General features: G+C 68.4%; 56 protein-coding genes, 1 tRNA gene and 2 pseudogenes (1 of these 59 running past the window's edge). 30 read left to right on the plus strand and 29 right to left on the minus strand.

Going from position 1 to position 54,500, the window contains the following annotated elements:
• A partial coding sequence (locus BLP73_RS07820; protein WP_139165915.1) for an IS5 family transposase occupies positions 1-325 on the plus strand: 325 nt, incomplete at its 5' end.
• A gap of 22 nt (positions 326-347) precedes the next feature.
• Here the strand turns inward: BLP73_RS07820 and BLP73_RS07825 are convergent.
• From BLP73_RS07825 to BLP73_RS07865, 9 genes and pseudogenes are all read right to left on the minus strand, one after another.
• Positions 348-845 (minus strand): annotated as a pseudogene (locus BLP73_RS07825) (tyrosine-type recombinase/integrase); the annotation flags it as partial.
• 406 nt (positions 846-1,251) lie between these two features.
• On the minus strand, positions 1,252-1,827 hold the full coding sequence (locus BLP73_RS07830) for a L,D-transpeptidase (protein WP_090742183.1): 576 nt from the start codon (positions 1,825-1,827) through the stop codon (positions 1,252-1,254).
• A 196-nt stretch (positions 1,828-2,023) separates the two neighbouring features.
• Positions 2,024-2,563 (minus strand): L,D-transpeptidase family protein, encoded by a 540-nt coding sequence (locus tag BLP73_RS07835; protein ID WP_090742186.1) that lies wholly within the window; start codon positions 2,561-2,563, stop codon positions 2,024-2,026.
• A gap of 32 nt (positions 2,564-2,595) precedes the next feature.
• Positions 2,596-3,009 carry a DUF411 domain-containing protein gene (locus BLP73_RS07840; RefSeq protein ID WP_090742189.1) on the minus strand — a complete coding sequence of 138 codons (414 nt, stop codon included), beginning with the start codon at positions 3,007-3,009 and terminating at the stop codon, positions 2,596-2,598.
• A 56-nt stretch (positions 3,010-3,065) separates the two neighbouring features.
• The gene (locus tag BLP73_RS07845) at positions 3,066-3,692 is read right to left on the minus strand and encodes an SCO family protein (RefSeq protein ID WP_090742191.1); all 627 of its coding nucleotides are present in this window, start codon (positions 3,690-3,692) and stop codon (positions 3,066-3,068) included.
• On the minus strand, positions 3,674-4,150 hold the full coding sequence (locus tag BLP73_RS07850; RefSeq protein ID WP_090742194.1) for a copper chaperone PCu(A)C: 477 nt from the start codon (positions 4,148-4,150) through the stop codon (positions 3,674-3,676). Before BLP73_RS07850 ends, BLP73_RS07845 begins: the two co-directional genes overlap by 19 nt.
• A gap of 1 nt (position 4,151) precedes the next feature.
• The gene (locus BLP73_RS07855) at positions 4,152-4,745 is read right to left on the minus strand and encodes an SCO family protein (RefSeq protein WP_090742197.1); all 594 of its coding nucleotides are present in this window, start codon (positions 4,743-4,745) and stop codon (positions 4,152-4,154) included.
• 116 nt (positions 4,746-4,861) lie between these two features.
• Positions 4,862-5,485 (minus strand): methyltransferase family protein, encoded by a 624-nt coding sequence (locus BLP73_RS07860; RefSeq protein WP_090742200.1) that lies wholly within the window; start codon positions 5,483-5,485, stop codon positions 4,862-4,864.
• A 1-nt stretch (position 5,486) separates the two neighbouring features.
• Positions 5,487-7,718: a heavy metal translocating P-type ATPase gene (locus tag BLP73_RS07865; protein ID WP_090742203.1), complete on the minus strand. Its 2,232-nt coding sequence runs from the start codon at positions 7,716-7,718 to the stop codon at positions 5,487-5,489.
• A gap of 80 nt (positions 7,719-7,798) precedes the next feature.
• Here BLP73_RS07865 and BLP73_RS07870 point away from each other — a divergent pair, with 80 nt between their 5' ends.
• Positions 7,799-8,254, plus strand: coding sequence for a MerR family transcriptional regulator (locus tag BLP73_RS07870; protein WP_090742207.1), 456 nt, complete (start codon positions 7,799-7,801; stop codon positions 8,252-8,254).
• Complete coding sequence (locus BLP73_RS07875) at positions 8,211-9,200, plus strand: bile acid:sodium symporter family protein (RefSeq protein ID WP_245686599.1); 990 nt, start codon at positions 8,211-8,213, stop codon at positions 9,198-9,200. The genes BLP73_RS07870 and BLP73_RS07875 overlap by 44 nt, the downstream gene beginning before the upstream one ends.
• A 415-nt stretch (positions 9,201-9,615) precedes the next feature.
• Here the strand turns inward: BLP73_RS07875 and BLP73_RS07880 are convergent, their stop codons facing one another.
• Positions 9,616-10,116 (minus strand): GNAT family N-acetyltransferase, encoded by a 501-nt coding sequence (locus tag BLP73_RS07880; RefSeq protein ID WP_090743038.1) that lies wholly within the window; start codon positions 10,114-10,116, stop codon positions 9,616-9,618.
• A gap of 163 nt (positions 10,117-10,279) precedes the next feature.
• Here BLP73_RS07880 and BLP73_RS07885 point away from each other — a divergent pair, with 163 nt between their 5' ends.
• The 11 genes from BLP73_RS07885 (at position 10,280) to BLP73_RS18995 (ending at position 21,695) form a co-directional block, all read left to right on the plus strand.
• Positions 10,280-11,062 (plus strand): inositol monophosphatase family protein, encoded by a 783-nt coding sequence (locus BLP73_RS07885; RefSeq protein WP_090742213.1) that lies wholly within the window; start codon positions 10,280-10,282, stop codon positions 11,060-11,062.
• Positions 11,063-11,256: 194 nt separating this feature from the next.
• Positions 11,257-11,838 carry a thermonuclease family protein gene (locus BLP73_RS07890; RefSeq protein WP_217630660.1) on the plus strand — a complete coding sequence of 194 codons (582 nt, stop codon included), beginning with the start codon at positions 11,257-11,259 and terminating at the stop codon, positions 11,836-11,838.
• A gap of 258 nt (positions 11,839-12,096) precedes the next feature.
• The gene (locus BLP73_RS07895; RefSeq protein ID WP_090742216.1) at positions 12,097-13,104 is read left to right on the plus strand and encodes an exonuclease domain-containing protein; all 1,008 of its coding nucleotides are present in this window, start codon (positions 12,097-12,099) and stop codon (positions 13,102-13,104) included.
• Between the two features lie 389 nt (positions 13,105-13,493).
• Positions 13,494-14,018, plus strand: a complete 525-nt coding sequence (locus BLP73_RS07900; protein ID WP_090742220.1) for a hypothetical protein — start codon at positions 13,494-13,496, stop codon at positions 14,016-14,018.
• Between the two features lie 143 nt (positions 14,019-14,161).
• Complete coding sequence (locus BLP73_RS07905) at positions 14,162-15,259, plus strand: hypothetical protein (protein ID WP_139165916.1); 1,098 nt, start codon at positions 14,162-14,164, stop codon at positions 15,257-15,259.
• Between the two features lie 74 nt (positions 15,260-15,333).
• Entirely contained in the window at positions 15,334-17,490 is a 2,157-nt protein-coding gene (locus BLP73_RS07910) for an AAA family ATPase (RefSeq protein ID WP_090742226.1), read from the plus strand.
• Entirely contained in the window at positions 17,477-17,716 is a 240-nt protein-coding gene (locus tag BLP73_RS07915; RefSeq protein WP_090742230.1) for a hypothetical protein, read from the plus strand. Before BLP73_RS07910 ends, BLP73_RS07915 begins: the two co-directional genes overlap by 14 nt.
• Before the next feature lie 169 nt (positions 17,717-17,885).
• Entirely contained in the window at positions 17,886-18,947 is a 1,062-nt protein-coding gene (locus BLP73_RS07920; RefSeq protein ID WP_175453280.1) for a hypothetical protein, read from the plus strand.
• 38 nt (positions 18,948-18,985) lie between these two features.
• On the plus strand, positions 18,986-19,501 hold the full coding sequence (locus BLP73_RS07925) for a hypothetical protein (RefSeq protein ID WP_090742236.1): 516 nt from the start codon (positions 18,986-18,988) through the stop codon (positions 19,499-19,501).
• Between the two features lie 82 nt (positions 19,502-19,583).
• The gene (locus BLP73_RS07930) at positions 19,584-19,886 is read left to right on the plus strand and encodes a hypothetical protein (protein WP_090742240.1); all 303 of its coding nucleotides are present in this window, start codon (positions 19,584-19,586) and stop codon (positions 19,884-19,886) included.
• Positions 19,887-21,350: 1,464 nt separating this feature from the next.
• Positions 21,351-21,695 carry a hypothetical protein gene (locus BLP73_RS18995; protein WP_139165917.1) on the plus strand — a complete coding sequence of 115 codons (345 nt, stop codon included), beginning with the start codon at positions 21,351-21,353 and terminating at the stop codon, positions 21,693-21,695.
• Between the two features lie 437 nt (positions 21,696-22,132).
• Here the strand turns inward: BLP73_RS18995 and BLP73_RS07940 are convergent, their stop codons facing one another.
• A complete protein-coding gene (locus BLP73_RS07940) occupies positions 22,133-22,666 on the minus strand; it encodes a hypothetical protein (RefSeq protein ID WP_090742246.1) in 534 nt (177 codons plus the stop codon).
• 82 nt (positions 22,667-22,748) lie between these two features.
• On the opposite strand from BLP73_RS07940, the gene BLP73_RS07945 reads away from it, so the two are divergent.
• From BLP73_RS07945 to BLP73_RS07955, 3 genes are all read left to right on the plus strand, one after another.
• Complete coding sequence (locus BLP73_RS07945) at positions 22,749-22,991, plus strand: MreC domain-containing protein (RefSeq protein ID WP_090742248.1); 243 nt, start codon at positions 22,749-22,751, stop codon at positions 22,989-22,991.
• A 135-nt stretch (positions 22,992-23,126) separates the two neighbouring features.
• The gene (locus BLP73_RS07950) at positions 23,127-23,498 is read left to right on the plus strand and encodes a hypothetical protein (RefSeq protein WP_090742251.1); all 372 of its coding nucleotides are present in this window, start codon (positions 23,127-23,129) and stop codon (positions 23,496-23,498) included.
• A gap of 11 nt (positions 23,499-23,509) precedes the next feature.
• Positions 23,510-23,695: a hypothetical protein gene (locus BLP73_RS07955; protein WP_090742255.1), complete on the plus strand. Its 186-nt coding sequence runs from the start codon at positions 23,510-23,512 to the stop codon at positions 23,693-23,695.
• 408 nt (positions 23,696-24,103) lie between these two features.
• Here the strand turns inward: BLP73_RS07955 and BLP73_RS07965 are convergent.
• From BLP73_RS07965 to gltX, 3 genes are all read right to left on the minus strand, one after another.
• Positions 24,104-24,180 (minus strand) — tRNA-Met (locus BLP73_RS07965).
• Positions 24,181-24,217: 37 nt separating this feature from the next.
• Positions 24,218-24,799 (minus strand): DUF1003 domain-containing protein, encoded by a 582-nt coding sequence (locus BLP73_RS07970; RefSeq protein WP_090743046.1) that lies wholly within the window; start codon positions 24,797-24,799, stop codon positions 24,218-24,220.
• Between the two features lie 61 nt (positions 24,800-24,860).
• A complete protein-coding gene (gene gltX, locus BLP73_RS07975) occupies positions 24,861-26,183 on the minus strand; it encodes a glutamate--tRNA ligase (protein WP_090742261.1) in 1,323 nt (440 codons plus the stop codon).
• A 78-nt stretch (positions 26,184-26,261) separates the two neighbouring features.
• On the opposite strand from gltX, the gene BLP73_RS07980 reads away from it, so the two are divergent.
• Together BLP73_RS07980 and BLP73_RS07985 are read left to right on the plus strand one after the other, a co-directional pair.
• The gene (locus BLP73_RS07980) at positions 26,262-26,669 is read left to right on the plus strand and encodes a metallopeptidase family protein (protein ID WP_090742264.1); all 408 of its coding nucleotides are present in this window, start codon (positions 26,262-26,264) and stop codon (positions 26,667-26,669) included.
• On the plus strand, positions 26,669-27,619 hold the full coding sequence (locus tag BLP73_RS07985; protein WP_090742267.1) for a 1-phosphofructokinase family hexose kinase: 951 nt from the start codon (positions 26,669-26,671) through the stop codon (positions 27,617-27,619). Before BLP73_RS07980 ends, BLP73_RS07985 begins: the two co-directional genes overlap by 1 nt.
• A gap of 59 nt (positions 27,620-27,678) precedes the next feature.
• Here the strand turns inward: BLP73_RS07985 and BLP73_RS07990 are convergent, their stop codons facing one another.
• Positions 27,679-28,005 (minus strand): DUF6280 family protein, encoded by a 327-nt coding sequence (locus BLP73_RS07990; protein ID WP_090742270.1) that lies wholly within the window; start codon positions 28,003-28,005, stop codon positions 27,679-27,681.
• A 357-nt stretch (positions 28,006-28,362) separates the two neighbouring features.
• Between BLP73_RS07990 and efp the strand changes: the two genes are divergently transcribed.
• Positions 28,363-28,926 carry an elongation factor P gene (efp, locus tag BLP73_RS07995; protein ID WP_090743049.1) on the plus strand — a complete coding sequence of 188 codons (564 nt, stop codon included), beginning with the start codon at positions 28,363-28,365 and terminating at the stop codon, positions 28,924-28,926.
• A gap of 290 nt (positions 28,927-29,216) precedes the next feature.
• Here the strand turns inward: efp and dinB are convergent, their stop codons facing one another.
• From dinB to BLP73_RS08010, 3 genes are read right to left on the minus strand one after another with little or no spacing between them, the layout of a single operon-like run.
• On the minus strand, positions 29,217-30,320 hold the full coding sequence (gene dinB / locus BLP73_RS08000; protein WP_090742273.1) for a DNA polymerase IV: 1,104 nt from the start codon (positions 30,318-30,320) through the stop codon (positions 29,217-29,219).
• Positions 30,317-31,051: a CAF17-like 4Fe-4S cluster assembly/insertion protein YgfZ gene (gene ygfZ / locus BLP73_RS08005; protein ID WP_090742276.1), complete on the minus strand. Its 735-nt coding sequence runs from the start codon at positions 31,049-31,051 to the stop codon at positions 30,317-30,319. Before ygfZ ends, dinB begins: the two co-directional genes overlap by 4 nt.
• Positions 31,048-32,769, minus strand: coding sequence for an ABC transporter ATP-binding protein (locus tag BLP73_RS08010; RefSeq protein WP_090743052.1), 1,722 nt, complete (start codon positions 32,767-32,769; stop codon positions 31,048-31,050). Before BLP73_RS08010 ends, ygfZ begins: the two co-directional genes overlap by 4 nt.
• Positions 32,770-33,088: 319 nt before the next feature.
• Here BLP73_RS08010 and BLP73_RS08015 point away from each other — a divergent pair, with 319 nt between their 5' ends.
• Positions 33,089-34,258 carry a pyridoxal-phosphate-dependent aminotransferase family protein gene (locus BLP73_RS08015; protein WP_090742279.1) on the plus strand — a complete coding sequence of 390 codons (1,170 nt, stop codon included), beginning with the start codon at positions 33,089-33,091 and terminating at the stop codon, positions 34,256-34,258.
• Here BLP73_RS08015 and rsmD read toward each other — a convergent pair.
• Both rsmD and BLP73_RS08025 read right to left on the minus strand, forming a co-directional pair.
• Positions 34,255-34,821, minus strand: a pseudogene (gene rsmD, locus BLP73_RS08020) (16S rRNA (guanine(966)-N(2))-methyltransferase RsmD); the annotation flags it as partial. The gene BLP73_RS08015 and the pseudogene rsmD overlap by 4 nt on opposite strands.
• 37 nt (positions 34,822-34,858) lie before the next feature.
• A complete protein-coding gene (locus BLP73_RS08025; RefSeq protein WP_090742285.1) occupies positions 34,859-36,052 on the minus strand; it encodes an NAD(P)/FAD-dependent oxidoreductase in 1,194 nt (397 codons plus the stop codon).
• Positions 36,053-36,125: 73 nt separating this feature from the next.
• Here BLP73_RS08025 and BLP73_RS08030 point away from each other — a divergent pair, with 73 nt between their 5' ends.
• Entirely contained in the window at positions 36,126-36,611 is a 486-nt protein-coding gene (locus BLP73_RS08030) for a peroxiredoxin (RefSeq protein ID WP_090742288.1), read from the plus strand.
• Between the two features lie 156 nt (positions 36,612-36,767).
• On the opposite strand, the gene BLP73_RS08035 is transcribed toward BLP73_RS08030, so the two are convergent.
• From BLP73_RS08035 to smc, 4 genes are all read right to left on the minus strand, one after another.
• Positions 36,768-37,910, minus strand: coding sequence for a GNAT family N-acetyltransferase (locus tag BLP73_RS08035; protein WP_090742292.1), 1,143 nt, complete (start codon positions 37,908-37,910; stop codon positions 36,768-36,770).
• A 284-nt stretch (positions 37,911-38,194) separates the two neighbouring features.
• Positions 38,195-38,944, minus strand: coding sequence for a glycerophosphodiester phosphodiesterase family protein (locus BLP73_RS08040; RefSeq protein WP_090742294.1), 750 nt, complete (start codon positions 38,942-38,944; stop codon positions 38,195-38,197).
• Positions 38,944-39,399 carry a RidA family protein gene (locus BLP73_RS08045; RefSeq protein WP_090742296.1) on the minus strand — a complete coding sequence of 152 codons (456 nt, stop codon included), beginning with the start codon at positions 39,397-39,399 and terminating at the stop codon, positions 38,944-38,946. Before BLP73_RS08045 ends, BLP73_RS08040 begins: the two co-directional genes overlap by 1 nt.
• A gap of 43 nt (positions 39,400-39,442) precedes the next feature.
• Entirely contained in the window at positions 39,443-42,889 is a 3,447-nt protein-coding gene (smc, locus tag BLP73_RS08050) for a chromosome segregation protein SMC (protein WP_090742299.1), read from the minus strand.
• Between the two features lie 140 nt (positions 42,890-43,029).
• Here smc and BLP73_RS08055 point away from each other — a divergent pair, with 140 nt between their 5' ends.
• Both BLP73_RS08055 and BLP73_RS08060 read left to right on the plus strand, forming a co-directional pair.
• A complete protein-coding gene (locus tag BLP73_RS08055) occupies positions 43,030-43,410 on the plus strand; it encodes a CidA/LrgA family protein (RefSeq protein ID WP_090742302.1) in 381 nt (126 codons plus the stop codon).
• Positions 43,403-44,122 (plus strand): LrgB family protein, encoded by a 720-nt coding sequence (locus BLP73_RS08060; protein WP_090742305.1) that lies wholly within the window; start codon positions 43,403-43,405, stop codon positions 44,120-44,122. The genes BLP73_RS08055 and BLP73_RS08060 overlap by 8 nt, the downstream gene beginning before the upstream one ends.
• Positions 44,123-44,181: 59 nt before the next feature.
• Here BLP73_RS08060 and mog read toward each other — a convergent pair whose 3' ends face one another.
• From mog to BLP73_RS08075, 3 genes are all read right to left on the minus strand, one after another.
• Positions 44,182-44,727 (minus strand): molybdopterin adenylyltransferase, encoded by a 546-nt coding sequence (mog, locus tag BLP73_RS08065; RefSeq protein WP_090742308.1) that lies wholly within the window; start codon positions 44,725-44,727, stop codon positions 44,182-44,184.
• 61 nt (positions 44,728-44,788) lie between these two features.
• The gene (locus BLP73_RS08070; protein ID WP_090742311.1) at positions 44,789-46,021 is read right to left on the minus strand and encodes an argininosuccinate synthase; all 1,233 of its coding nucleotides are present in this window, start codon (positions 46,019-46,021) and stop codon (positions 44,789-44,791) included.
• Between the two features lie 80 nt (positions 46,022-46,101).
• Positions 46,102-47,412 carry a PP2C family protein-serine/threonine phosphatase gene (locus BLP73_RS08075; RefSeq protein ID WP_090742315.1) on the minus strand — a complete coding sequence of 437 codons (1,311 nt, stop codon included), beginning with the start codon at positions 47,410-47,412 and terminating at the stop codon, positions 46,102-46,104.
• Positions 47,413-47,517: 105 nt separating this feature from the next.
• On the opposite strand from BLP73_RS08075, the gene BLP73_RS08080 reads away from it, so the two are divergent.
• Entirely contained in the window at positions 47,518-47,871 is a 354-nt protein-coding gene (locus tag BLP73_RS08080; RefSeq protein WP_090742317.1) for an Hpt domain-containing protein, read from the plus strand.
• 12 nt (positions 47,872-47,883) lie between these two features.
• Here BLP73_RS08080 and ilvA read toward each other — a convergent pair whose 3' ends face one another.
• A complete protein-coding gene (gene ilvA / locus BLP73_RS08085; protein WP_090742320.1) occupies positions 47,884-49,131 on the minus strand; it encodes a threonine ammonia-lyase IlvA in 1,248 nt (415 codons plus the stop codon).
• 47 nt (positions 49,132-49,178) lie between these two features.
• The gene (locus tag BLP73_RS08090; RefSeq protein WP_090742323.1) at positions 49,179-49,625 is read right to left on the minus strand and encodes an NUDIX domain-containing protein; all 447 of its coding nucleotides are present in this window, start codon (positions 49,623-49,625) and stop codon (positions 49,179-49,181) included.
• 154 nt (positions 49,626-49,779) lie between these two features.
• Here BLP73_RS08090 and hslO point away from each other — a divergent pair, with 154 nt between their 5' ends.
• The 5 genes in view from hslO to BLP73_RS08115 are tightly spaced (each overlapping or abutting the next) and all read left to right on the plus strand, a layout consistent with a single transcriptional unit that may run on beyond the window.
• Positions 49,780-50,796 carry an Hsp33 family molecular chaperone HslO gene (gene hslO, locus BLP73_RS08095; protein WP_090742326.1) on the plus strand — a complete coding sequence of 339 codons (1,017 nt, stop codon included), beginning with the start codon at positions 49,780-49,782 and terminating at the stop codon, positions 50,794-50,796.
• Positions 50,793-51,386, plus strand: coding sequence for an NUDIX hydrolase (locus BLP73_RS08100; protein ID WP_090742329.1), 594 nt, complete (start codon positions 50,793-50,795; stop codon positions 51,384-51,386). The genes hslO and BLP73_RS08100 overlap by 4 nt, the downstream gene beginning before the upstream one ends.
• Positions 51,386-52,549 carry a CCA tRNA nucleotidyltransferase gene (locus tag BLP73_RS08105; RefSeq protein WP_090742332.1) on the plus strand — a complete coding sequence of 388 codons (1,164 nt, stop codon included), beginning with the start codon at positions 51,386-51,388 and terminating at the stop codon, positions 52,547-52,549. Before BLP73_RS08100 ends, BLP73_RS08105 begins: the two co-directional genes overlap by 1 nt.
• Entirely contained in the window at positions 52,546-54,390 is a 1,845-nt protein-coding gene (locus BLP73_RS08110; RefSeq protein ID WP_090742335.1) for an ABC transporter ATP-binding protein, read from the plus strand. The genes BLP73_RS08105 and BLP73_RS08110 overlap by 4 nt, the downstream gene beginning before the upstream one ends.
• Positions 54,387-54,500, plus strand: partial view of a class I SAM-dependent RNA methyltransferase gene (locus tag BLP73_RS08115; RefSeq protein ID WP_090742338.1) — the 5' portion only. It continues 1,110 nt past the right edge of the window; the window shows 114 of its 1,224 coding nt (coding positions 1-114); the start codon lies at positions 54,387-54,389; the stop codon falls past the right edge of the window. Before BLP73_RS08110 ends, BLP73_RS08115 begins: the two co-directional genes overlap by 4 nt.

Below are 54,500 nucleotides of genomic sequence, written 5' to 3' on the forward strand. Positions count from 1 at the left end.
TGGCCAGGTGAGCGACTACACTGGTGCTGCGGCGCTCCTGAGCAGCCTGCCTGCCGCCGAATGGCTGATCGCCGATCGGGGTTATGATGCCGACTGGTTCAGGGATGCATTGAAAGACAAGGGGATACGTCCCTGCATCCCGGGCCGGAAGTCCCGCGGCAAGGCTGTCCGATACGACAGGCGGCGATACAAGCGGCGCAACCGCATCGAGATCATGTTCGGCAGGCTGAAGGACTGGCGCCGCGTCGCGACCCGCTACGACAGATGTGCGAAAACCTTCCTCTCCGCCGTCGCCCTCGCCGCAACCGTCATCTTCTGGCTTTGACGATCAATGAGTCTGGAGCCTAGGCAACCTTGGTGCGCCTCATCGAATGAGTGCCGTAGGCGCTCGGCTCCAGACCAAGCGACATGACCCAGCCCCGGACGATCCGGGCATACTGCCGTGTCGACAGGTGCGCGCTTCCGTGGACCCGGCTTGGCCACAAGAACTCAAGCCCGATCATTTCGGGGTTCCGGATCCAGCGGTTCAGGGATTGACGGGTCGTGTCAGTAATCTCGAACCGGACGGGTTTTCCCGTCTTGCTCTGGATCATCGAGGCGCGCTCCTTAACCTGCCCTGCCGCGAAAATGTCTCGGACCCTCAGGGCCACGAGGTCGCATCCGCGGAGCTTGCTGTCGATCGCCATGTTGAACAGCGCGAGGTCGCGGGCATTGCCTGCCATTTCAAGCCGGACCCGGATCGACCATACGTGCCGCGGAAGAAGCGGCCGCTTCTGACCGACGATGCGGCCCTTGTTCCAACTGACGCGCGCAAGCCTGACGGCGGGAAGAAGATCGATGGACATGGTGACACCTCCTGTCCGCCATGCCCGCCCTTCTTCAATAGTGTCGACAAAGCTAGTATATCATCCCGCAGGCTCGGCGTCTGCGCCCAAGCCGGCCCTTGGAGCGGTCGTATACCGACCATAGCTGGGCCCCCCGTTTATCTCCGTTGGCAAGGCGGCAGCATCGACGCAACGAGCCCATAGCTGTCGGTCACCGATGCTGCAGCGATGCAGGCGCAGCAAGGCGAGCCGACCTGCCTTGGCCGTTCAATCTGCAGTCGCTTGTGAGTTGGTGCGCCCAAAAGCGGCCGCTCAGCCTGTGTGCAGCATGTATGTGAAGTTCGAGCTTTTCGTCTTCAGCTGGACTACCGTCGGCTGGCTGGCACCGGTCGTGCGGCTAGCCGGACCGGTGCCCTGAGTAAGGCAATCAGAAGACGGTCACCTGTGTTCCGATCTCGGCGACCGCATAAAGCTGTTCGACATGTTCGTTGTAAAGTCCATAGCATCCTGACGAAGAGCGCCGTCCAATCTTTCGAGTGTCGTGGGTGCCATGGACCAGGTAGGCAGGCCAAGCCAGATACAGGCCGAACTTGCCAAGCGGGTTCTCGGGCGCGCCGCCTGCGACTGTCTGCGGAAGGGTAGGATCCTTCTCCCGCATGCTCGGCGTAGGCGTCCAAGGCGGGTTGGGCATCTTGCGCACGATCTCGGTTTGCCCGCGGCGGGTCAGGTCTTCGGTCATCGGGATGGCGCAGGGAAAGACGAAGTGGACACTCTCGTCCCCCGACCAGTAGTGGACCGCGCGCGAGGTGACATCGGCAAGCAGGACACCCTTGCCGAGCGTTGGGTAGAAGTCGCGCCAGTGCCGGGTCCGGAAAGAGGATTGGTTGCGCTCGGGCCCTGTGTCAGTGGCCGCCTGACCATAGGCGGCTGCCGGCAGCAGCACCCCTGTCGCAGCCAGGCCGCGCAAGAAGCTTCTCCGGTCGGCGAAACGGTGGGTGGACATGCTGCTGCCTCGTGCTCGTCTTATAATCGAGGAGAGATTACCTGCGCTGCGGATCGTGTCCAAGCAGGGCAAGGTCATGGCCGCTCAACTCGGGATAATCTGCAACAGCTGGTGTGGCCAATCAGCGCGCTGAAGCTGCAAGGCCTGCCACTTCCATCATCGCGATCGGCGCGCACAGCGTCAAAAAACCTGAATATTAAGCGTAGATCATCACTGGCGTGCGGAGCTGCAGCATGGCGTAGACATCTTCTATCTCATTGTCGGTGATTGCGATGCAGCCAGCTGTCCAGTCCCTGTTTCTGGGAGCCAGGACTCGCCCCTCGGGGCCTTGGCCGTGAAACATGATGTCGCCGCCAGCATTGAGGCCGAACTGAGCGGCATAAGCCTTGTCCCGCTCGTTCGGGTAGGAAATGCCGACCGACAGGTGGTAGCGGCTGCGCGGGTTGAAGCGGTCCACAAAGTAAAGGCCCTCGGGTGTCTTGCCGTCGCCTTCGAACTGCTTGTGGCCGATCGGCTGGTTGCCCAACCCGAAGTCGTAGGACTTCATCACCGTCTGGCCGTTGAGCAGGTGCATCCGGCGCTGTGTCTTCTGGACCACGACCTGGGTGACCGGAGGGCCGGCGTAACGCTTGAACTGGGGGACATCGCCGGCTCTAATACTTGGCCCCGACCTCCCGCACGCTGCAATAGCAGCAACTAGTCCCAAGGAGGCGGCGCGGCGGTTCAGGCTGTTCATCAGGCAGGCTTTCAAAGCAGAGGTTGAAGGGCTCAAGCCGCAGGGTAATGCGTGAAGACTTCGCCACTGCCATCCTTGCGGATCAGCAGGACGTCATAGGCTTCGCGATTGCTCTCAGGCCCCATGCCGGGGCTGCCATAGGGCATGCCCGGCACGGCAAGGCCTCGTGCATCAGGCCGCTCACGCAGCAGCCTGCGGATATCGGCAGCAGGAACATGGCCCTCAAGGAAATAGCCGTCGATGGAGCCGGTATGACAGGAGGAGACCTCGACGGGCACCCCAAGGTCCAGCTTGTGCTGCATGAGAAGGACGCCAAAGCGCTCTTCGTGCGTGACCTCAAACCCGTTCTCTTGCAGATAGCGGGTCCATTGCTTGCAGCACTCGCAGCCGGCGCCCTCAACCACATGGATACGGTCGGGACTACTGGAGATGGCCAGATGCGGCATGGCACCGACCGCGGCGGCAGCACATAGAAGGGTTCTTCGGGGCAACAGGGTCAAAGCTATACCTCTCGTTCCATGGCGCGGCGGATTTTCGGCACTGCGAATTTCGGGGCGTCGTGCAGGTCTATGATACTCGACAAGCGCCCGTCCGGCCCAAACACCATGACGCCAGCGGTGTGATCTACCGTGTAATCGCCATCGTCCCGAGGAACGCGGCGATAGGTGGCGTTGAAATCCTCGGCCGCCCGGGCAACTTCGTCTGGATATCCGGTCAAGCCGCTGATGCGAGGATCGAAGTTCGACAGGTAGTCGGCCAGCACCTCGGGCGTGTCGCGTTCGGGATCGACGGAGACAAGGTGAACGGCCAGCCCGTCCGCATCTGGGCCAAGTTCCTCCAGCCAATCGCTGATGTTCAGCAAGGTCATTGGGCAGACATCGGGACACCAGGTGAAGCCAAAGAAGACAAGGCTGGTCTGCCCAATCCAGCTTTGCGGACTGACCCGATCACCTTCGTGGTTGGTGAGCTGCCAGGACATGGAACCCAGATCGGCCCCACGGACGCCGACAGTCTCGGTGACCTGCTGTTGCCAAGGCAGATCACCGCTGCGCCACGCGCCGACAGCCAGCATGAAGCCGGCCGCCGCAACTAGTCCGGCACTCCCGAGGATCAGGGCGCCTTGGCGCATGCAGCCTCCCGCGCGCGCAGCGGCAGGATCGCCGTGTTGATCGTGACCGGGCCGGCATTCTGGAAAAGGAGCGTCATCGGGAAGGTCGTTCCCTCCACCAGTTCGGTGCGGAGATCCATGAGCATCCCGTGATAGCCGCCAGGCTCGAGGCTGATCGTTTCTCCGGAGGCGATAATGATCTGATCGGCATGTGACATACGCGCCGCGCCGCTCTCCACCACTGATTCATGGAGCATAGGCATGTCTGCAACAGGCGTTTCGATGCCCAGGAGACGCTCCTCGGAGCCGTCGTTGCGGATGGTGACGTAGAACACCGCGGGCCGTTCCGTCCCGATCGTGGCACGCGACCAGGCGGCGCTGACCGTGATGTTGCCCTGAGTCACTTCGATACATTCGGCGAAGGCGGTAGCAGGCAGGGTGGTGGCAAGCACCAGTGCTGCGGCAGTGGATTTCAGCATGTCAGAGGCGCTCCTTCAGATCAGCGGTGATGTCGTCGGCCGGCGTGCCATACTCGAACTGGCGCAACCAATCCCCGCGGGGACCAAGCAGGTAAAGGCTGGAGCTGTGCGACATGGTGTAGCCCCCCGGCGCCGAGGCATCATCGTGTCTCTCGCCAAAAACCTTGAAGCTGCCGACCGCCGCCTGCGTGGCTGCCTCGTCTCCGGCCAGCCCCAGAATGCTGGGATGGAACGCATCGAGGTATTCGCTAAGGCCGCTTGCCCGGTCTCGTGCCGGATCGACCGAGATGAAGACCGGCTGCACCTCCGCCGCCTCCGGCCCAAGGTCATCCATGACCTGGGCGACTTCGGCCATGGCGGTCGGGCAAATGTCCGGGCAGTTGGTGAAGCCGAAGAAGACCAGAACATGCTTGCCCCGGAAGTCCGCGGCTGTGTGGATCGTCCCCGCCTCATCTGGCAGAGAAAACTCCGGCTTGAACGCGGCGGCTTGCTCCTGCCGATCCGCATGCCAAAGCAGCGCGCCCAAACCAACGAGTGCCACTGCCACGGCGACCCACAACGCAATCCTGATGCTCTTCAGCACATCGATCACCATCCTTATGGGGCCCTAGCACCTCTAGCCACATGAGGTTCAAGCGGCTTCCGGCGAACTCACGGCTTTGTCAGGTTGGCTAGTCTCGGCTACGGCGACTCTTAAATTGGTCAGCCACTTCAACTCGAGGTTCTGCTGTGAAGGCCGATCCAGCGCGGCACGGTCGAGAGATAACGGCTGTAGTCTGCGCCAAGCGCCTGCTCCAGCTCACGTTCCTCTGAGCGGATCTGGATGGCCGCGGACCAGAGGAAAAGCAGCGGCGCAAGAAGTGTCGGAACAGCCGGAGTCGCAAGAGAAACGCCCGCCAACAAAATGACTTGGCCTAGAAAAGTCGGATTTCGGCTGAAGCGGTAAAGCCCGCCCGTAACCAGAGCCCCTGTTGCACCCTCGGCCACACCGACTCGCCACGATGCGCCCATGGACATCTGGGCGGCAAAGGCCAGCATGGCGCCGCCTGCTGCAAGAACTACACCTGCCGAACCGAGCAGCTGATACTGGCCTTCAGTCCAAAGCGGGTCCAGCTTGTGCAGCGCCGGAAAGGCCAGCCATAGCAGCGGCCCGAGAAGCGCCAGCGCAAATGCAAGGCGGAAACCGAATGCGGCAAGCCGCTCGATCCCCCGCGCATGCCCGAACAGCCAGACCGGCCGCGCGGCGGCACGTGCGGCCTCGGCCGTGCTCCAAGCAAAGGCTGTCAAATACATTGCCACGACACCAAGGCCGATCCAACCCGCCTGTCCCAACATCTCAAGCCTCCCGGGTCGGATCTAGGGCCAGCAAGCGTAGGGCGTTCAGCGTGACCAAGACGGTGGCGCCGGTATCGGCCAGGATGGCGATCCACAGGCCGGTAATGCCGAAGATCGTCGTCACGAGAAACACCGCCTTGAGCCCGAGCGCCAGCGCCACGTTCTGGCGGATATTGCCCATCGTCGCCCGAGCCAGCCGGATCAGCGCCGGAACGTCGGTCACGCGGTTGCGCAGGATCGCCCCGTCGGCGGTCTCCAGCGCCACATCCGTTCCCGACCCCATGGCAATACCGATCCGCGCCTCTTTCAGCGCAGGGGCATCGTTGATGCCGTCGCCGATCATCATCACGTGGCTCTTGCCGTTCATCTCGCGGATCGCGGCCAGCTTGTCCTCGGGCATCATTCCGGCCCGGAAGCCGATCCCGAGGTCCCCGGCGATGGCGCCCGCGGTGCGGGCGTTGTCTCCGGTCAGCATGGTCGCGCCCACGCCCATCGCGGCCAGCTGCCGAACCGCCGCGGCCGCATCGCCCCGCGGCTCGTCCCGCAGGGCGATCAGGCCCAGGGGCCGGCGCTCGCGATGGACAGCGACAACTGTCTTGCCCTTGTCCTCCAGCGCCGTCGCCCGAGGCAGGGCCGCCTCATCGATCCCGCCGACCTCTGCGGCATGTGAGGGGGAGGCAACCCATGCCAGCGCCCCCTCCACGACAGCTTCGACGCCGCGCCCGGCCAGCGCACGGGCATCGCGCGCCGCAGGCACCTGCACGGCCGCGGCCGCGGCGCGCCGCAGGATCGCCAGCGCCAGCGGGTGGCTGGAGCCGGTCTCCACGCCGGCGGCGATGGCCAGCAGTTCAGCCTCGTCCACACCCGGCGCAGGGATCATGTCGGTCACCACCGGTGCGCCGCGCGTCAGGGTGCCGGTCTTGTCAAATGCGACATGTCTGACCTTCGCGGCCGCCTCGATGACGGCACCACCCTTCATCAAGAGCCCGCGCTTCGCGCCCGCCGACAGTGCCGAGGCGATGGAGGCCGGAACCGAGATAACCAGTGCGCAGGGGCAACCGATCAGCAGCAGCGCCAGTCCGCGATAGATCCAGGTGGTCCAGTCATGCCCGACGGCGAGCGGCGGCACCACGATCACCAGCGCCGACAGTGCGACGATGGCCGGCATGTAGATGCGCGAGAAGCGGTCGATGAAGGGCTCGGTCGGGGCGCGGGCCTCCTCGGCCTCTTCCACCAGGCGGATGATGCGGGCGATGGTGTTGTCGCTTGGCTCGCGGGTGACGCGGACGCGCAAAGCGGCTTCGGTGTTGATCGAGCCGGCAAAGACCGCATCGCCGACGGTGCGGGTCGCCGGGACGCTTTCGCCGGTGACCGGGCTTTCATCGACCCCGCTGGTGCCTTCGGTGATGTCGCCATCCGCAGGAACACGGTCGCCGGGGCGGACAAGCACGGTCTGCCCGATCTGCAGGCTGTCGGCGGGGACGGCCCGTGCCTGACCGGCCACCTCCAGCAGCGCGGTCTTCGGCACCAGATCTGCCAGTGCCCGGATGCCCTGCCGGGCCTTCCCGGCAGCGACACCCTCCAGAACCTCGCCAACGGCGAACAGAAAAACCACCAGCGCCGCCTCCTCGGCCGCACCGATCAGCAGAGCACCACCAGCGGCAATGGTCATCAGACCCTCGATGGTGAAGGGCTGGCCCATGCGCAGGGCTTCGAAGGCGCGCTTTCCCACCGGCGCCACGCCGATCAGGCACGCTGCGAGAAAGGCCCAATATCCGGCCTCGGCAGAGGTCAGCAGCTCGATCAGCCACGCGCTCGCGAGCAGCGCGCCCGTCAGGATAACAAGCCGCCCCTTCGCCGTCCGATGCCAGACCTTGTCCTGCAGAGCCGGTGCCGCATCGCGGGCGGGGGCAATCAAGTCAGGATCTTCGCCCGCGCCATCCTCAGCCTTGGCGGCCGGGCCGGCATCCGGCAGCACAAAGGACTTCTTGCGTAGCGCCTGCTGCCCTTTCGGTGCAATTCCGAAACCCAGCTTTCGAACGGCGCCTTCAATGGCCTCGGGCGCGGTGCTGTTCGGCACAAGGTCCAGCGACAGCCGCTCGGTCATCAGCGCCACCTTGACGTCGCTGACACCCGGCAGCCGCTCGACGGCCCGCACCACCTTCGTCGTGCAGGCCGCGCAGTCCATGCCAGTCACCGTCCATTCACGCCGTTCTGCTGTTTCCGTTGCCATTTCGCGTCCTGTCCGAGGTCTTTTCTTCATCGAACCCGGAAGATAAGATCTCTAGCAACTAGAGGTTCAAGAGGTTTCTCATGCTGAGCATCGGAAAACTGAGCGCGGCCACCGGCGTGAAGGTGCCGACCATCCGTTACTATGAAGAGATCGGCCTGCTGCCGGAGGCGGAGCGTAGTTCGGGCAACCAGCGGCTCTACAGGAGGGAGCACCAGGAAAGGCTCGCCTTTATCCGCCATAGTCGCGAGCTGGGCTTTCCGCTTGGTGACATCCGCGAACTGCTCAGTCTCTCGGACCGGCCCGACATGTCCTGCGCGGCAGCCGATGTCATCGCCAGCCGTCAGCTTGCAGCTGTCAAGGATCGCATCGCGCGGCTTCAGGCCTTGCAGGAGGAACTGGAGCGCATGCTGACCCAATGCGCCCAAGGCACGATCTCGGACTGCAAGGTTATCGAAGTTTTGAGTAACCACGAGAACTGCCTCCATGCGGATCATGGCGAAAGTCGTCATCCCGCGCATGCGGATCACGACAGCTGACATGCGGAAGATCCTTGGCTTCATCGAGAACAACCTGCTGCTTCTGGCCGTTCTTTCGGCCGCCCTCGGGTTGCTGGTGCCGTCCGTCGGCATTGCGCTGGAGGCTGGAATCACCCCGCTTCTCGCCCTCCTGATGCTGGTCATCAGCCTGACCTTCGACGTCAGCGCCGTGCGGATCGTGTTCCGCAAGCCGGGCCGGCAGCTCTGGGCCATCGGCCTCGTCTACGGTCCGATGTCGCTGGCAGGCTGGCTGACCGGCCGCGCCTTCTTCGGCAGCGGACCTCTGGCAGCGGGCCAGACGCTGGTCGGAATGCTGCCGACCGATGTGTCCACGCCGCTGCTGGTTCTGCTTGCCCGCGGCAATGTGGCTCTCGCTGCCGTGCTGAATGCGGTGAACACCGCGCTCTCGCCTTTCATTATCCCGTTCCTGTTCCTGTGGATGACGGGGATCGAGTTGAACGTGCCGGTCCTGGCGGTGGTGACCGAGCTGGTTCTGATCGTGGTGGCGCCGACCGTGATCGGTGTCTGGTTGCGGACGCGCTTTCTGGAAGGCGTATCGCGTTTCGACTTTGCCTGGCCTGCGCTCGGCTCGGTGCTCTATCTGGTGCTTCTGCTGGCGGTCGTCGGGCCGAACGCCGAAACCATCCGGGGCTACGGCTGGTATGCTCTCGTGATCGCGCTCGCGGCTCTAGCCCTGAACCTGATCGGCTATGCCGTCGGCATGACGGCCAGGATCTTCACGCAGGACCGGGGAGAGCTGATCGCCTACCTGTTCACCTGCAGCAAGAAGGAGTTCAGCATCGCCGCTGCCTTCGTTGCAGCTTCCGGTCTGCCGTCCGAGATCGCCGTCCCCGCTGCTTTCTTTGCCATGATCCAGATGATCACGTCACCGATTGCAGCGAAGATCCTCGCCGCGAAAGAGCAAGTGCTGGCGGCGTCGGCGTGAGCAAGAAACATCGCTGACTTCGGGATACTACTGAAAAACCGAACGGCCGCTTTCCTAATTCATGCTGCAATAGCGAAGCAGCAATCTTATGCAGGTTTCTGCATCCCGTAGCTCTTCGGCTTCCTCAACGATGCACTTGCAGCGAACGGCCGGAAGGTCCCGCGAAGCAGACTGTGGCCCGACGATCTCGCCGCGCCAAGCGCGAATGTCCGATCTGGGGATGCTGCAATGCAGCGCTAGGCCGGCACTCTCGGGCCGCTTTGGGCCGACTGCGCTCGTTCGGGACTGCCCCGCGCCGTTCTAAGCCACCAGGAGGGGCAGATCAGCAGACTGTCCCACCGTGTTGAAAAACTGATGGTGCTTGGCCAAGTGTTCGACAGCCTTGTGCGATAGGTCTGACACTTACGGCAATCCGTCATCCGTAGTGTCTGTATACCAGATCAGAAGGATCAGGTCGGCGGGCGTCGTGATCCAGTCTCGCGCCAAGGCGCTCCGCCAATCTGGCTGATCTCCGGTTGCTAGGATCAACATAGCTGACCAGCGTATCAATGTGTCGCACCCCAAGGCTCCATAAGCGCATGGCAACTGCCGCCTCATGGGCGAAACCCTGTCCCTCGGCCTCGGGGTAAAGAAACCATCCAAGTTCGAATTCCGGAAACAGCGGACCTGAATTGATGCCCACCTGTCCCAGGCATCCGCCATCGGCCCTGTTCTCGATCATCAGGGCGCCGCAGCCAAACAGGCTCCACTGGGCGTGATCCGCACAGAACATTCCCCAGGCCACAGCTTCCGAAAACGGACCGCCCATGTAGACCGAGCGGTCGGATACCATGAGGCGATGATAGGCGGGCCAATCGTCTGCCCGCATCGGCCGGAGGGACAGCCGATCCGTGACAAGTGTTGGTATCGTTGTCATGTGAAAGCTCTCCTCCTGCTTCTGCGCCGTCCGCCGGAGATCATCATGGTGACCACTCGTCTCGCTGGCGTCGAACCGGCATGCGCCCCACGCCGCATCAGGCCGAGCCGTCATTCACTTGTCATGTCCCGCAGATTAGCTGAATGCCTTGGCGGAGGACAGGATGTCGGACCTTGATCGTCTCATGGCGGCCGCGATCTGCTTGGTCGATCTGGCTGCGGACATCGTCGCCGATGCATGGCGCAACGATATCGCAGTGGACTACAAGCCGGATGGCTCGTCCGTGACCCCGGCGGACCTGCTGATCGAGGAACGATGGCGCAGCGAGATCAGGCGGCAGTTCCCGTCGCACGGCATTCTGGGGGAGGAATATGGCCCTCAGGCGGGCACCAGCGCCTTCACATGGGTGTTGGATCCGATCGACGGAACCCGTCAGTTCGGAGCCGGGCTTTTGGACTACGCGTCTCTCATCGCTGTCTGCAGGGACGGCGTGCCGGTTCTGGGGATCATCGATACGCCAGTTCCACACGCCCGCTATGCGGCTGCAGCCGGTCAAGGCGCGCTGTTTGCCGGACGCGCAATTCGCAGCAGTATACGGACCGACATGACGGGCGCCGTCATCAGCCTGGCGAACCCTAACAGCTTCAGCGATGAAACCGCCTTCGGATACGAAGCGCTGCGCTCAACGGGCCGCGTGCGGGTCCATGATGGGGGCGCCTTGGCTTATGGTGCCCTTGCCAGGGGACGCGTCGATGTCTGCATAAATGGCGACGATTTGGATGCGTATGACATCTGCGCCCTGTGCCCAGTGGTTCAGGAGGCCGGCGGAGTGATCACCGATTGGAGGGGAGAGTCCCTGTCTCTTGCATCACGAGGGGGGATCGTTGCAAGCGCGTCACCCGAACTCCACGCCAAGGTGTTGGAGCGGCTGCAGGGTTCACTTTGACCGACATCCTGTTCGGTATCGCTCATGGCTCCCCGGCGGTCGCGGAAGGGCGGGACCGACACGGTTGCACCATGGCAGCAGCAATGTTGCGGCGAGGGCAAGGGCCAAAGGACCTGATGGAGGCAGAGCCTATCGACCCTCGATGCAGGTATTTCGGGCTTGCCCATGCGGTCGGCCCGCCTAAAAGCCGGGGGATGAAGCAGAAACGTCGCCGCAAGGCCAAGAACACTCCCGGGCTCAAAGGGTGGCTGGCTGCTCTGGCGATCGTCGCCGCGCTTTTCGTGATCGGCGACAGCAACCCGCAGCTTCGGCAGATGCTCGAGGGCATGATACAGGAGATCATTACGGGGGAGCCGCCGACGCAGCGACATGCAGGCAGCGTTCGGGTTCTCGATGGTGATACATTGGACGTGGCGGGGACGCGGGTGCGCCTCTTCGGGATCGATGCGCCCGAGACCGCTCAAACCTGCACGCGTGGCGGCCGCCAATGGAACTGCGGCACGGAGGCGACACAGGCGCTTGCAACCCAGATCGGCGGGCAGGATGTCACCTGCGAAGAGCGGGACATTGACCGTTATGGCCGCATGGTGGGCATCTGTCATGCGGGCACGCGCGATCTGAATGCCTGGATGGTTCGGAATGGCTGGGCCGTCGCTTACCGGCGCTATGGAGGTGACATCTATGATGCCGATGAGATCGTGGCACGGGTCGCGCAGCGGGGCATCTGGAGCGGCAGTTTCGTGATGCCTTGGGATTGGCGGCGCGGCGAGCGGTGACTTCCCGGAAGCCGGCACCTGTCACCTATGTTACTGACTTCCGTTGGCGTGGTGATGGCACGACCCCTGGATTTTCTTCGCAGACCCCACCCTGTCACCATGGATGCCCCCTTCCGGTCTCGACGCGCCTTGTTCCGGGCTCGCGGCGAGGAAGAAAGCCATCCACCAATCTGACCGCCGATGTTACGTTGGCCTTAGCCGTCGCCATTTTGCTCCGGCCTATCGATGCCAGGTTTTGAGGAAGGGTTTTCAGTGTCCATGTTCAGTTGGCTGTTCGACCGTCCCTCTCCCAAGCAGACCAACCCGCGTCCCGATGCCAGTCGCTTGGCGCCGATCCCCGGCCCCGCGCTGGACAGGCCCCGCTTCGACCATGCGGACAGAATTCCCACCGGTCGCTTCCGGTTCATCGCGATCGATGTCGAGACCGCCTGCAGCGACGCGGCCAGCATCTGCCAGATCGGCATCGCCTGCGTGGACCCCGGTGACCGGATCGAGACCTTCTCGATGCTGGTCAATCCGCGCATGCGCTTCGATCCGTTCAACATCCGGCTGCACGGGATCGGCCCCGACCATGTCGAGGATGCGCCCTGCTTCACGGATGCCATCGAGATGCTGATGCCGCTCCTCGACCCGCATCACCTGGTTCAGCACAGCAATTTCGACAAGCAGGCCGTCACGGCCGCCTGCCACAGCTGCGGGCGGGAGGTGCCGGATTGGCGGTGGGCGGACAGCGTGACGATCGCCCGGCGCGCGTGGCCCGAGCTGAAAGGGAACGGCGGGCATGGTCTCGCAAACCTCAAGAAGAGGCTGAAGCTGGATTTTCACCATCATGACGCGGGCGAGGATGCACGGGCGGCGGCGATGGTCGTGCTTCATGCCGAGCGCCAGCTGGGGCTGCCCTTCGAGGATCTGCTGAAGCCCCAACCACGCAAGACCTTCGCCGCCAAGGTGATCCTGGAGGGCGACCCAGCGGGTGCGCTGGCGGGTTCGGTCATGGTCTTCACGGGCGCGCTGCAGATGTCGCGGACCGAGGCCGCCACCCGGGCCGCGCAGGCGGGGATGTGCGTGCGGGCCGGGGTGACGAAGCAGACCACGCATCTGGTCGTCGGTGATCAGGACCTGACCCTCCTGGCCGGTCACGACAAGAGCAGCAAGCACCGCAAGGCCGAAGAGATGCAGGCCTCCGGTCACTCGATCCGGATCATTGGAGAAAGTGCGTTTCGAGAGCTGGTAGCTGACGCATGTCCGGATGACGGCAAACGGTAAGCAGGTAGTATGTGACGAGCTTAACGCTTCAAAAACCTGCACGACCGTTCGAAGCAACGGTCGGCTTCAATACAAGCATCGCTCCTTAATCAGCCAGCGTCTATCTGATCCTGCATCCATCGCTGCATCACCCTCCTTACAACCTCTGGCCTAGAGGGTATGTCGGGCTGCTGTCGACGGAACTCGTCAATGGCCTTCAAGAGCTCCTGGTCCATCCGAATTGTGACAGGCTCCGTATCCTTCGGAGGACGTCCCATCTTCGCCATGACAAAAATCTCTCGACATACTTATTGACTACTTAACGTCAAATAGTCATATTGGACGGACGAAAGCAAGAGCTCTGACCTTCTTGCTCCGCCCTGACCATGATGATCGAGAAAGGATCAACGATGGCTAATCACAGCCTTACCACGCCTTTCGGCGTGACGGAACCGGCATCGCGCCACTTCACCCACACGCCGATCTCTCGGGCCTTCTCGGGGCTCGTCGCGGCTCTCGCGGCCCATGTCGAGGCCGAGCGCGACATCAGCGCGGCCGACAGCCGGGATCCGGGCTTTGCCGCCTGGCTCTTTGATGCCGAGGCGGCGCGCGCAGGCGTTCTTGCCCGGATCGACGCGATCCGCAGCGCCGAGATTGCTCGCCCCGAGGACCGGCCGCTGCGGCACATGGCGGTGATCTGCTACCTGCTGATGCAGGCGGGTTCGAATGCCGAGTTCCTCGAGGCCCGTCAGGTCCTCGACAGGGCCCCGGCCCTCTTCGCCTGCCCCGGCGATGGCGCGGCGGCCTGGCGCTGCCGGCAGATGCTGCGCAGCATGCGCCTGCGCATCCGCGAGATGTCGGCCCTGCCCTGCCATCTCGATCCCCGCGAGATCGCGCCGGACGCCCCGGAGATCGCAGCACCGGTCCCGGCCTGACCCCTTTCCCCTTCTAATCCGCGCTGATCGCCGTCCCGACCCTTCATGGGGTCCGGCCTGATGGCGCCTGCGCCCTGCATATCCCTCGCGCGGACGGGTCGCGCGAGGGCGGGTTTTCCCTATCTCAGCTTCTGGAGGCGTCCATGCCCCGCAGACCCCGTTCCGCCGTGCCGGCTCCGGCGATCGTTCCTTCCTGCCCGACTGTTACTCACGAGGCCCCTGACGCTCTGGACACGATCCTCGTGGAGGGCACGCCCTTGGCCGTCCATCCGGGCCCCGTCGCCGCCCGCTGGTCCCGCGCCGCCGAGGCCAAGGGCTTCGACATCGCCGCCCGCGTCATCGACCGCCTGCATCTGGCGCTCTGCTGCCGAACCTCCGGCCACGTCTTCGCCTGCCGGATCTCCGTGCTGACAGATGCGCAGCCGATCTGCCATGCCTGCCTGGAGGCCCGGCGCGCCGAGACCGCGATCCGCGCGGCGCTGGTCTATCTGGGCCGTGATCCGCAAAGCACCGCCCATGGCTTCTACCGCGCCCGCTGCGGCCATATGCTCCGGCGCCAATACGAGTTCATCGGCCGGGTCGCCGAGGGACGGACCGGCCTGCGCTGCGAGACCTGCTTCGCCGCCCGCGAGGCGGCCATGGCGGCAAGGCGCGGCTGGACGCGGATCGGGCCGGACCCGGAGGGCAATCCGAACTACCACCTCTACCGCCATGCCTGCGGCACCGAGCGGCGTCTTGCCCGGGCGAACCTCTCCTGGGGCCAGGTCGACTGCCCCGGCTGCGGGCAGAGCTGGAGCGCGCGGGAGAGCCGGATCTACCTCCTGGATCTGCGCCATGACGGCCGGCACTTCCTGAAGCTGGGCTATTCCGCCCATCCGACCAAGCGCCACCGCCACCAGCTGGGCCTGCCCAAGGGGGCCGCGGTGCGCGTGCTGCGCGAGCTGGTCATGCCCACCGGCGCCGCCGCCTGCGCGGCCGAGACGCGGATGCATCGCGATCTCTGCCGGGACTTTCCCGATGCGGTCGTCCCGCAGACCGAATTCGCGGACATGCTGAACGTCACCCGCGAGATCTACCGCCCGGCGCTGCGCGCCGAGATCGAGGCGCGGCTCGACGCGCTGGCGGCACGGATCGCGGCCGCGCCCTCCGGGAGTGCAGCCAGCAGCGCCGCAGAGAGCGCACCCGTCAGGGCCGCAGACAGCCAGGTCGCCCTCGCATCCGACGCGTCCTCCGGCAGCTGAGGCCCGTCGCCCGGCCAGAACCTCTGCAAGGCGGCCACCGCCCTGCCCTCCTTCCCCATGCCCGGAGCCGACCCATGCCTGACTGGCTGCCCCGCTTCTACACCGCCGCCGCGCGGATCGACGCGCGCCCCCTCACCGCCGAGGAGATGCCCGAGCATGTCTTCGAGGCGCTCATCGAGGGGCGCATCGGCGAGATCGACCTCGAGGAGATCGACGAGACCGTGCCCATCGAGGAGCCCGAGATCAGCTTCGCGGAGACCCGCCCCGGCCTCGCGCAGCGGCCGCTCCGCGCGCTGGCCCTGGCGCGGCTCTGCCGGGCACTGCCCACGGCCGAGGATCTGGCCCGGTGGCTGGCACCCGGCGCCATCACCGTGATCGCCTGCCGGCCCGCCGGTCTCGCGGGTGATCTGGCCATCGTGCTGGCCCAGCTGATTGAGGCCGAACACCCGACCCGCAAGCTGAACCTCGTCTGCAGTTCCGGCCGGGCCACTGCGCCCGAGACCAAGCCGCTCGATGCCGTCGCCGGCTTCTGGAAGGACGCGCTGGCCGAGGGGGGCGGCGCGCATCTGCTGATCCTCGGGGATGCGGCGCAGCTGCCGCGGCGCATGGCGCGTCTGCTGCCGCCGGTGCTGCAGTTCGGGCCCCCGGACCGGGAGGTGGTGGCCGCCGCGCTCAGCCTCGGCGATCCCGGCCCGCTGGTCGGCGACTGCGCGCTGCCGCCGGACGCGGCTCTGGCGCGGCTAGATGCCGATGCCTGGCGCCTGGCGCTGCGCCTGCCGGACCTCGCCGGCCGAGCCGCCGAGCTGCGCCGGCTGACCGATGTGGCGGTGGGGGCGCGCGACGCCGGCCCGGTGCTGGAGGATCTCTGCCTCGACGGGCCGGTGGCCGCGGCGGCGCGGCGGCTGGTCGCGGACATAGCCGCTTGGCGCGAAGGGCGCATCGCCTGGTCGCAGATGACCCGCTCGCTCCTGATCCATGGCGAGCCCGGCACCGGCAAGACCTGGCTCGCCCGCGCGGTGGCCGGATCGGCCGGGCTGCCGCTGGTCACCGCCTCGCTGGCCGAATGGCAGGCGGCGGGCCATCTCGGCGACATGCTGCGCGAGATGCGCGCCGCCTTCGCCCGCGCCCGCAGCAACGCGCCCTGCGTGCTGATCCTCGACGAGCTGGATGCCGCCGGCAGCCGCGCCTCGGGCGACCGGCATGCCGTCTCCTACCGCGCGCAGGTGATCGCGGGGCTGCTTCAGGAACTGGACGGAGTCCTGGGCCTCGAGGGGGTGCTGGTCCTCGCCACCACCAACGACGCCCGCGCCATCGACCCGGCGCTCTTGCGCCCCGGCCGGATCGACCGGGTGCTGGCGCTGCCGCGCCCCTCCCCGGCGGCGGTGCGCGCCATCCTGGCGCGGCTGGTGGCCGCGCTGCCGGGTGCGGCGCGGGGGGCGATCACCGGCGCGGATCTCGACCGGCTCTCCCGCCGCGCGGCGGGGCGCAGCCCGGCCGAGCTCGACGCCGCGCTGCGCGAGGCGCAGAGCCGCGCGCGCGAGGCGGGCCGCGCCGTCGCCGCGGGCGACATTGCCGCCGCGCTCGGGCTCGGGCGCGAGGACCCTGCGGTGCTGAGCCGCGTCGCGGTTCATGAAGCGGGCCACGCGGTGATGCTGCACTGCACCGGGCGGGGGCGCATCACCGGCGCGCGGATTGGCATGGGCGGCGGGCATGTCGCGGTCGAGGACCTGCCGCTTCTCGAAACCCGCGCCGGCCTCGAGGACCAGCTGGCCTGCTGCCTCGCCGGCCGCGCCGCCGAGGAGCTGATCCTCGGCGCGCCCACCACCGGCGCCGGCGGCGGCGCCGCCTCGGATCTTGGCCGCGCGACGCAGCTGGCGGCCGAGATCGAGCGCGGCTACGGCCTTGGCGCGGGCCTCCTCTGGCAGGCCGATCCCGGCGCAGCGCTGGCGACGGACCCCACGCTGGCGATGCGGGTCGAGGCGCATCTGCAGCGCGCGCTGCGCCACGCCCGCGCCACGCTCATCGCCGAGCGCCCGCGACTGGAGGCGCTGACCGCGCGCCTCCTCGCCGAGCGGGTCATCGAGGGCGATCCCTTCGCCGCGCCGCGCACCGCGCCGGCCGCCGCTCGGTGGGGCGCGGAGGCGGGCGCAGACGTCGCTGCCGTCACCGCCCCTGCTGCTGGCGGCCCCACCGGCCCTGCCGGCACGGAGGCGCGCCATGACGGCGCGTGAGCCGGCGGGCCTGGCCCATCAGGCGCTGACCGAGGCCTTGGACGAAGCGGCAGTGCTGCGCGACCTGCTGGCGCTCCTCTTCTGGGCCGCCGAGGCCGTCCCCGGCCCCAAGGGCGCCGGCCTCGCCCGCGGCGCGATGATGGCCCAGGACCGGCTCGAGCTGCTCATCGCCCGGATTGAGGCCGCGAGGTGGCAGCTGCGGCCGGGGACGGAGGGGCGCGGATGATGGCGGCGACAGCTTTCCGGCCCCTCGGCGCCCTGCACGCCACAGGGCGTGTCCCGCATTCCTCCGCACGCCGCCGGCCCGCGCTCTCCGTTCTTACCGCCCCGCTGCTGCCCGGTGGCCGGATGCCGGCTGCCTGATCCCTGCTGCCCAATCTTGCCACCACCCGAGGATGACCCTGATGACCTGCCTCTTCCCGAACCGCCCCGCCACCGTGATGGCCCCCATCATGGCCGCAGCCCTGACCGCCGCCGCTCTCGCGGCCCCCGCGCAAGCCACCCCTGCCGGTCCGGCGACCACGGCAGGGGCCAATGCCGCGGCGGAGGCCCGCGGGGCCGAACTGGCGCAGGGCGTCGAGCGGATCACCGAACCCCATCTCGTCTCCCTGCACTGCATGGCCCGGATGAACGAGGCGTTCGGCTTCGCGCGCGATGCGGCAGCCGAGGCGGCCGGTGCCGCCTGCGAGGCACGGGCCGGGGCGCGGCTCACCCAGATCGCCGGGGAGCGCGCCAGCCGCGCCCTGGCCGAGATCGAGGCCGCGCCCGCCACGCTCGACGCGGCGATCGCCGCAACCGGCTACGCGCCTGCCGACGACGCCTTCGCCCGGATCTCGGCCAGCGCCGCCTACCGCGCGGCGGCACCCGAGATCGCCACGGCCTTTGAGGAGGCCCGCCGCGCCGGGGCGGCCAAGCGCGAGGAGGTGCTGGAGGCTGAGCGCAGGCGCCTCGACGCCGCCATGGCCGCACTCGATCCCGCACGGCACGGGCCGTCCGATCTGCCGGACTGCGCCGCGTTCGACAGGGACCAGCCCTGGCTGCGCCCGCTCCTGTCCCATTGCCGGGACCTCTGGCGCAGCTTCGAGGCCCGTCATACCCATGTCCACTGCGAGCGGATCTTCGAGATCGCTCCGGCCGAGCTGCGCAGGGGGGCCTTCGATGTCGGTGGCGGCGAGAGGTTCGATGCCACCGAGATGCTCTGCACCCACGGCTTCGAGGCCGAGGCGAGAAGGCGCGGCGGGCTCTTCTCGGCCAGTCGCACCGAGCTGAGCCTGCAGTTGGGGCCGCTGGAGGCGCCGCTGACCCTGACCGGCACGCTCCACGGCCCGGACACGACAGGGCTCTGGCAGCTGCGGGCCCTCGCCCTCAGCCCCGGCCGCCTGGCGCGGGACCTCGACCCCGATGCGCCCGAGACCCTGCGCCACTGCCTTTCCGACCACACGCGCTGCCAGGACTGACCACCATCCTCACCCACCCCAGCACCACGGAGACGACCATGACCATCACATCGACCGCCAACACCTACCGTTCCGCGTTCCCCCTCCCCGCCCTCCTGCTGCCGGCGCTCCTCCTGCCCGGCGCGCTCATGGCCGCGCCCTATCTCGGCCGATGCCAGATGGGCGAATGCATCCATGTCGACCAGGTCTCGCGCCAGGTGGTCGGCGAAGGCAGCGCCGCCGTGCCGGGCGATCTGGTGATGGTCGCGCTGCGCACCGCCGTCTCCGCCGCACCCGAGACCGATCCCGCCACCCTGGACTGGGAGGCGCCGGCCCCGGTGCAGTTCTTCTGCTCCGAGACCCGGCCCGCCTTCCGCGCGGGCGACGGCAGCTACCAGGGTCTGGATCTCGTGACCCCCGTCGGCGCCACCACGCTGGTCACCGCCATGTATCTGCATGCCTGCCACCCGGAAGCGGAGATCGGTGAGGACCCCTTCGCCGCGGCCGCCACGCTCGGCTACGGCGCCACCGGCACCGAGGTCTTTGCGGACCACAACGCGCTGACGGCGCGCTGACGCGCCGCCCGTCTCACCCTGCCCGAGGCGGCCGCATCCGGGCCGCCTCCCCCCTCTCCACCTCTTCCCGAAAGACCGCATCATGCCCCTCTCCCGCCGTCACCGCGTCATCGCCGCCAGCGCCCTCGCCCTCATCATCGCCCTGATCACTGTTCTCATTCTGACGACACAAGGCGGTGCCCTCGGCGGCGGCGATCGCCGCCTCGTGGACCGCCATCACGCCAGCATGGAGCGCTGCATGGCGGATGGCATCTCGATCACCGAACGATCGATCGCCTGCGTCGAGATGATCCGCATCCGCGTGGACATCCGCGCCCGCGGTCTCTGCTTCGATCTCACCGGCGCGCGGCAGAGCTACCAGGATGTCTACCGCTGCGATGGATGACCGGCGTCGCCAGGGCCGGTCCGGATAAGACAAATGCGTTTCGCAATGCGATTTGCTGAATCATTTCGCAAACTCTTTTCAATGCCGAGTTTGGCTCCTCCGGTGCGGCGTCAGACTGACGAGAGGCACTGGCCCAGGATCTCAAGAAACGCCTTCTCGGCTCACCTACCAAAAAAGCCTCTGGGAAAACGGAAAAACTACCTCGAAACCCCTTATTTCATTGCAAGAACTGAAAATTCCCAACACCATGTCTGGAAAACGGTAAAGATGCTTCTCGGGGCAAAAATTGCCTAGATCAAGCCAAAAGTGGCCGGTCGGACGAAAAACACCCCGTATTCGCGGACTCTTGCTGGTAGTTTATGAAACTATAAAAATCTCGCTTATTAATCTGTTGTTTTTCCGATTTGATACTGCGTTATTTTCGCGTTTCCGAAACATCATCATTTCCTCTCCCTTCGATCTAGGACATCTCTCTGGCAGTGCAAGTCCGCGGCGCAACACATCGCAGACGGATAGCGTCGCGATGACAGACTCAGGGTTACCGTCGCAGTCCGAGCCCTCGATACGGAGAGCAATCTGAAGCCATCGATCCAGAGGCCGACGGGATGTTGAAGGTTTTAAAAACGTAGCCCGCCAAGTGCTCTCCTTGAGCGAGATACAAAACACGATCAGCCTAAAGCAGCCGGCGGCGCCGAGACGTCAGGCGATGACGTGCTGCACAGTGCGGACCCAAATCAACGACTTAGTCTAGCTCCTTCCCAGCAGCGAATTAGATCCGGCCTCGAGCGCAGTAGGCGCCTCCATCGACGCTGACGCGGTTGCTTGCCAATGAAGGTCAGCATCGCAAGGCCAGGCTGATATGAGAGCAACGAAGCCTGGCGCTCGGATCCATTGAGGACGCCGAAACTGCACTTGCTTGTGGGCAGGATAGAGTTTGCGGATCGCACTGCACCGAAGAGGAAAGCCGCCATAGACGCCGGGGCAGAGCGCCATCCCCCTACCTGATGCCCTCCATCACCTGGCATGCCCCAAGCGTTGGACATGCTCGAGAACTGACCGCTGCCCCGCGCCCGTCATCCGTGGAGTTCGCGAATGGACCGTCCAGCCATCGTCTCCCTGATGTCTGAAAATCCCATACGGAGCCACTATGCGCGAAGAGCTCGGCCGAGCGGATGGTAGACATTCTCACCCGCCAATCGCCACCGCGTTAGCCCGGCAGGCCAAATTCTTCGGAGGCTTCCGGCTCTATAAGGAACGCGAATCACCCCCATGCGACCATTTGGTAATAGGCCGCGCCAATTACGAAACAATTCTGTAAGTCATTTATAAATAATTAATAACTGCCTCAGTCACTCTAAATCGATTTTTTTGGCACCAAATGGGCCGATACTGCCGATTTTCATTGACAGGGCCGTTAGCGATATATTTGAGATCTACCTCCGCAACAAATGGAGGCCAGACAGCATGAAAAAGACGAGGAAAGCTTCGCCCAAGATCGGCGCTAGCAAGGAGGAATCCGCGAGGAAACGGGAGCGCACTGCGCGCATTTCTGATGAGGACTGGGAGGAAATCCGGCGTGCTGCGAAGGCCGTTGGAAAATCGGCAGGCGACTATTTCGTGGAGCTCCATCGGCAGAGAGGTATCACGCCGGATATATCCCCTGCAGATGCAGCTGCCAGATCTGCGCTGGCGCTGCATATGACTCAGCTGACCCGGGCGATCATGCAGCAGGAGGCGCTCTCCGACGATATCTTCGAGGAACTGCTGGAACTCCATAATCTGATGCAGCGCATTATCGAGACGAAATGATCATTGCGACCGCTCGATATTCCGGCGCCTGCGAGAATAGCGTCCCGCGGAAGGCAGTGGATTACCTGATCGCGAACAGCGTGTCTAAGGAGGTGGCGGGGCGAAAGACAACCGTTCTCAGGACGCCGGTGCCTGAAACCATCCTGGGTGACCCCACGGACATAGTAGAGTTCCTGACGCAGCTTCCTTTTGAGCGGAAATATCTGTCACTTGCTACGACCTTCGCTGCGGAGGAGGTCGATGTTGCAGCCTTCAATGCGGGGACTTGGCGCGAAGAGGCCGGCCTGATCACCGCGCTGATCCTTGACGCTGCCTACGCAGGTATTCCGACTCTCCGCCAGCCACCTGTCTTCGCCAACTGCCATACGCATACGGGTCGGCTCGAGATCAACTTCCTCCTGCCCCGCGCCACGATCAATGGGCACGGGCATCTCAGGTCATTCACGCCATTCCCGCCGCAAAAGCGTTACGAGGTCTTTCGTTACGTGCTGCAAGAGACCCTGATCAAGCGGCTCAAGCTGATCGATCCGCGGAGCCCGCTGAGGACCAGGCTCTTCAAACTCCCGCCTTGGATGCACAAGGAACATGCCGAGGCGCTGCGGGCGGGCCTGGACGGCCACAGCCTGTTTCGTCTGATCGATCCGCTCATCGCTGCGGCCGAGCGCGGAGAGGTGCATGGTCGGGGGGATCTCATTGAGGCGCTGCACCCGCTCCTCGGTGATGTCGGCCACGTGGTTCATGAGCTCTCGGCCCACTGCGTCACCATAGAGGAAACCGAGTCCAAAAAGCAGCTTACGCTGAGAGGGTTTTGCTTCAGCGACAGCTTTCGTGGGCCGCAGGACATCCATGACCTGCGCGACGAACATGGACCACTCCATGCCGAACGTCAGCTTCGCCTCGCAGAGGCGGCCGCCACCTACGTCGAGCTTCGGAACTATTACGCAGATCAGCGAGCCAGCCAGTTTGACCATCCCCCGCCGCCCCTCATTGCCGAGCTGTCTGACATCTCACCCGTGCTTCTTCCCCAGTTCCACCCCGCGTCAGGAGATCCCCATGTCGAAGCGTTACTCGTTCACGACCGAAGCACTCAGCCCGTTCCGGCGGTTGCTCGAACAGCTGCAGACGGCAGTGGGCCTGCACTCCGACAGGATCAAGAACCTGGAATCCAGGAACGAGGAGCTGGAAGCGCAGATCCGGCAGATGCTGCCTCGGCTCGAGAGGGTGGAGCAGGAGAACCGGGACCTGAGGAGGATCTCGGGGATACTACGTGGCTCGCTCTCGTCGTCCGGCGACTGAAGCCCACCTTCCTCCGGGCCATCGCCCGGATCAAGCGCAACCGCTCCGTCGCAGCTCTTACCCGGGGCCTCGAGCAGCATGCCGCCGCGGCCCTGCCGCACCTGTCTACTCTCATCACAACCTTGGAGAATTCCCATGACCGATACCGCCGCGCCGTCTCCCCCCGGCGAGCCGCCGGACGACGACAGGATCAGAGAGATCCTGACCCTGCTGCAGGTGATCCAGGGGCTGCTGAACGATCTCTTGGCGGACCGCGACCAGCTCCCCGTTTCGGACGTGATCAAGGACTACCTGAGCGCGATGAAGCTGATGGAGGGCCATCTCGCCGATACGGTGAAAATCCTGACGCAGCTCATCGCGCAGCTGACCGAGGCTATCTGCGTTCAGGAGGTCGAGAGGACCCGTCAGAACGGGGCCATGGCGGACCGGTTCGATCGCCTCGACGCGAAGCTCGACAGGATCCTCGACCTCCTCGGGGAGCCGATGTCGAACCCGGTCGCGGGCTGACCCGGGCCGCCATGATCCGCGCGGCCTGGGAACAGGCCCGGGCGGAACACCAGCGGCCTTACGCCATCCGCTTCATCAACGATGCAGACGGACCGGCAATGGTAGCCCGGATCGGAGACGACCCGTGGCGCCATGACGGTTTCGACCTCGACCCCGTCGAGCCGGAACGCCCGGCAGACGATGATTTTTCGCCGTAGCCTTATGGCAAATCATAAGCGCTCCCGCCCAAACCGAAGAGGAAGAATAGAATGGAACCCGACTGCAAGACGATGCCCCACTGGCTATCGAAGAAACACCTCTGCTCTAACGACGATCTGCAGCGTGTCTTCGGCGTGACGAGGAGCACCATCGACAGGTGGGCAAAGGAGCGTCCCGGGTTTCCGAGGAAGGTCCGACTTGGTGATGAGCACGGATCGATCGTAAGGTTCTACACGTCCGACGTTCAGCGGTATCTGTCGAGGATCACGAAAGCGTGAATTCCCCGTGGCGGAGGACGATACTGCATCTGTGCCACGTCAGTGCCACGGTCTCATTGAAAAATCTGTTGGTGAAATCACAGCGATTGCCACTGGCCACTCAAGACAATGAAAAGCCTTGAAGTTTTTTGGTAGCGGAGGAGGGACTTGAACCCCCGACACGCGGATTATGATTCCGCTGCTCTAACCAACTGAGCTACTCCGCCACGGTAGGCGGCGATTTAGCCGGGCGGGCGGGCAGCGTCAAGGGCCGCCGCGCGAAAAACCTGCTTCGTCGGGCGGCGAGATGCGCGCAAGCGCGGCCTCGATCAGCGCAAGCTGCGCCTGCTGCTGGGCGAGCAGGCGCTCGATCCCCTCGGCGCGCAGGCGGTCCAGCTTCTCGTGCAGGGCCATGATCTCCAGCTCGGCCTTCAGGTTCACCTCGTAATCATGGGCGGCGGCGAGGCGGTCCTTCTCGGCCTGGCGGTTCTGGCTCATCATGATGATCGGCGCCTGCACGGCGGCCAGCATCGACAGCACCAGGTTCAGGAAGATGAACGGATAAGGGTCGAACCCGTCGCGGCCGAGGACGAGGTTCAGCCCGCACCAGACCACGAGCACCGCCACGAAGATGCCGATGAACGCCCAAGAGCCGCCGAAGGCCGCCACGCGGTCGGCCATGCGGGCGCCCAGATCCATCCCCTCGGCCAGCTCGGCCTGCGGGTCGCGGCTGATGGTGCGGCGGCGGGTCAGGTGGTCGAGGACGGTGCGTTCGGTGGCGGCCAGGGCCGCCCCCTCGCGGCCCAGCCAACGCCGGGCGGTGTCGGTTGAGGGATGGTCTTGCATGGGCGTCTCCTCGCGCGTCTCGCGGAAGGAAGCGCCCATGCGGGCCGTCTGGCAAGAGGCGTCAGGCGCGGGCCTTGACCACCTGCAGCAGCGGCATCACCTCGGACATGTCCGGCCCGTGCGCCTGCCCCGTCAGCGCCTTGCGCAGCGGCATGAACAGGCCCTTGCCCTTGCGGCCCGTCGCCGCCTTCACGGCAGAGGTCCACTCGCTCCAGCTCGCTTCGGTGAAAGGCTGCGGGGGCAGCATCGTCATCGCTTGCGCCACGAAATCGGCATCCTCGGCGTCGATCTGCGGCTCGGCGCCCTCGCTGAAGATCTGCCACCAGCCGCCGAGGTCATCCAGAACCGTGATGTTCTGCGAGGCGACGCGCCAGAATCGCTGCGCCTGATCCTCGGGCACGCCAAGCGCCGCGATGCGGTCCGCGGCGGCCTCGAAGGGCAGCGCCTGGTTCCGCTCGCGCGTCAGCGGCCAGAGGTCTTCTGCGTCGAACTTGGTGGGCGAGGCGCCGAACTGGCCAAGGTCGAAGCTGTCCGCCAGCTCATCCAGCGACGCCAGCCCCACCGGCACGCCCGACCCAAGCCGCGCCATCAGCGAGATCAGCGCCTCGGGAGCGACCCCCGCCTCGCGCAGGTCCTTCAGCGACAGGGCGCCGATCCGCTTGGACAGCTCCTCGCCCTTGGCGCCGGTCAGCAGGGAGTGGTGGGCGAAGGCCGGGGGCGTGCCGCCGATGGCCTTGATGATCTGGATCTGCGTCGCGGTGTTCGTCACATGGTCCGAGCCGCGCACGATATGCGTGACGCCCATGTCGGTGTCATCGACGCTGCTGGCGAAGGTGTAAAGCACCTGCCCGTCCGCCCGGATCAGCACCGGGTCGCTGACCGAGGCCGCGTCGATCGAGATGTCGCCGAGGATGCCGTCGGTCCACTCGATCCGTTCCTGGTCCAGCAGGAAGCGCCAGTAGCCCTCGCGCCCCTCGGCCCGCAGCTTGTCCTTCTCGGCATCCGTCAGGTGCAGGCCGGTGCGGTCATAGACCGGGGGCCTCCCCATGTTCAGCTGCTTCTTGCGCTTCAGGTCCAGCTCGGTCGGGGTCTCGAAGACCTCGTAGAGCCGCCCCGAGGCGCGCAGCTTGCCCGCTTCCTCGGCATAGCGGTCCAGACGCAGCGACTGCCGTTCGACCCGGTCCCAGTGCAGGCCCAGCCAGTCGAGATCGCGCTTGATCCCCTCGACATATTCCTCCTTGCTGCGCTCCTGGTCGGTGTCGTCGAGGCGCAGGATGAACTGCCCGCCCGCCTTCCGCGCGATCAGGTAGTTGAAGAGGGCGGTCCGAAGGTTGCCGACATGGATGTGGCCGGTCGGCGACGGGGCGAAGCGGGTGATGGTCATGGGGCACTCCTGTTGGGCTTGCTCTTTCACAGGCAGCCGTTTTTGTCCATATCGGGGCCAGGACGCGAGGAGATGCAAATGAGCGAGTGGCAAGGGCGCCTGCCCCCCGATGCAGCCGAAATCGAGCGGATCGCCCGCGCCGCCATGGCCGAACTGCCCGAGGAATTTGCCGCGGCAGCCGCCGCTGTCGCCATCCGCGTGGCCGAGTTCGCCCCCGACGAGATGCTGGACGAATTGCAGATCGACGACCCGTTCGAGCTGACCGGCCTTTATGACGGCATCCCGATGACCGAGAAGTCGGTCAGCGACCAGCCGGCCGGACCGGACATCATCTGGCTGTTCCGCCGGCCGATCCTGGACGAATGGGCCTCGCGCGGGGATATCGGCCTCGACGATCTGGTGATCCATGTCGTCACGCACGAGATGGCGCATCACTTCGGCTGGTCGGACGACGATATCGCCGCCATCGACCGCTGGTGGGAGTGATGGCGCAGGCGCCGATCCTGACCGTCACCCTGAACCCCGCGCTGGACCTGTCGACCGCCACGGACGAGGTGCGCGCCGACCTGAAGCTGCGCTGCGACAAGCCGGTGGTGGACCCGGGCGGCGGCGGCATCAACGTCAGCCGGGCGATCAAGATCCTCGGCGGCGCCTCGACGGCGATGGTCGCGCTTGGCGGCGCGACGGGCGCGCGCATGGCCGAGATGCTGAAGGCGCAGGGCCTCAGCGTCATCCGCATGACGGCGCCGGGGGAGACGCGGCAGTCGCTGGCGGTGACAGACCGGGCGACGGGCGGGCAGTACCGCTTCGTGATGCCGGGGCCGGAATGGCACATGAGCAACGTGGGCGACGCGATGGCCGCCATCGCCGAAGCCGCGCGCGGCGGAGGCTGGGTGGTCGTGTCAGGCTCGAACCCGCCGGGCGTTGCGCCGGGCTTCGAGCAGATGCTGACGGTGCGGCTGAAGGACGGGCGGGCGAAGCTGCTGGTCGACACCTCGGGCGCGGCGCTGCTGGCGCTGGCAGGCTCGTCGATCCCGGTGGACGTGCTGCGGATGGACAGCCACGAGGCCGAGGAACTGGCCGGGCGCCCCCTGCCCCTGCGGACCGACAGCGCGGACTTCGCCGCAGGTCTGGTGCGCAACGGCGCCGCGAAGGCGGTGATCGTGGCGCGGGGGGCGGATGGCTCGGTCATCGCGGGGCCGGACGGGGCGTGGCACGCCGAGGCCGCGCGGGTCAGCGTCGTCAGCGCCGTGGGCGCGGGCGACAGCTTCGTGGCGGGCTTCGTGCTGGCGATGGCAAGGACCTGGCCGGTGGAGGAGGCGCTGGCCTACGGCACCGCCGCCGCCTCGGCCGCGGTGATGACCCCGGCGACCGAGCTCTGCCATGCCGACGATGTCGAGCATTTCTACACGCAGCGGGTCATCACGCGACTCTAGGCCGCACATGAAAAGGGCCGCCCCATCGGCGGCCCGGATCATTGGAACGCGGCGCCGGCTCAGGCGGCCTCGGCATCCTCGGCCTCGGCGGCCATGCGGCGCTCGCTTTCCTCGCGGGACAGGGCGACCGAGGTGCGCACGCCCTTCGAGACGAACTCCATCAGTCCCTTCACCACCCGCTCGTTCGGGTCGATCCCGGCGCAGGACAGAACCTCGCGCCCATCGCGCGAGCGGGCCCACCGGGCGATCTGCTCGGGGCCGTTGCCATATTTCTTGTCGTCAGCAATGGCGTCGTCCAGCGCAGCGAGAACCACGGCCGCAAACAGCTTGCGGGCCCGCTGGCCTTGTTCGAAATTGAAAGCAGAGCCGTCAACAAAATCGCGCATATCTTTCGTCCATTTCTGCGGCCCCGTTCAGCAGACGAGGCCATCGGGCGAGTTGGCTTCGCCCTTGGTTATTGTTTCCGTTTCTCTGACGGTGCCGCCTGCCATAGCCTATTGCGCCGCCGATTCGGTATTCCCGCCCGAGCATGTCTGCCATGCCCTTACTGCATGGCGTGCAAAATCCGGCAAAAAATCGTCACTGGAACCTCGTGCCGCCGCCTTTCCGCTACGTCGGCGCCTTGACAACGCCGCAGAACCGATCTGGTTGCCTGCACCCGAAGCCCCCGATATAGGGGCGTCACATTGCCGTTCAACGCTGCGGACGGCCTGAATTTTCCGCATAACCGCGAGTCGCATCCCATGCCCAAGATCAACGGCAACGAAATCCGCCCCGGCAACGTGCTGGAGCATGACGGGGGCCTGTGGGCCGCCGTGAAGGTCAGCCACGTCAAGCCCGGCAAGGGCGGCGCCTTCGCCCAGGTCGAGATGAAGAACCTGCGCGACGGGCGCAAGCTGAACGAGCGCTTCCGGTCCGAGGACAAGGTCGAGCGCGTGCGCCTGGACCAGAAGGACCAGCAGTTCCTGTACGAAACCGACGGCAAGCTGGTCTTCATGGACAGCGAGACTTTCGAGCAGACCGAGCTGGACGCCGAACTGCTGGGCGACCGCCGCCCCTTCCTGCAGGACGGCATGACCGCGACGATCGAGTATTACGGCGAGGAGGCCCTGTCGGTCTCGATCCCGCAGAAGGTGACCTGCACCGTGGCCGAGACCGAGCCGGTCGTGAAGGGCCAGACGGCGGCGAACAGCTACAAGCCGGCGATCCTGGACAATGGCGTGCGCATCATGATCCCGCCCTTCGTCGGCGAGGGCGAGCAGATCGTCGTCAACACCGAGATGTTCGAATACAGCGAACGGGCCTGATCTTCGGACCGACGCTCGAAGGCCCCGTGCGAGGGATCGCGCGGGGCCTTTCGTTGCGCAACGGCTGCGTGCGGTGCGGGTGACGCTGCGGCGGCGGATTGATGCATTCGGGCCTGCAATTGCTGGGATTGGCGCCGCACAGGGTGTGCACGGAGGCGGCACATGATGTGCACCGGCTGTGCACCGCTTCCGGGCGTTGCCTGTTGCGTCCTGCGACCACCGGGGGGCTTCGCGCCCCCCGGACCCCCCGCGGGATATTTGGAGACCAAAGCAGGACGAAGGAGCGGGCCTCAGGGGGCGCGGCCGAAGAGGTCAAGCTGGGCAGGGGCGTCGTCGTCGCTGTCGAAATGCGACAGGGTGATGCCGAGGAGGCGGGCGCCGCGGGGGTCGGGCAGGACGGTGGCGGCTTGCTCGCGGGCGAGGGTCAGAAGCTCGGCTTCCGAGGCGACGGGATGCGGTAGGGTGCGAGCGCGGGTGATTTGGCGGAAGTCGGAGAACTTGACCTTGAGCGTCACCGTGCGGCCGCGCATCTGGTGGCGGACGGCAGCGGTCCAGACCTTGGCGGCGAGCGGGGCGAGGGCCTCGGCGGCCTCGGGGAGGGTCATGAGGTCGGCGGAGAAGGTGTTTTCGGCACCGATCGACTTGCGGATGCGGTCGGGGCTGACGCGGCGGTGGTCGATGCCGCGCGAGATGTTCCAGTAATACTGGCCGGACTTGCCGAAGCGGCGGGTGAGGAAGTCGAGGCTTTGGGCGTGGAGGTCGGCGCCTGTGTGGATCCCCATGGCCTGCATCTTGGCAGCCGTCGCGGGGCCGATGCCGTGGAACTTGCCGACCGGCAGGGTTAGGACGAAATCGGGGCCGCGTTCGGGGGTGATGACGCAAAGGCCGTCGGGCTTGTTCTGGTCCGAGGCGAGCTTGGCGAGGAACTTGTTGTAGCTGACGCCGGCGCTGGCGGTGAGGCCGGTCGTCTCGCGGATGCGGGCGCGGATCTCCTGCGCGATGCTCGTCGCGGTGCGGCTGCCGAGGCGGCCGGTGAGATCGAGATAGGCCTCGTCGAGCGAGAGCGGCTCGACGAGGGGGGTGTAGTCGGCGAAGATCTCGCGGATCTGCTGGGAGACGGCGCGGTAGACCTCGAACCGGTGCTTGACGAAGATGAGGTTCGGGCAGAGGCGCGCGGCGGTGACCGAGGGCATGGCGGAGCGGACGCCGAAGGCGCGGGCCTCGTAGCTGGCCGCCGCCACCACGCCGCGCGCGGCGGAGCCGCCGACGGCGACGGGCTTGCCGCGCAGGTCCGGGTTGTCGCGCTGCTCGACGCTGGCGAAGAAGGCGTCCATGTCGACATGGACGATCCTTCGGTCTTCGGGCCGGCGCTGCTCGGGCGCCGGCTCGGTCATGCGGGACGCGGCTCGGCCGGATCGAGCCGGGCCTCGCCGGCCTCCATGCCCGGTATCACCCGGTCGAAGCGGACATGCGCGAGGGCGAAGCCGCCGGACTGGGTGCCGAGCGTGCCGACCTCGCGGCCGTCATGGGTGATGGGCGTGCCCACCGGCGCGGTGCCGGTGATGGCGAGGCGCGTCAGGCCCTTTCGCAGCTCGGTCTTGTGCTTCATGCGGGCCGTGACCTCTTGCCCGACATAGCAGCCCTTACGGAAGTCGACGCCGTGGAGGCGCTCGAACCCGGCTTCGAGGATGTAGGTCTCGTTGGGGATCAGCTCGGCCAGCGTCTCGGGGATGAGGTTCTCGACGCGGAGCGCGTCCCAATCGCTGCCGTCGTCGCCCGCCTGCCCGTAGAGGCGCCAGCCGAGGGCCGGGTGGCGCGGATCGGCGATGGCATCCTGGGGCGGCACGCCGGTGCCGCGGGCGACGGGAAGATCGACGGGGGCCAGATCGACCTTGGAGCGGAGCTTGTACATCGTGAGGCGGCGCAGCAGGTCCTCGGCCAGCCGGGTGTCGACGTCGATCAGCAGCGCGTCCCCGGCCGGGACGATCAGGAAATCGGCCAGATACTTGCCCTGTGGGGTGAGCATGGCCGCCCAGCAGGGGGCGCGGCGGACGTCGTTGGTGACCAGCCCTTGCAGGAAGGCGTCGCGGTCCTCGCCGGTGACTCGGATGATCTGGCGGCTCATGTTTCGGCTCCGAACTGCAGGGCGACGAGGCGGGCATAGCTGCCGCCTTTCGCCATCAACTGGTCATGGCTGCCCTCTTCGACAACCCGGCCGGCCTCCATCACCACGATCTTGTCGGCGCCGCGGATGGTCGAGAGGCGATGCGCGATCACCAGCGTCGTGCGGTCCTGCGAGAGCGTGTCCAGCGCGTCCTGGACGAGCCGTTCGGAGGCGGTGTCGAGGGCGCTGGTCGCCTCGTCCAGAAGCAGCACGGGGGCGTCGCGGAGGATGGCGCGGGCGATGGCGACGCGCTGGCGCTGCCCGCCCGACAGGGCCGAGCCGCGGGGGCCGACGGGCGCGTCGAGGCTGCGCTGCTCGCCGAGGAAGTCGCTGACATGGGCGGCGTCGAGGGCGTCCTGCAGCTCGGCCTCGGAGGCGGCGGGGCGGCCCATCAGAACGTTGTCGCGCAGGCTCTCGTCAAAGAGCGCGGGCTCCTGCGAGACGGTCGAGAACTGGTCGCGCAGCGTGCCGAGGTCGTAGTCGGCGACCGGCACGCCGCCAAGAAGGACCGCGCCCTCGTCCGGATCAACCATGCGGGTGAGGAGGTTGAAGACGGTGGACTTGCCCGCGCCCGAGGGGCCGACGAGGGCGGTGGTCTGGCCGGCCTCGGCGGAGAGGGTAAGGCCGTTCAGCACCGGCTGGCCGTCGAAGGAGAGGCGCACGTCGCGCAGCTCGATGCCGGTGGCGACGGGGGGCGCGGTGCGGGGGCCGGAAAGGACGGTCGGAGCCGTGTCGAAGACCTGGTAGATCCGTTCGAGGCTGGCGGCGGCGGTCTGCCAGGTGCCGGCGAGGCCGCCGAGGCGGCGCATGGGCTGGAAGGCGAGCGCGAGGGCGGTGAAGAAGGCCATGAAGTCGCCGACGCTGCGCGTGCCGTCCATTACCTCGCGCCCGCCGAGGGCGAGGACGGCGATGAAGCCGATGCCGGTGACGATGTCGGTGAGGGCCGGGATGACCGAGGAGGTGGCGGCGACCTTGGTCTCGGCCGTGCGGATGCGGCCGACGATCTCGGCGAAGCGGCGGGTCTGGTCGGCCTCGGCGCGGTTCAGGCGGATCGAGGCGATGCCGTGGAGCACCTCGTCCAGGCGGGTAGCGCGCAGCGAGGCGTTGGCGCGGTTCTGGCGCATCTTGCGGCGGATGTAGCGCTGCACGAGGGCGGCGGGCATGATCAGGATCGGCGCACCGACCAGCGCGGCCAGCGTCCACCACGGGTCGATGGTCAGGGTCACGGCGAAGAGCATGACCAGCGCGATGGCATCGCGCGTGGCCCCGGTGATCAGCGTGGCCCAGACCCCTTGGACGGCCTGGGTGTCGCCCTGCACGCGCTCGATCATGGCGCCGGGCGGGTTCTCGCGGAAGAAGCGGCCGTCGAGGGTCATGATATGCGACAGCAGGTGCGTCTGCATCGTCGTCGAGACCGAGAGCGAGATGCGCGTCAGCAGCGCGCGGGACGAGACAAGCGTGAAGGCGCGCAGCACGAAGACCCCAAGGATGGCGCCGCCCACCCACCAGAGCGCGCCCTCGTCCCCGCCGATGAAGACCCGGTCGAAGAGCGGCTTCAGCATCCAGCTGATGAGCGCGAGGGTCGAGCCCTCGATCGTCATCAGGACGAAGGCAATGGCCATCGCGCCGCGATGCGGGCGCAGGTAGTCGATCCACAGCCGATGGAGCAGCCCCTGCATCCGGGTGGAGCCGAGGGTGGTGGCGGCGGCGGCGATCTGCGTCTCGGCCGGCACGGCATCCGGGTCGGTGGGCGCATCGGGCATGGCGAGAGGGGCGGCGTCGGGAATGGCAGCCTCGGGGCTGGGCGGGCGTGGGGTCACGGCGAGGCCTTTCCTCTCGTCGCCGCCAGTCGCGGCTTTGCGACAGGCTTAACCGCTGGCGGCGGCTGCCTCAAGGCAAGGCCGGGATGGCGCGCCGTGGACCCTGTCCGACCGCCGAGGCCGTTGACGGGGCAGGCAGGCGGTTTTAGCGGTACTGCACGATGTGAAGGAACACCTTATGAGCCTTGGTTACGGTCACGAGCATATTGCCATCCCCGGCCCCTCGCCGGTGCCGACGCGCGTTCTGAACGCCGCCCACCGCGCCTCGCCCGACATCTATGCCGAGCCGCTGGCCGCGCTGAACCTGCAGGTCATGGCGCAGCTGAAGCGGCTGGCGGGAACGCGGGCGAACCTCGCGCCCTATATCGGCAACGGCCATGCGGCATGGGAGGCGGCGACAGCGAACCTGTTCGACCGGGGTGAGACGGTGCTCGTGCTGACCTCGGGCCATTTCGGGCGCTCGTGGGCGGATGTGCTGACGGCCTGCGGGGTCGAGGTCGAGCGGCTGGATTTCGGCAACGCGCCAGCTGATCCGGCGCGGCTGGCGGCGCGGCTGGCGGCTGACCCGGAAAGCGAGCTGAAGGCGGTTATGGTCTGCCAGATCGACACGGCCAGCGGCACGCAGGCCGACATCCCGGCGCTGCGCGCGGCCATGGGGGACCACCCGGCGCTGCTGGTCGTGGATGCCATCGCCTCGCTTGGCTGCGCGCCGATGAAGATGGACGAATGGGGCGTCGACGTGCTGCTGTCGGCGAGCCAGAAGGGGCTGATGTGCCCGCCGGGCATGGCCTTTGTCTGGTTCTCGGACAAGGCGGCCGCGCGCGGGAAGACCGGGCTGACGACCCCCTATTGGGACTGGCACATCCGCGCGGGGGCCGAGCAGCTGTGGCGTTTCTGGGGCGGCACGCCGCCGGTCCAGCAGGTCTATGCGCTGGACGAAGCGCTGCGGATGATCCTGGAGGAAGAGGGGCTGGAGGCGGTCTGGTCGCGCCATGCCCGCCTTGCCCGCGCGGTCTGGGCGGCGGTGGATGCTTGGGGCGCTGGCAATGACGGCATCCGGGTGACGGTGGCGGATGCGGCGGCGCGGGCGGCCTCGGTGACGGCGGTGACCCTGCCGCGGGCGGACGAGCTGCGGGCCTGGGTCGCAGGGGTCTGCGGGGTGACGCTTGGCGTGGGCCTCGGCGCGCCGGAGCCGTCGGGGGCGCTGCGGGTGGCGCATATGGGCCATTGCAACGCGGCGATGGTGCTGGGCGTTCTGGGCGCGATGGAGGCCGGGATGATCGCGCTGGAGATCCCGCACGGGCCGGGCGGGCTGAACGCCGCCGCAGCGGTCGTGGCAGGCGGCTAGGATTTCCAGCGCGCCAGCGTGACCAGCGTGGCGCCGTAGCGGCGCTGGTCGAGGAGCGCGGTGTCGGGCGGCAGGACCGGCGGGACGCTCTCCTCCCACAGAATCGTGGCGCCGGGGGCGAGCCAGCCGCCGGCGATGGCCGAGGCGAGTGCGGCCTCTCCCCTGCCCTGCCCGTAGGGCGGGTCGAGGAAGACGAGGCCTGCGGTTTCGGTCGCGGCCGGCAGGCGGGTGGCATCGCGCTTCAGGTGCCGGACACGGTCCGCGGCGCGAGCGCGGGCGATGTTCTGGCGGATGAGGCTTGCGGCGGCGGCGCCGTGATCGACCAGCGTGGCGCTGGCGGCTCCGCGCGAGATCGCCTCGAGCCCGAGGGCGCCGGTGCCGGCGAAAAGGTCGAGCACATGGGCGCCGGGCAGCGGGTTGCCGTGACTGCCGTTGATCAGCAGGTTGAAGATCGATTCGCGGACGCGGTCGGTGGTGGGGCGCAGGTGGGCGGCCGCGTCGCCGGACCCGACATCGGCCAGTTTCAGGCCGCGGAAGGACCCTCCGATGATCCTCATGTGGCGGGCGCCTTGATGGGTATTTGGGCAACGAAGAAGCCCATCAGAGCAGCGCCTTGAGGTCGGGGGTGGCGGCGACGGCGTCCGGGTCGGGCGAGCGGCCGGCCTCGATCAGGCGCTTGCCGATCATGTAGGCGCGCGGGTCGTTCAGCGCGTCGACGGCGATGAGGCGGTTCTGGCGGAAATACCAGACCGAGGCCGAGGGGGCGGCGCCGCGCTGCACGATCCGGTCATGGCCGGTGCCGAGCCCGGCGATCTGGAGCTTGGTGTCGAACTGGTCCGACCAGAACCACGGCTTCGGCTGCCAGGGGCGGCTCGCGCCGAGGATGTTGTCTGCCACCGCCTCGGCCATGTCGATGGCGCCGCCGACGCTTTCGAGGCGCAGGCGGCCGCCCTGATGCGGGATGCTGGCGCAGTCGCCGGCGGCCCAGATGGCGGGATCGGAGGTGCGGCCGAAGCCGTCGGCGGCGATGCCGTTGTCGAGCGCGAGGCCGGCAGTGGCGGCGAGGTCGGTCTCGGGCAGGACGCCGATGCCCTGGATCACGATCTCGGCGGGGATGTGGCGGCCGTCGGTCAGCTGGATGCCGGTGGCGCGCTCCGTGCCCGCGATGGCGCTGATGGCGATGCCTTCGAGGATGGTGGTGCCGTGGGCGCTGTGCAGATCGCGGACGAGGGCGGCAGTCTCGGCGCAGGCGACGCGGCCGAGGATGCGGGGCGCGGCCTCGATCAGCGTGACCTCGAGGCCGAGCTTGCGGGCGACGGCCGCGGCCTCGAGCCCGACATAGCCGCCGCCGATGACGGCGAGGCGGCGGCCGGCACGAAGCTCGGGCGCGAGGACGTCGATGTCGGCGAGGCTGCGGATGACATGGGTGCCGGGCAGCTCGCCCCCCATCGCGACGGGCAGGCGCCGCGGGCGGGCGCCGAGGGTCAGCGCGAGGGCGTCGTAGGGGTGGTGGCCCCTGTCGGTGACCAGGACGCGCGCGGCAGGGTCGATCCGCAAGGCGCGCTCGGCCAGGCGCAGCTCGATCCGCTGCTCGGCCCACCAGCCCTCGCCGCGCAGCAGCAGGCGATCCACGCCCATCTCGCCGAGCAGGTAGCCCTTGGAAAGGGGCGGGCGCTGGTAGGGCGCCACCGGCTCGGCGCCGATCAGGGTCAGCGGGCCGTCATGGCCGCTGGCCCGCAGCCGCGCCGCCATGGAGGCCGCTGCCTGCCCTGCCCCCACGATCACGATCCGCATGCGCTCATCCCTAGCCGCCCAACGGGAGGCAACCTATAGTGCGCGCGAATCCGTTGCAATTCAGGAGCGTGACATGACCATCACCGTCGGAGACAAGCTGCCCGAGGGCCAACTTCTGCGCGTGGGCGAGGCCGGGCCCGAAACGGTCGCCACCGCCGACCTGTCGCAGGGCCGCGTGGCGCTGTTCGGCCTGCCGGGTGCCTTCACCGGCACCTGCACCAACGCCCATATGCCCAGCTTCGTGCGCACGGCAGACGCCTTTCGCCAGAAGGGCATCGACCGCATCGTCTGCGTGACCGTCAACGATCCCTTTGTCGCGAAGGCCTGGGCCGAGGCGACGGGCGCCGGCAATGCCGGGATCGAGGTGCTGGCCGATGCCGATGGCAGCCTCACCAAGGCGATGGGCCTCGACTTCTCGAACCCCGCCGTGGGCTTCTTCGGCCGCAGCAAGCGCTATGCCGCCCTCCTGAAGGACGGGCAGTTCGAGGCCCTGGACGTCGAGGATGGCCCGGGCAACTGCAGCGTCAGCGCCGGCGAGGCGCTGCTGGAGAGGGCCTGACCTTCATCTTCTGTGGTCAAGTATCCCGGGGGTCCGGGGGCAGAGCCCCCGGCCGTCGCGGGACGCAATCAGGCCATCTGCGATGAGAGGGGGTTTTTGCCCTGCCCCTGATCCGGCGCCCGCCGGCACAGCGCGCGTTTCGCAGGGCGCCATTCGCTACTCCTGCAACGCGCCGCGGCGGAATGGCGTGAACTCGGCCAGCGCCTCGATCTCGGCGCCCATCGCCTCGCGCTCCTGCAGCAGATATGCGTCGAGGGCGCGCAGGAAGCCGGGGTCGGGCGTCCAGTGCAGCGAGTGGATCGGGACCGGCTCGTAGCCGCGGGCGAGCTTGTGATCGCCTTGGGCGCCGGCCTCGACGCGGGCAAGGCCGTGGGCGATCGCGTGGTCGATGGCCTGGTGGTAGCAAAGCTCGAAATGCAGGAAGGGGTGGTCCTCGGTGCAGCCCCAGTAGCGGCCGTAGATCGCGTCTAGGCCGAGGAAGTTCAGCGCGCCGGCGATGGGGCGGCCGTCGCGCTCGGCCAAGACCAGAAGGACGTCCTCGCGCATCGTCTGATGGACGTGGTCGAAGAAGGCGCGGGTGAGGTAGGGCTGGCCCCATTTGCGGCTGCCGGTGTCCTGGTAGAAGGTCCAGAAGGCGTCCCAGTGATGCGGCTTCAGGTCGTCCCCCCGAAGATGCCGGATCGTGCCGCCGAAGTCCTGGGCGCGGGCGCGCTCTTTCCGCAGGTCCTTGCGCTTGCGCGAGGAGAGGGCGCCGAGGAAGTCCTCGAAGCTGCCATAGCCGCGGTTCAGCCAGTGATACTGCTGCGTCACGCGGGGCAGGAAGCCGGCGGCCGTGCCGATGGCGGCCTCGTTTTCGGTACAGAAGGTGATGTGGGCCGACGACGCCCCGACGCGCTCGGTCAGCTGCATCAGCGCCTGCGCCAGCGCGGCCTGCGCGCCGGCGTCCCTAGCCAGCAGGCGGCGGCCGGTGGCGGGAGTGAAGGGGGCGGCGCATTGCAGCTTTGGGTAATACCGCCCGCCCGCGCGGGTATAGGCCTGGGCCCAGGCATGGTCGAAGATGTATTCGCCCTGGCTGTGGGCCTTCGCATAGAGCGGCAGCGCGCCGACGACCTGCCCATCCCGCTCGAGCGTGACGTGCAGGCTTTGCCAGCCGGTGCCGGTCCCGACCGACCTGGACTGCTCCAGCGCCAGCAGGAAGCGGTGGGTGGTGAAGGGATTGCCGTCACCGAGATCGTCCCACGTCTGCGGATCGATCTCGGCAACCGAGGCGTGGGTCGTCAGGCTCAGCGTGTCGTTCATGGGGCGAAGATAGGCATGGCGCGGCAGCTTGTCAGGGGGCGGCGTGCGTTTGGCCGCAGGGGCTGCGGGAGCTGCGGGTTTTTCGGGCGGAGCGCCTGCGGTCTGCCTGCGTGCATTGGTCTTCCTGCTCTTGTGGCGGGGCCGCTTTTGCGTCCCCCGGTCGCCGGGGGCGCTTCGCCCCCCGGACCCCGCGAGGATATTTGGGCACAGAAGATGAGGAAGGGGCGGTTCGCCCTGGGCTGGAGGCTGCGCGCTCTGCCGTGCCTGAAGCCGCGGGCGCGGGATCACAAGGCGGCGCGGTAGCCCTCGAAGGTCACGTTATGGGCGACGCGGCGGGCGGCGGCTTCCTCGGCTTCGGAGCAGATGGTCCAGCTGAGGATCGGCACGCCTTGCGCCTTCAGCGCGTCCACGCGCGGGTTCATGAGGTCGTCCTTGTCATGCGAGATGAAGGACGCGCCGACCTTGTCGAAATCCGTGATCAGCGCCAGTTCCTCGCGCCGCGCGGGCGGGATGCGGGCCCAGTCCGCCGCGGGGAAGGCGCAGGTCGTCAGGCCGACGGGGATCTGCGGGGCGGCGGCGCGGAAGGCGGCGATCATGTGGGGGTTGAAGGACATCACCGCCACCGGCCCCGCATAATCCGCCAGCAGTTCGGCGGTGCGGGCGGGCAGCGCGCCGACATTGGGGCCGCAGGTGCCGTCCTGGTCCTTCAGCTCGATCAGCAGCGGGACCTGGCCGGCGACCAGGTCAAGAAGCTGCGCGAGGGTCGGCACCGGCTCGTTCGTGCCCAGAAGGCGCAGGCCGGCCAGCGTCGCCGGGTCGGTCGCCGCAATGAAGCCGGGCGTGCCGGTCAGGCGCTGGAGCTGGTAGTCGTGGAAGACCAGCGGCTCGCCGCCGGGGCCCGGCTGGATGTCGCATTCGATGCCGTAGCCGGCCTCAATGGCGGCTCGGGCGGCGGTGAGGCTGTTCTCCGGCACGCCGGGCGAATGGAGGCCCCGATGCGTGATCGGGACCGTCAGGAAGCGTTCGTCCAGCATCAGCGGACCTCGAAGACGGCCTCGATCTCGACCGCGACGCCGAAGGGCAGCGAGGAGGCCGAGACGGCGGCGCGTACATGGCGGCCGGCCTCGCCGAAGACCTCGACCATCAGGTCCGAGCAGCCGTTGATGACCTTGGGCTGGTCGGTGAAGTCGGAGGTCGAGTTCACGAAGCCGGTCAGCTTCACCACGCGGCTCACCCGGTCCAGATCGCCGATGGCGGCCTTGAGCTGCGCGATCAGCGCCAGCCCGCAGCGGCGGGCGGCCTGCGCGCCCAGCTCGACTGTCGTGCCGTCGCCCAGCTTGCCGGTGATGAGGCCGCTCTCGTCGGCGCTGATCTGGCCCGAGACGAAGACCAGGTTGCCGGTCTGCACGAAGGGGACGTAGTTCGCGGCGGGCATGGGGGCTTCGGGAAGGGTGATGCCCTTGTCCTTGAGGCTTGCTTCGATGCTCATGGGGTCCTCGCGTTGTGATGGGCGGACCCTAGCGCGGGCGGGCTCAGGCGACCAGAGCCTCGGCACGCTTGAGGTCCACGCTGACCAGCTGGCTCACCCCCTGCTCGACCATCGTGACGCCGAACAGGCGGTCCATCCGCGCCATCGTCACCGCGTGGTGGGTGATGATGAGAAAGCGCGTGTCGGTGCGGCGGGTCATCTCGTCCAGCAGGTCGCAGAAGCGGCTGACATTGGCGTCGTCGAGGGGGGCATCGACCTCGTCGAGGACGCAGATCGGGGCGGGGTTGGCGAGGAACACGGCGAAGATCAGGGCCATCGCCGTCAGGGTCTGCTCGCCGCCCGAAAGGAGGCTCAGGGTGGACAGGCGCTTGCCCGGCGGCTGGCACATGATTTCCAGCCCGGCCTCCAGCGGGTCGTCGGATTCGACCAGCACGAGGCGCGCCTCGCCGCCGCCGAAAAGGGTGGTGAAGAGGGTCGCGAAGTTGGCGTTCACCGTGTCGAAGGCGGCCAAAAGCCGCTCGCGGCCCTCGCGGTTCAGGCTGCCGATGCCGGCGCGCAGCTTGCGGATCGCCTCTTCGAGGTCGGTCTTCTCGGCGGCGAGCTGGTCTCGCTCGGCCTCCAGCGCCTGCTTGTCCTCGTCGGCGCGCAGGTTGACGGCGCCGAGGGCATCGCGCTGCGCGCGCAGGCGGGCGATCTGGTCCTCCAGCGCCTCGGCAGGGGTGTCCGCAGTCTGGCCGAGGGTGGCGGCCAGCTGGTCGGGGGTCTGCTCGGTCTCCTCAAGGATGCGGGCGCGGGCGGTTTCCTCGGCCTCGCGGGCGGCCTCGGCGCGGGCTTCGCGGGCGGCGCGGGTCTCGCGGGCTTCGGAGGCGAGGCGCTCGGCCTCGCGCTCGGCCAGGGCGGCCGCGCGGGCGGCGTCTTCGGCGGAGGTCAGGGCGTCGCGGGCGGCGGTCAGGCGCGCCTCGGCATCCTCGGTGCGGGCTTCCAGCGCGGCGCGCTGATCGGCCAGCGCCGAAGGCTGGGCCTCGGCCTCGGCCAGCTCGGCGCGGGCGGCCTCCCGGCGGGCGGCAAGCTCGGCGCTGCGGGTGCCGGCCTGCTGGAGGCGCAGGCGCCAGCCCGAGTCCTCCTTGGCGATCTCCTGCAGGCGCTTCACGCGGGCCTGCCCCTCGCGGCGCAACTCGTCGAGGGCGGCGCGGCGGGTCATGGTGGCGATGCGCGCGCCTTGGGTGGCGGTGCGGGCATGTTCGACGGCGGCCGCGGCCTCGTCGCGGTTCGGCAGGGCGGCGAGCTGCGCCTCGGCCTCGGTCAGGCGGGTCTCGGCGTCGGCGGCGTCGGCCTGATGGCGGGTGAGTTCCGCACGGGCGGATTCGGCGCGGCTGCTGGCGAGGGCCAGGTCCGATGCGGCGCGGGTGGCGGCGCGGGCGGCGTCCGACAGCAGCCGCTCGGCCTCGCGGCGGGCGTCGCGGGCGGATTTCTCCTGCTCGGCCGCATCATGGAGAGCGGCGCGGGCGTCCTCATGCGCCGCGGCGGCCTCATCGGCGCGGGCGCGGCTGGTTTCGGCCTGCGCAGTGATCTCGGCCAGCTCGTTGACCTTCTGCAGGTGCAGCGCGGCGGCGCCCGAGGCCTCGCCGGCCATGATCCGCATTCCGTCCCACCGCACCAGATCGCCGGCAGGAGTCACGAGGCGCTGCCCGGGATGCAGCAGGGGTTGCAGCGCGGCGGCATGGGCGGCGTCCCGCGCGAGGCCAGTCTGCGAAAGGCGCCGGGCCAGCGCCTCGGGGGCGCGGACATGGGGGGCGAGGGGCTGGGCGTCCTCCGGCAAGGGCGCGGGGTCCGCCAAGGGAGGCAGCGCGTGCCAGCCGGTGCCGTCTTGGGTCAGGCCTGCGGACAGATCGTCGCCAAGCGCCGCGCCGAAGGCGGCCTCATAGCCGCGGGCGACCTGGACATGGTCCAGAAGGCTGGCGCCGCCGGACTGGCCGCGTGCGACAAGGCGGTAGAGGGCGGCCATCTCGGCGGCCAACGCGCCGGCCTCGCCCTCGGCCTCGGCGCGAGCGGTGCGGGCCGCGGTCTCGCGCGCCTGCGCCTCGGCGCGGGCCGCTTCGGCCTCGGCCAGCCGCTCCTCGGCGGCCTCGACGCGGGCGCTTGCGGCATCCTGCGCCGCATCGGCCGCATCCAGCGCGGCGACGGCGGCCTCGCCCGCCTCGGCGGCGCGGTCCACGGCGTCCGCGGCCTCGGCCATCGCGCGGCTGGCGCGGTCCAGCATGGCGCGCAGGTCGGCGGCCAGCCGCTCGGCCGACTGATGGCGGGCGGCGAGGCGGGCCGATTCGTCCGTCAGCTCGGTCAGGCGCTGCTCCAGCTCGTGCAGCATCTCGGCGGCGGCCTCGGCGGCCTCGGTGGCGGCCTCCATCCGGGCGTCGTGACCCTCGGTGGCCGTCTCAAGCTGGGTCTTTTCCCACGCAAGACGCTCGACCACCTCGCCGGCGTCGCGGTTCAGCGCGGCCTCGCGGTCGATGTCGCGGTCCAGCTGGGCGATCCGGGCGCGCAGGGCCTCGGCCGCGGCGGCGGCGCGGGTCTCGGCCTCGGCCAGCGCCGCGCGCTCGACCCCGAGGCGCGAGAGGATCGCCGCGGCGATCTGCTCTTCCTCGCGCAGAGGCGGCAGCGCTTCCTCGGCGGCGGCCCTGCGCTCGGCGGCGTCCGAGGCCCCTGCCCCCGCCGCCGCAGCCGCACGGATGGCGGCGGCCAAGGCCTCGGCGGCGGCGAGGCGCGCGGCCTCGGCCTCGGACCAGCGACGGTGCAGCAGCTGCCCCTCGGCCAGCCGCAAGGCGGCGCCGATCTCGCGGTAGCGCGCCGCCGTGCGGGCCTGCCGCGCCAGCGTCGCCGCCTGCGCCGAGAGCTGGTCCAGCGTGTCATCGACCCGCGTCAGGTTCGCCTCGGCCCCATTCAGCTTCAGCTCGGCCTCGCGCCGGCGGGCATAAAGGCCCGAGATCCCCGCCGCTTCCTCCAGAATACGGCGGCGGTTCTTGGGCTTGGCCGAGATCAACTCGGAGATCTGACCCTGCCGCACCAGCGCCGGGGAATGCGCCCCGGTCGAGGCATCCGCGAACAGCATCTGCACGTCGCGCGCCCGCACATCCTTTCCGGCGATCTTGTAGGCGCTGCCCGCGTCGCGGGTGATGCGGCGGGTGATGTCGAACTGGTCCGCATCGTTGAAGCCGGCCGGTGCCAGCCGGTCGCGGTTGTCGACGGTCAGCGCGACCTCGGCATGGGCGCGGGCGCTGCGGCGGGTGGTGCCGGCGAAGATCACGTCCTCCATCCCGTCGCCGCGCATGGCCGTGGGGCGGTTCTCGCCCATCACCCAGCGCAGGGCTTCCAGAAGGTTGGACTTGCCGCAGCCGTTGGGCCCGACCACGCCCGTCAGCCCCTCGCGGATCACCAGGTCCGTCGGGTCCACGAAGCTCTTGAAGCCGTTGAGGCGCAGGCGGTCGAAGCGCACGGGCAGGTTCCTGAGGGTTGCAGGGGCGAGTGTCTCTCGCATGGGGCCGTCCTGTCAACAAGTCCGCAAGATGTGGGAGAGAGTGGAAGCAGTGACACAAGATGCTGGCACGGCCGGCGCGGCAGGCGTAGAATGATGCCATGATCCAGACGCTGGCCATCATCCTCGGCTTCCAGCTCGTGGGCGAGATCGCCTCGCGCGCGCTCGCCCTGCCGCTGCCCGGCCCGGTCTTGGGACTGATGCTGCTGGTGCTGGCGCTGGTGCTGCGCCCGCCCCTGGCCGCGCATATCCGGGCGGTGACGCAGGGGCTCTTGGCGCATCTGTCGCTGTTCTTCGTGCCCGCCGGGGTGGGGATCGTGGCGCATCTGGACCTGCTGCGCGCGCACGGGATCGGGCTGGCGGCGGCGCTGGCGGGCTCGACGGTGCTGGCGATCGCGGCAGGGGCGCTGGCCTTCACCTGGGTTGCGCATTGGACCAGGCAGGAAGAGCCCGAGGCGCTGCGGGACCAAGGCCGTGAATGATCCGGCGCTGATCTGGTCCTACCTTGCCGAAGGGCAGCTTCTGTGGCTTGCGGCGACGCTGGCCGCCTATCTGGCAGGCGACTGGCTGTTCCGCCGGGCGGGCCGGCAAAGCTGGGCGAACCCGGTGATGCTGGCGGTCATGATGCTGGCGGCGCTGCTGTGGCTGACAGGCACCGATTACGCGACCTATTTCGAGGGCGCGCAGTTCGTCCATTTCATGCTGGGCCCGGCCACGGTGGCGCTGGCCCTGCCGCTTTACGACAACCTGCCCCGCGTGCGCCGCGCGGCCCTGCCGATGCTGGCGGGGCTGGTGGCGGGCTCGGGCGTGGCGGTCGTCTCGGCCCTCGCCATCGCGCGCGCCTTCGGGATCGAGGGGCCGGTCCTCGCCTCGCTGGCACCGAAATCCACCACCGCGCCTGTCGCCATCGGCATCGCCGAGGCGCTTGGCGGGCAGCCGACGCTGACGGCGGCGCTGGTCCTGCTGACCGGCATCTTCGGCGCCATCGTGGTGACGCCGCTGCTGAACGCGCTGAAGATCCGGGACTGGCGCGCGCGCGGTTTCTCGGTCGGGGTGGCGGCGCATGGGATCGGCACCGCCCGCGCCTTCCAGGTGAACGAGACTGCTGGCGCCTTCTCGGGCATCGGCATGGGGATGAACGCGGTGCTGACGGCGGTGATCGCCCCCCTGGCGCTGCGCCTCTTCGGAGGTTGAGATGGGTCTTTGAGCAACGAAGAAGCCGATTTCTCCGTTGTCCAAATACCCATTCCGACCTAGCCGCCCTTGGGGCGGAAGGCGGTGATGCGCGCCGGGTCGGTCTCGATCCGCGCCGCGCCCAGCAGGTCGAGGCAATAGGGCACGGCGGCAAAGACCGCATCGAGACAGGTCGCGATGGCCGAGGGCTTGCCGGGGATGGTGATCATCAGCGTCTTGCCGCGCGAGGCGGCGGTCTGGCGCGAAAGGATCGCCGTCGGCACCTCGCGCAAGCTGGCGCGGCGCATTTCCTCGCCGAAGCCGGGATATTCCCGCTCGGCCACATCCGACAGGGCCTCGGGCGTCAGATCGCGCGGCGCGGGGCCGGTGCCGCCGGTGATGAGGATGAGGTCGGCGCCCGCCTCGTCGCAGAGTTGGCGCAGGGCGGCGGCGACCGTCTCGCGGCCGTCGGGAACGATGCGGCGGGTGATCCGCAGCGGCGAGATGATCGTGCGGCGCAGCCAGTCCTCGGCGCCGGGGCCGCCCTTGTCCTCGTACTCGCCGCGCGCCGCACGGTCCGAGACGGTGAGGATCGCGACATGCGCGGCGGGAAGATCTTGCGTCATGGCGGCTCCTGCTCCGGGCGGCCGCCGCCCCGACGCCACAGGGCGCGGGCGGCGGCGGGTCCTACTTGCCGGCGACGCGGGCGTTGCGGTTCGCGATCAGCTTCAGGCGCAGCGCGTTCAGGCGGATGAAGCCGGCCGCGTCCTTCTGGTCGTAGGCGCCGGCATCGTCCTCGAAGGTGACGTGCGCCTCGCTGTAGAGCGAGTGGTCCGACCAGCGCCCCACGCAGGTCGCGAGCCCCTTGTAGAGCTTCAGCCGCACCGTGCCGGTCACGTGCTCTTGGCTCTTGTCGATCAGCGCCTGCAGCATTTCGCGCTCTGGGCTGAACCAGAAGCCGTTGTAGATCAGCTCAGCATAGCGCGGCATGAGCGAGTCCTTCAGATGCCCGGCGCCGCTGTCCAGCGTGATCTGCTCGATGCCGCGATGGGCCTCCAGCAGGATGGTGCCGCCCGGCGTCTCGTAGATGCCGCGCGACTTCATGCCGACGAAGCGGTTCTCGACGAAGTCGAGCCGGCCGATCCCGTGCCGGCCGCCCAGCTCGTTCAGGCGGGTCAGGATCGTGGCGGGCGACATCGCCTCGCCGTCGATGGCCACCGCGTCGCCCTTTTCGAAGGCGATCTCGATGAACTCGGGCGCATCGGGAGCGTCCTCGGGGTTGACCGTGCGCTGGTAGACGTAGTCCGGCGCGGCCTCGGCCGGGTTCTCCAGCGCCTTGCCCTCCGACGAGGTGTGCAGCAGGTTCGCGTCCACGCTGAAGGGCGCCTCGCCGCGCTTGTCCTTGGCGATCGGGATCTGGTTGGCCTCGGCGAATTCCAGAAGCTTGGTGCGGCTGGTCAGGTTCCATTCGCGCCACGGCGCAATGACCTTGATCGCGGGGTCGAGCGCATAGGCGCTCAGCTCGAAGCGCACCTGGTCGTTGCCCTTGCCGGTCGCGCCATGCGCCACCGCGTCCGCGCCGTGCTCCTGCGCGATCCGCACCAGGTGCTGCGAGATCAGCGGCCGCGCGATCGACGTCCCGAGAAGGTAGAGGCCCTCATAGAGCGCGTTGGCGCGGAACATCGGGAAGACGAAGTCGCGCACAAACTCTTCGCGGACGTCGACGATGTGGATGTTGCCGGGCTTGATGCCCAGCATCTCGGCCTTCTGGCGCGCCGGCTCCAGCTCTTCGCCCTGGCCGAGATCGGCGGTGAAGGTGATCACCTCGCAGCCATATTCGGTCTGGAGCCATTTCAGGATGATGGATGTGTCCAGGCCCCCGGAATAGGCAAGGACGACTTTCTTCGGCGCGTCGGACATGCGGCTTTACCCTCGATCACGATTTGCGCCGGGATAGGCGCAATCGCCGCCTGTCACAAGGGATGGATGCGCCCGGCGCCTCAGGGCGCGCGGGACCGTCCGTCGGGACCTTGCGGAAAGGCGACCAGCTGCGCCTCGCCGCGATATTCGATCATGATCGCCGACATGTCGTCCGGCCGCTCGCCCCGGCAGTAGTTCGAGATCGACCAGGCCATCGATTCGAGGAAGGCATGACCGTGAAGAAACGCGTTCGTGCGCATGATCGCCTCGACCCCCTCGTCGCCCAGCTGCCGGCCGCCGGGGGCGCTGGCCTCGGTGATGCCGTCCGACATCACCAGCAGCCGGTCGCCGGGCGCAAGCTGCGTCGCGATCGCATCGAAGACCGGACGCTCGAAGACGCCGATGGGCATTCCGCCCTTGCCCAGCTGCTCCATCGTGCCGTCCTGGCGCTGCAGGACGGGATGGGGATGGCCGGCCTGGACCATGCGCAGCTCGCCCGTCGCATGGTTCAGATCGCCGTAGATCATCGTGAAATAGCTGTCGGTGCTCATCTCCTCGAGCATCATGTTGTTGAAGAAGTGCGCGAGATCCATCGGGCTGACCGCGTCCTGACCCGCCTGTGCGCCCCGCAGCGCGACGTTTTGGTCGCTCGATCCGGACAGGTGGACCGAAAGCTGGGCCGTCAGCAGCGCCGCCGTCACCCCGTGACCCGCCACGTCCAGCGCGTAAAAGCCGATCCGCTCGCCGCTGATCGCGAAGAAGCCGACGAGATCGCCGCCGATATGGCCGGCCGGGCGCAGCAGCAGCGAGACCTCGAACTGCCCGAACTGGCCCGACCGCTCGCGCACCAGCCCCTGCTGCAGCTTGCGCGCCTCGCGCAGGTCGCGGTCCAGCGCCTCCTGCGTCTGGCGCAGGCGGTCGAGCGCCGTCTTCAGCTGAGCGTTGCTGGCCCGCAGCTCCTCCTCGATGCGCATGATCCGCTCGCCGCTGGAGACGCGGCCCAGAAGCTCCTGCGCGGCGACGGGCTTGGCGAGGAAGTCGTCGGCCCCGGCCTCGATCGCGGCGACGATGTCGTTGTCGGCGCTGTTCGAGGTCAGCAGCACGAAATAGCCATAATTCTGCCGCGGCAGGGCGCGGAACTGCTGGCAGAGCGCGATGCCCGTCATGTCGGGCAGCAGCCAGTCGGCCAGCACCAGGTCGGGCTCCTCTTCGCGGCACATCGCAAGGGCCAGATCGCCGCGCTCGGCCTCCAGCACGTGATAGCCTTGCCGCGCCAGCAGGATGGACAGCAGGCGGCGCTGCGCCGCGCTGTCCTCGACGATCAGCACCCGCCGCCGACAGGGCGGGGGCGCGTCAATGGCCAGAGGTGCAGGGCGATTCGCGGGCTGCATGGGCCCTGCTTACCGTGCCGGCGGTAAAGGCGCCGTAAACGCGCCGCTTCAGGCTTTGGTAAGGCCTCGCGTGTAGACCGGTCGCACGACGAATCGGAGCGCGGGATGATCGACTGGAACCGGGTGCTGCAGATGCGCGAGGAGGTGGGCGAGGAGCTGTTCGGCCAGCTTGCCGCCGACTTTCTGGGCGAGATCGAAGACCGGCTGGCCCATCTCTCGGACGATCCCGAGCAGCTGCTGCGCGACCTTCACTTCCTGCGTGGCGCGGCGCTGAACATGGGCTTCGCGCGCTTCAGCGCGCTGTGCCTTGCCGACGAGATGCAGCTGCGCCACGGCAACGCTGAGGGTGTCGACAAGGCCGACCTGATCGAGAAGTTTCGCAATACGCGCCAGCAGTTCCTGGACGACCTGCCCTTCATTATCGGCAGCGGGCTGCCCGGCTTGGGGGATGGCCGATGATCCGCCGCGCCCTCAGACCAGAAGCTCGGCCAGGATGTCGTCGTTGGTGATGTCGCGATATGCAAAGCCTGAATGGTCCAGCCTCTGGGTCAGCGCGGTCAGGTTGGCGGGGCGGCTCGTCTCGATCCCGATCAGGACCGAGCCGAAGTTGCGCGCGCTCTTCTTGAGGTATTCGAAGCGCGCGATGTCGTCTTCGGGGCCGAGCAGCTCGAGGAAATCGCGCAGCGCGCCGGGGCGCTGCGGCATCCGCAGCACGAAATACTTCTTCACGCCGGAAAAGCGCTGCGCCCTTTCCTTCACCTCGGGCAGGCGCTCGAAGTCGAAATTGCCGCCCGAGCAGACGCAGACCACGGTCTGGCCCGACAGGTCGCCCAGATCGCCCAGCACGTCGAGGGCAAGCGCCCCCGCGGGCTCCAGCACCACGCCCTCGGTGTTCAGCATGTCCAGCATGGTGCGGCAGATGCGGTCCTCGGGCGCCAGGTGGACATCCTCGGGCGAGAAGCGGCCGAGCGCCTCGAAGGGCAGCGCGCCGATGCGGGCGACGGCGGCGCCGTCGACGAAGCTGTCCACCGCCGGCAGGGCCACCGGCGCGCCCGCCGTCAGCGCCGCCTTGAGGCTGGCCCCGCCGAGCGGTTCGGCGAAGGCAAAGCGGGTGTTGGGCGCCTCGGTGGCAAGCAGGCGCGTCACACCGGCCGACAGGCCGCCGCCGCCGACCGGCAGCACGACCAGGTCGGGCGCGCGGCCCATCTGCGCCAGCATCTCGAGCCCCACGGTCGCCTGGCCCTCGATGATGTCGGCCGCGTCGAAGGGCGAGAGGAACTGCGCCTCCTCCCTGGTGCAGAAGGCCTGTGCGGCGGCGAGGGTCTGGTCGAAATAGTCGCCCGTCAGCACGATCTCGACAGCGTCGCCGCCGAAGACCTGGGTCTTGTCGATCTTCTGCTTCGGCGTCGTCACCGGCATGAAGATCGTCCCGCGCGCGCCGAAATGGCGGCAGGCGAAGGCGACGCCCTGCGCGTGGTTGCCGGCCGAGGCGCAGACGAAATGCGCGTTTCCGGCGGCGCCGCGGGTGACCAGCTTGCGCATCGCGTTGTAGGCGCCGCGCAGCTTGTAGCTGCGGACGGGCGTCAGGTCCTCGCGCTTGAGCCAGATGTCCGCGCCGTGCCGGGCGGAGAGATGGTCGTTGCGCTGCAGGGGCGTCGGCTCGAACAGGTCGCGAAGCGCGGTCTCGGCCAGCCGGACGGAGGCGACAAAGTTTTCCATCCCCCGCCCATGCCGCGAAAGGGGCATCTTGGCAAGGGGATGCAAGATCACGTCAGCGCCGAGAGCGCCCGCGCCAACATGTGCCGCGATCCCGGATCGACCAGCCGCGCCAGCGCCGCCTCGGGCGTGAACCAATGCGCGCTGTGGCCCGGCTCCAGTGGCGGCGTGCGGCGCAGGACCGGGCGGGCCAGCCAGACCTGGCAGCGCTTCTCGGCCCAGAGATCGTAGTCGGGCATGAAGCAGAACCGGCGGTAGCTGCCGATCAGCCGGGCACCGGCGATCTGCCAGCCCGTCTCCTCGCGGACCTCGCGGTGCAGCGCCCGCAGGGGCGATTCGCCCGCATCGATCCCGCCGCCGGGCAACTGAAACTCAGGCTTCGGGCGCTCCTGGTGCGTCAGCAGGATGCGGCCATCACGCCACAGGACGGCATAGGCGCCGGGCCTGCGCCGGTAGCGGATGCGGGGGTCGGGCGGGGAGCCGAAGCGGGGGATCATGCGCGCGCCTTGCAGCGGAGGGCCAGAGGCCGGGGCATAGCAAGCCGCGCGGCCCGGGAAAAGGCGCAGGCCTTGGGCTTGCCGCAAAAACCCCTATATTGGCCCTCTACCAGGCCCGCCCCCGCTGCGGCCCCTGCTGCTTCAAGGAAAGACGATGAACAAGATCAACCAGATAGCCTGGGACGACACGGTTCTGCCCTTCCAGCTCGACCGTTCGGCCATCCGCGGCCGCGTGGCGCGGCTGGACGGCGTTCTGGACCACGTCCTGTCGCGCCACGACTATCCGGCCCAGGTCAGCGCCATGGTGGCCGAGCTGGCGCTGCTGATCGCGCTGATCGGCCCGACGGTGAAACTGCGCTGGAAGCTCAGCCTGCAGGTGCGCGGCAGCGGCGCGATCCGCACGCTGGCCGCCGACTACTACGCGCCGCAGGACGATGATAGCCCGGCGCGCATCCGGGCCTGGGCCAGCTTCGACGCCGACCGCCTCGACGAGCGCCCGCCCTTCGAGCAAATCGGCGAGGGCTATTTCGCCATCCTGATCGACCAGGGCGAGGGCGCGCTGCCGTATCAAGGGATCACGCCGCTTGCCGGCGCCTCGCTGTCGGACTGCGCGCAGACCTACTTCGCGCAGTCCGAACAGCTGCCGACGCGCTTCCAACTGGCGACGGGCCTGTCGCGGCAGCCGGCGGGCGAGCCGGCCTGGCGGGCGGGGGGCGTCATGCTCCAGACGCTGCCGGCCAGCCCGATGGCGCCGTCCGAGGGCGGCAGCGGCGAGGGCGGGCTGATCACGGCCGCCGACATCCTGCAGGGGCTCGAATCCGAGGACTGGAGCCGCGCCAACATCCTGCTCGACACGGTCGAGGCGCTGGAACTGATCGGCCCCTCGGTCGGGCCGACCGACCTGCTGCTGCGCCTCTTCCACGAGGAAGCGCCGCGCGTCTTCGACCCGCAGCGCGTCGAGTTCGGCTGCTCGTGCACGGCGGACCGGGTCCGGGACACGCTGTCGATCTACTCGGCCAAGGACATCGGCCACATGACCACGCCCGAGGGCATCGTCACCGCCGACTGCCAGTTCTGCGGCGCCCATTACGAGTTCGACCCCCAGAGCCTCGGCTTCGAGGCGACGGTGGACCCCGAGGGCAACCCGCTGCCGGACAAGGGTGAGGCGTGAGCCTTGCCTGGTCCGAGGACCTGCTGCGCGTGGCCCTGTCGCGCGCGGCCGCGCCCAGCTCGGACTTCGACCTGAACCCGGATGTCGCCCCGCCCGACACGGCGCTCCGCCCTGCCGGGGTGCTGGCGGCCTTCCACGAGGCGGATGGCCGGCTGTTGCTGACCAAGCGGGCCTCGGGCCTGCGCCACCATCCGGGGCAGATCGCGCTGCCGGGCGGGAAGGTCGATCCGGGCGATGCCGATGCGCGCGCCGCCGCCCTGCGCGAGGCGCGCGAGGAGATCGGCCTTGATCCCGCACAGGTCGAGGTGCTGGGCGCGCTGCCCCCGCACCGCACCGTGACCGGCTTCGCCGTCGTCCCCATCCTCGGCATCGTGCGCGGTCCCTTCGCCGCCCGCCCCGAGGCGGGCGAGGTGGACGAGGTCTTCGCCCTGCCCTTCGCCCATGTCGCCGACCCCGCCCGCTACCGGATCGAGCGGCGGCGCTGGCGGGGCGGCTGGCGCGCCTATCACGCCGCGCCCTTCGGCCCCTACTACCTCTGGGGCGCGACGGCGCGCATCCTTCTGGGCCTCGCGCAGCGGGTGGCCGGGTGATGCGCCTGCCCGCCGATATTCTGGCCGATGCGGACGTCGGGCGGGTGCTTTCGGCGCTTCAGGCGGCGGGTGCGCGGGTCTGGCTGGTCGGCGGCGCGGTCCGCAATGCGCTTTTGGGCGAGCCGGTCGCGGATATTGACCTTGCGACGGATGCGCTGCCGGCCGAGGTCACGCGCCTTGCCGAGGCGGCGGGCCTGCGCGCCGTGCCGACGGGGATCGAGCATGGCACCGTCACCGTGATCGCGGGCGGCCGGGGCTTCGAGGTGACGACGCTGCGCCGCGACGTCGAGACCGACGGGCGCCATGCCGTCGTCTCGTTCACCGCCGATCTGGCCGAGGACGCCGCACGGCGTGACTTCACGATGAACGCACTCTATGCCGCGCCCTCGGGCGAGGTGATCGACCCGGTCGGCGGCCTGCCGGACCTGGCCGCCCGGCGCCTGCGCTTCGTGGGCGAGCCGGAGGCGCGCATTCGCGAGGATTACCTGCGCATCCTGCGCTTCTTCCGCTTCCTGGCCCAATACGGGCGCGAGGCCGATCCTGCCGCCGTCGCCGCCTGCGCCGCGCTGAAGCCCGGCCTCGCCCGCATCGCGCGCGAACGGATCGGGGCCGAGATGCGCAAGCTGCTGGCCGCGCTCGATCCCGGACCCGCCGTCGCGCTGATGGACAAGACCGGCGTCCTGGACCTGCTGCTGCCCCGCCCCGAACCTGCCCGCCTTTGCGCGCTGCTGGAGGTCGAGTGGTCCGAGGCCACCGCGCCGCACTGGCCGCGCCGGCTGGCGGCGCTGGCGGGGGACGACGCCGCCGAGGCGCTGCGCCTCTCCAAGGCCGAGGCGCGCGCGCAGGCGATCCTGCGACAGGCGCTGGCCGCAGGCTGGTCGATCGACGAGGCCGGCTTCCGCCTTGGTGCGGAGATGGCCGTCGATCTGGCGCTGCTGCGGGCTGCCGAAGGGCAGCCGCTGCCCCAGGGCTGGCGCGCGCGGATCGCGCAGGCCGCCGGCGCGGCGCTGCCCATCTCGGCTGCCGATCTGACCGGGCTCGAGGGTGCGGCCATCGGGCGCGGATTGAGGGCGGCGGAAACCGCATGGATCGCTTCGGGTTTTGCCATGCCGGCCCCCGCCCTGATCGACGCGGCGCGCCTTGCCGCCGAGGAGACGACATGAGCCTTCACGCCCGCTTCGGCCGCATGGTCGATGCCTTCCGGCCCGCCGAAGGCCCCCCGCCCCGCACGCTGCTGGCCTTCTTCCGCTGGTGCCTCTCGGGCGCCTGGCCCGGGCTCGGCTTCGCCGGCTTCGCCTCGGCCCTCGGCGGCGCGGCGGATGTCGTGTCGGCCATGCTGCTGGGGCTGGTGGTCGATGCCGTCACCGGCAGCGCGCCCGGCACCTTCTGGTCCGAGAACTGGGGCCTCGTCGCCTTCTTCGCCGCCTTCTTCCTGCTGATCCGGCCGGCGATCTTCGGCCTCTCGACGGCCTCGAGCAACGTCATCATCGGCCCGAACATCCTGCCGCTGGTCCTCTCGCGGCTGCACCGCTGGACGATGGGGCACTCGGTCACCTTCTTCGACAACGACTTCGCCGGGCGGCTGGCGCAGAAGCAGATGCAGACCGCCCGCGCCGTCACCGATGTCGCCTCCGAGATGGTCAACGTCGTGGCCTTCGCCCTGGCCTCGGTCATCGGCTCGGCCGCCTTTCTGCTGGCGGTCGATGGCTGGGGGGCGCTGGCGCTGCTGGTCTGGCTGGCCGCCTACTTCGCGCTGATCCGCTTCTTCCTGCCGCGCATCCGCGCCAAGTCGGGCCTGCGCGCCTCGGCCCGGGCCAATGTCACGGGGCAGGTCGTCGACACGATCACCAACATCAAGACCGTCAAGCTCTTCGCCCATGCCGATCACGAGGATCAGGCGGCGCTTGGGGCGATGGCGGGCTTTCGCGAGCGGGCGCTGGATTTCGGGGTCGTCTCGACCTGGTTCCGCCTGTCGCTGATGGTCGTCGCGGGCATCCTGCCGGTGATCCTGGTCGGCGGCTCGATCCTTCTGTGGCGCGAGGGGGCGGCGACGGTGGGCGATGTCGCGGCTTCGGGCGCCATCGCCATGCGGCTGTCGCAGATGACGGGCTGGGTGAGCATGGCGCTGATGGGCATGTGGGGCAATATCGGCGAGGTCGAGGACGGGATGAAGACCCTCTCGCCCCCGCACGCGCTGACGGATGCGCCGGACGCGAAGGTGCTGGACCGCGTGGCGGGCGAGATTGCCTTCGACGGCGTCGGCTTCGCCTATGGACGCGACGAAGGCGGCATCGACGACCTGACGCTGCGGATCGCGCCGGGCGAGAAGATCGGCATCATCGGCGCCTCGGGCGCGGGCAAGTCGACGCTGGTCGCCCTGCTATTGCGGCTCTACGACGTCGAGCGGGGCGCCATCCGCATCGACGGCCACGACCTGCGCGAGGTCACGCAGGAAAGCCTGCGCCGCCAGATCGCGATGGTCACGCAGGAGACGGCGATGTTCAACCGCGCGGCCCGCGACAACATCCGCTACGGCCGCCCGGACGCCACCGAGGCGGAGATCGTCGCCGCCGCCACCGCCGCCGAGGCGCATGACTTCATCCTGACCCTGCGGGATCATGCCGGGCGCAGCGGCTATGACGCCCATCTGGGCGAGCGGGGCGTCAAGCTGTCGGGCGGGCAGCGCCAGCGCATCGCGCTCGCCCGCGCCATTCTGAAGGACGCGCCGATCCTGGTTCTCGACGAGGCGACGAGCGCGCTCGACAGCGAGGTCGAGGCGCAGGTGCAGGCCGCCCTTGCCCGCGCGATGGAGGGCAAGACGGTGCTGGCCATCGCCCACCGCCTGTCCACCATCGCCGAGCTGGACCGGATCATCGTGATCGAGGACGGCCGCATCATCGAGGAGGGCAGCCACGACGCGCTGCTGGCCAAGGGCGGGCGCTATGCCCGCTACTGGGCGCATCAGTCGGGCGGCGTGCTGGGCCTGGACGAGGCGGCCGAGTGAGCCTCTGGACGATCGAGCGGCTCGGGCGGAAGGGCGACGGGGTGGCGGTCTCGGAGGCCGGGCGCGCCTTGGCGCCGCTGGTCCTGCCGGGCGAGGTGATCGAGGGCGAG

This window comes from Paracoccus tibetensis, assembly GCF_900102505.1.
GTDB classification, from domain to species: Bacteria; Pseudomonadota; Alphaproteobacteria; order Rhodobacterales; family Rhodobacteraceae; genus Paracoccus; species Paracoccus tibetensis.

Bases quoted from the DNA above. Each gene is read 5' to 3' on its own strand.
- BLP73_RS07910 (WP_090742226.1), top strand. From the start codon at position 15,334: ATGCCTGACTGGCTGCCCCGCTTCTACACCGCCGCCGCGCGGATCGAC.
- BLP73_RS07905 (WP_139165916.1), top strand. From the start codon at position 14,162: ATGCCCCGCAGACCCCGTTCCGCCGTGCCGGCTCCGGCGATCGTTCCT.
- BLP73_RS07890 (WP_217630660.1), top strand. From the start codon at position 11,257: ATGAAGCAGAAACGTCGCCGCAAGGCCAAGAACACTCCCGGGCTCAAA.
- BLP73_RS08110 (WP_090742335.1), top strand. From the start codon at position 52,546: ATGAGCCTTCACGCCCGCTTCGGCCGCATGGTCGATGCCTTCCGGCCC.
- BLP73_RS07870 (WP_090742207.1), top strand. From the start codon at position 7,799: ATGCTGAGCATCGGAAAACTGAGCGCGGCCACCGGCGTGAAGGTGCCG.
- BLP73_RS08035 (WP_090742292.1), bottom strand. From the start codon at position 37,910: ATGAACGACACGCTGAGCCTGACGACCCACGCCTCGGTTGCCGAGATC.
- BLP73_RS07880 (WP_090743038.1), bottom strand. From the start codon at position 10,116: ATGACAACGATACCAACACTTGTCACGGATCGGCTGTCCCTCCGGCCG.
- BLP73_RS07900 (WP_090742220.1), top strand. From the start codon at position 13,494: ATGGCTAATCACAGCCTTACCACGCCTTTCGGCGTGACGGAACCGGCA.
- BLP73_RS07980 (WP_090742264.1), top strand. From the start codon at position 26,262: ATGAGCGAGTGGCAAGGGCGCCTGCCCCCCGATGCAGCCGAAATCGAG.
- BLP73_RS07940 (WP_090742246.1), bottom strand. From the start codon at position 22,666: ATGGTCAAACTGGCTGGCTCGCTGATCTGCGTAATAGTTCCGAAGCTC.
- BLP73_RS07990 (WP_090742270.1), bottom strand. From the start codon at position 28,005: ATGCGCGATTTTGTTGACGGCTCTGCTTTCAATTTCGAACAAGGCCAG.
- BLP73_RS07920 (WP_175453280.1), top strand. From the start codon at position 17,886: ATGACCCTGATGACCTGCCTCTTCCCGAACCGCCCCGCCACCGTGATG.
- dinB (WP_090742273.1), bottom strand. From the start codon at position 30,320: ATGACCGAGCCGGCGCCCGAGCAGCGCCGGCCCGAAGACCGAAGGATC.
- BLP73_RS07850 (WP_090742194.1), bottom strand. From the start codon at position 4,150: ATGCTGAAATCCACTGCCGCAGCACTGGTGCTTGCCACCACCCTGCCT.
- gltX (WP_090742261.1), bottom strand. From the start codon at position 26,183: ATGACCATCACCCGCTTCGCCCCGTCGCCGACCGGCCACATCCATGTC.
- BLP73_RS07865 (WP_090742203.1), bottom strand. From the start codon at position 7,718: ATGGCAACGGAAACAGCAGAACGGCGTGAATGGACGGTGACTGGCATG.
- BLP73_RS08080 (WP_090742317.1), top strand. From the start codon at position 47,518: ATGATCGACTGGAACCGGGTGCTGCAGATGCGCGAGGAGGTGGGCGAG.
- efp (WP_090743049.1), top strand. From the start codon at position 28,363: ATGCCCAAGATCAACGGCAACGAAATCCGCCCCGGCAACGTGCTGGAG.
- BLP73_RS07955 (WP_090742255.1), top strand. From the start codon at position 23,510: ATGATCCGCGCGGCCTGGGAACAGGCCCGGGCGGAACACCAGCGGCCT.
- BLP73_RS07930 (WP_090742240.1), top strand. From the start codon at position 19,584: ATGCCCCTCTCCCGCCGTCACCGCGTCATCGCCGCCAGCGCCCTCGCC.
- BLP73_RS18995 (WP_139165917.1), top strand. From the start codon at position 21,351: ATGAAAAAGACGAGGAAAGCTTCGCCCAAGATCGGCGCTAGCAAGGAG.
- ygfZ (WP_090742276.1), bottom strand. From the start codon at position 31,051: ATGAGCCGCCAGATCATCCGAGTCACCGGCGAGGACCGCGACGCCTTC.
- BLP73_RS08105 (WP_090742332.1), top strand. From the start codon at position 51,386: ATGCGCCTGCCCGCCGATATTCTGGCCGATGCGGACGTCGGGCGGGTG.
- BLP73_RS07915 (WP_090742230.1), top strand. From the start codon at position 17,477: ATGACGGCGCGTGAGCCGGCGGGCCTGGCCCATCAGGCGCTGACCGAG.
- BLP73_RS08075 (WP_090742315.1), bottom strand. From the start codon at position 47,412: ATGCAGCCCGCGAATCGCCCTGCACCTCTGGCCATTGACGCGCCCCCG.
- BLP73_RS08010 (WP_090743052.1), bottom strand. From the start codon at position 32,769: ATGCAGGGGCTGCTCCATCGGCTGTGGATCGACTACCTGCGCCCGCAT.
- hslO (WP_090742326.1), top strand. From the start codon at position 49,780: ATGAACAAGATCAACCAGATAGCCTGGGACGACACGGTTCTGCCCTTC.
- BLP73_RS07885 (WP_090742213.1), top strand. From the start codon at position 10,280: ATGTCGGACCTTGATCGTCTCATGGCGGCCGCGATCTGCTTGGTCGAT.
- BLP73_RS07985 (WP_090742267.1), top strand. From the start codon at position 26,669: ATGGCGCAGGCGCCGATCCTGACCGTCACCCTGAACCCCGCGCTGGAC.
- BLP73_RS07855 (WP_090742197.1), bottom strand. From the start codon at position 4,745: ATGGTGATCGATGTGCTGAAGAGCATCAGGATTGCGTTGTGGGTCGCC.
- BLP73_RS07840 (WP_090742189.1), bottom strand. From the start codon at position 3,009: ATGCCGCATCTGGCCATCTCCAGTAGTCCCGACCGTATCCATGTGGTT.
- BLP73_RS08045 (WP_090742296.1), bottom strand. From the start codon at position 39,399: ATGAGCATCGAAGCAAGCCTCAAGGACAAGGGCATCACCCTTCCCGAA.
- BLP73_RS07895 (WP_090742216.1), top strand. From the start codon at position 12,097: ATGTTCAGTTGGCTGTTCGACCGTCCCTCTCCCAAGCAGACCAACCCG.
- BLP73_RS07875 (WP_245686599.1), top strand. From the start codon at position 8,211: ATGGCGAAAGTCGTCATCCCGCGCATGCGGATCACGACAGCTGACATG.
- BLP73_RS08030 (WP_090742288.1), top strand. From the start codon at position 36,126: ATGACCATCACCGTCGGAGACAAGCTGCCCGAGGGCCAACTTCTGCGC.
- BLP73_RS07970 (WP_090743046.1), bottom strand. From the start codon at position 24,799: ATGCAAGACCATCCCTCAACCGACACCGCCCGGCGTTGGCTGGGCCGC.
- mog (WP_090742308.1), bottom strand. From the start codon at position 44,727: ATGACGCAAGATCTTCCCGCCGCGCATGTCGCGATCCTCACCGTCTCG.
- BLP73_RS07835 (WP_090742186.1), bottom strand. From the start codon at position 2,563: ATGAACAGCCTGAACCGCCGCGCCGCCTCCTTGGGACTAGTTGCTGCT.
- BLP73_RS07845 (WP_090742191.1), bottom strand. From the start codon at position 3,692: ATGCGCCAAGGCGCCCTGATCCTCGGGAGTGCCGGACTAGTTGCGGCG.
- BLP73_RS07950 (WP_090742251.1), top strand. From the start codon at position 23,127: ATGACCGATACCGCCGCGCCGTCTCCCCCCGGCGAGCCGCCGGACGAC.
- BLP73_RS08055 (WP_090742302.1), top strand. From the start codon at position 43,030: ATGATCCAGACGCTGGCCATCATCCTCGGCTTCCAGCTCGTGGGCGAG.
- ilvA (WP_090742320.1), bottom strand. From the start codon at position 49,131: ATGGAAAACTTTGTCGCCTCCGTCCGGCTGGCCGAGACCGCGCTTCGC.
- BLP73_RS08040 (WP_090742294.1), bottom strand. From the start codon at position 38,944: ATGCTGGACGAACGCTTCCTGACGGTCCCGATCACGCATCGGGGCCTC.
- BLP73_RS08090 (WP_090742323.1), bottom strand. From the start codon at position 49,625: ATGATCCCCCGCTTCGGCTCCCCGCCCGACCCCCGCATCCGCTACCGG.
- BLP73_RS07860 (WP_090742200.1), bottom strand. From the start codon at position 5,485: ATGTTGGGACAGGCGGGTTGGATCGGCCTTGGTGTCGTGGCAATGTAT.
- BLP73_RS07945 (WP_090742248.1), top strand. From the start codon at position 22,749: ATGTCGAAGCGTTACTCGTTCACGACCGAAGCACTCAGCCCGTTCCGG.
- BLP73_RS08070 (WP_090742311.1), bottom strand. From the start codon at position 46,021: ATGTCCGACGCGCCGAAGAAAGTCGTCCTTGCCTATTCCGGGGGCCTG.
- BLP73_RS07925 (WP_090742236.1), top strand. From the start codon at position 18,986: ATGACCATCACATCGACCGCCAACACCTACCGTTCCGCGTTCCCCCTC.
- BLP73_RS08025 (WP_090742285.1), bottom strand. From the start codon at position 36,052: ATGCGGATCGTGATCGTGGGGGCAGGGCAGGCAGCGGCCTCCATGGCG.
- BLP73_RS08015 (WP_090742279.1), top strand. From the start codon at position 33,089: ATGAGCCTTGGTTACGGTCACGAGCATATTGCCATCCCCGGCCCCTCG.
- BLP73_RS07830 (WP_090742183.1), bottom strand. From the start codon at position 1,827: ATGTCCACCCACCGTTTCGCCGACCGGAGAAGCTTCTTGCGCGGCCTG.